Consider the following 57,671-nt stretch of genomic DNA (forward strand, 5'->3'; position numbering starts at 1 on the left):
CTCGAATGTTTGCAGCTGCACAATTGATGAAGGAAAAAAAGTAACGCTTTTAAGCGGAAACACCTTAGGAATTGAATTTTCATATACAGGTTTAGGAACTTTAATTTTAGAAGACTCGGCAAGTTTATATCAATACGATGATGATATTGTAAACACAGGAGGTATTCAGGTAAAAAGGAAAACAAAACCGGTTTTAAAATTCGATTATACCTATTGGTCTTCTCCTGTACAAAATCAAACTCTATTTAACCTTTCGCCAAATACATTATCTGATAAATATCTTTCATACAATTCTATTAATAATGGTTGGATAATAGAAGATCCTCAAACCAATATGATTCAGGGAAAAGGATATGCTGTAAGAGCACCTCAGGAATTTTCTGCTGCTGACAGATCAGTTTACGAAACAACTTTTACAGGGATTCCAAATAACGGAAAAATCGAAATTAATTTAGAAGCTCCAAACAGACCACATTTGATTGGAAATCCATATCCGTCTGCAATCGATGCAGATGCTTTTCTCATTAAAAATGAATTTAAAACTAAAGGAGCACTTTATTTTTGGACACACAATACGCCATTAACAAATAGCCAATATACATCTGATGATTATGCAGTTTATAATTTAGTTGGCGGAGTGGGTACAAAAGCAATATCCAACGGAATAAACGAAACAATTCCAGATGGTAAAATAGCTTCCGGACAGGGATTTTTTATTAAAAGCAATCAAGTTGGGACTTTAGAATTCGACGGAAGCATGCGAATATCTAATCCAAATAATATCTTTTATAAACCTCATCAAAAAGAAAACAAAACGTTTTTAGATAAAGTCGAAAAACATCGTTTATGGTTGAATTTAAAAAATGACAAAGGTGCATTTAAACAAATTTTAATAGGATATCTTAATGGAGCTACAAATTCTTATGATTTAAATTATGATGCCGAAATTTTTAACGGAAACCAATATGTTGATTTTTATAGTATTAATGATAGCAGAAAATTAGCAATCCAAGGAAGAGCTTTACCTTTTCAGGATTCTGATCAAATTATTTTAGGGTATAAAACCGTAATTGCTGATAGTTTTACAATTTCAGTAGATCATACCGATGGGGATTTGATAAATCAAACAATTTATTTAGAAGATAAATTGCTAAACAATATTTCCGATCTCACATCTAAAGATTATAATTTTAATTCTGAAATAGGAACATTTACCGATAGGTTTGTGCTTCATTTTTCGAATAAAAACTTAACTGTAGATGATTTTCTGAAAATCAAAGAAGAAATTTTGATTTCATCAAAAAATAAAATAATCACTGTAAAATCAACAAAGCAAAACCTGAAGAATGTTTTGGTTTATGATATTAACGGAAAGCTTCTTTTGGAAAAAACAAAACTAAACACACCCGAATTTATCATATCAAACCTAACAGCCTCGCATCAAATATTATTACTAAAAATAACTTTAGAAGATGATTCTTCTGCCGCACAAAAAGTTATTTTTTAGATAAAATTTTAAAAATAAAAATCCGCTCATATAAAAAATGTGAGCGGATTTTTATTGCTTGAAAGTTTTAATATGTAAATATTTTTAAATCAATGGTTTGGGAATTTAACATAACTCTATACAATTTTTAAATTGTCAGTATAAAAGTGTTAAAGTGTGAATTTTTAACTTAAAACAGTTGTATTTGCTGTAAAAAAAATCGTACCTTGTTATAGTAGTCGTTCGACAAACATAACATAAAAGCCGTTTATATGCATTTTTGAATCTCCTTAAACAAAAATGCCGCTGTTATTTTATCTGCCAATAATATTGAATGCTTGTTTAAATACCACTAAAAAAAACAACATTATGATATTTTTTCCTTCAGATTGTTTCTGGAGTCTATGTTATTTTTTAAGGTATTTAGAAATTAAAATTAAATCAGATATTCTCTGATTACTAACCATTTCTTTTAATTAAAAAATAAGTGCGATGAAAAAAAAATTACCAATCTTTCTAATCTTACCTAAATTTTTTATTCGTTGTTTTTCTTTATCCAATGAATACCAAGAGAATGTTTCATCGAGAAAAATTCGACTCTCAATCTTATTTTCATTTATTTGTTTTTCATTGTGGGCACAGCAAACGCATACGCTTACAAGTAATGGTACAATTGTCGTCCCTGCGGGTGTAACTGTAATGGATGTACAAGCATGGGGTGCCGGAGGTGCAGGTGGAGGGGCCAGTGGTTCTGCATTATTAGAAGGAAGAAGCGGCGGCGGCGGCGGTGGCGGAGCTTATGCCAGAAGCAATATTAATGTGGTTGCAAGCAATACATTAAACGTAGTTGTTGGAGCTCAGGTAACAGGAACAATAAATAACGGGGGAAATGGGGGAAATTCTACAATTACAGGTTATGAGAGTGTAATAAATGCTGCCGGTGGAGCCGGAGGATTGGCTAATAATGCCGGCGGTTCGCCTGCAGGAGGAGCTGGCGGTTCGACAGCAGCTTCTTTTGGTACTACAAAAGCTGCCGGAGAAAATGGCGGAGTGGGAGGAACGGTGTTAGCTGCAGTTTTGTTAACTTCAGGAAAAGGAGGTAATGGGGCATCACCGGGTGGAGGAACCGGAGGAGCATCTATATCAAGTGTAGTTCTTGCATCTTCAGTAGGGAATAATGGTTCTGCGCCAGGAGGAGGAGGTAGTGGAGCAATGAGTTCTGCTCTTGCTGCAGCCCAATCTGGAGGATCGGGTGCAAATGGTCAGGTAATTGTAATTTATACCTGTCCTGCTTACAGCATTACAGGAATTTCTGCAACAAATGTCTGCAGTAATTTAGGAACGACCTCAACGGTTACTTTAACTTCATCTGCAGCGTCTCTACCAACAGGGACTTATACAGTAACTTATAATCGAAGCAGCCCAAGTGCAACAGGTCTAACTGCAGTAATGACAGTTACTACAGCTGGAACAGGAACTTTTACAGCCGTAGGTTTAAACACAGTTGGGACTAGTAATATTACAGTTACTAATTTAACATCAGGAGCTTGCTCTTCAAATATATCTGCTTCAAATGTTACAACAGTTACCATTTTTTCTCCATCTGTGGGCGGAACTGTTAGCGGAGGAACAACAATTTGTGCCGGTGCAACAAGTGCTGCTTTATCTTTATCAGGACAAACAGGTACAATTCAAAAATGGCAATATTCAATAAGTCCTTTTTCAACATGGACAGATATTGTAAATACTACAAATACATATACTTCAGGACCACTTACAGAAACAACACAATTTAGAGCAATAGTTCAAAATGGGGTTTGTACTGCGGCAAGTTCAGTCGCAACAACTGTTACAGTAAATCCATTGCCTCAGGGAAGTTTAACAGCCAACGGCCCATTTTGCGTAACAGGTTCTGGACAATTAACTTTCACAGCAACTGCCGGAACAGGACCTTATACTGTTGTGTATAAGGAAAATGGCGGAGCAAACCAAACAGCAACAGGAGTCGTAAGCGGAACTCCGTTTGCACCGTTTACATCTACAGTTACAACTACAACAGTTTATACCTTGGTTTCTGTAACAGGAGCTAATACTTGCAGTCGTAGTACTGGCTTTACAGGAAGTTCAGCAACAATAACCATAAATCCTTTACCACAAGGAAGTTTAACAGCCAATGGTCCGTTTTGTACCACAGGTTCAGGGCAGTTGACTTTTACAGCAACAGCAGGAACAGGACCTTACACTATAGTTTACAAAGAAAATGGCGGAGTAGATCAAACAGCAACAGGAGTCCTAAGCGGAACTCCATTTAATACATTTACGACACCAGTCACGACGACTACAGTTTATACATTAGTTTCGGTTACCGGAACGAATAGCTGTGTTCGCAGTACCGGATTTACAGGTGGTTCGGCCACGATAACAATAAATCCTTTACCACAAGGAAGTTTAACAGCCAATGGTTCGTTTTGCGTAACAGGTTCTGGACAATTGACTTTTACAGCAACAGCAGGAACAGGACCTTATACTGTGGTTTATAAAGAAAACGGCGGAGCAGACCGAACTGCTGTGGGAGTTGTGAGCGGAACGCCATTTAATACTTTTACTAGTCCGGTTACATCAACGACAACGTATACTTTAGTTTCGGTTACCGGAGCGAATTCTTGTGTTCGAAGTTCTGGTTTTACAGGAAGTTCAGCGACGATAGCCGTAAACCCATTACCACAGGGAAGTTTAACCGCCAACGGTCCATTTTGTGCAACTGGTTCGGGGCAATTGACTTTTACCGCATCGGCAGGAACAGGACCTTATACTGTGGTTTATAAAGAAAACGGCGGAGCAGATCAAACAGCAACCGGAGTTGTAAGCGGAACTCCGTTTAATACATTTACTACACCAGTAACTGCTACAACCGTTTATACATTAGTTTCGGTTACGGGAGCGAATAGCTGTGTTCGCAGTACCGGATTTACAGGCGGTACAGCCACGATAACAGTAAATCCATTACCACAGGGAAGTTTAACAGCCAATGGTCCGTTTTGTGCCACAGGTTCAGGGCAGTTGACTTTTACAGCAACATCCGGAACAGGGCCTTACACTATTGTTTATAAAGAAAATGGCGGGGCCGATCGCACGGCATCAGGTGTAGTAAGCGGGACACCTTTTGCAACATTTACCACACCAGTCACGACGACTACAGTTTATACATTAGTTTCGGTTACGGGAGCGAATAGCTGTATTCGCAGTACTGGTTTTACAGGCGGTTCTGCCACTATAACTATTAACCCAATTCCGGTACCAACGTTTACAACACAGCCGGCTGCTTCAGTTTGTGTGAATACAGATGTTACCTATACAACACAAGCTGGACAATCTAATTATGTTTGGAATGTTCCGGGAGTTCTTAATACCGACTATATTATTACTTCAGGAGGAATATCCGCAGCTAGTAATTCTGTAACAATACAATGGCTGACGATTGGTAATAAAACAGTGACAGTAGGTTATACTTCTACAGGATGTATTTCAAATACAAGTGCCAGTAATACGACAACAGTAACCAAGACTGAGCGCGGAGCTGTTCATGGCGGTACACATATTTGCGCCGGAGATCCAAGTCCGTTATTAACATTGACCGATTATACCGGAACAATCGTAAGATGGGAAGTTGCTGAATCTATACCATATGTTTGGCAGCCTTTTGCTAATACATCCAATACTTATCAGCCAGGAATATTGACTACAAGTACAAGCTACAGAGCGGTTGTTAAAAATGGAACCTGTCCGGAAGAATTTGCCATAGAAACAAGAATTGATGTTGAACCAAAGCCATCTACACCTATATTTGCGGTTATTACACAGCCAACTTGTGTAAATCCTACAGGAAGTGTACAGTTGAGCGGTTTGCTGGCATCACCAAATTGGACGATTACACAAAACGGAACAGTTTCACAAACGTATACTTCTTCAGGAACAACATACACGATAACAAATTTGGCTCCAGGAAATTATACTTTCACAATACACGATTTAAATATTTGTCCTTCTCTGCCTACTATTAATCTTGAAATTAAAGCACCAGTAACCAATATTTGGGACGGAACAAGCTGGTCTAAGGGAAGTCCGCCTATTGTTACAGATGCTATAAGATTTACAGGAAATTATACTACAACAGGTGATTTAAGTGGTTGTTCCTGTATTGTTGATCCCGGTGCAAATGTAACTGTAAGTTCAAACAACACATTAACCATCACAAATTCTGTAAGCAATAATGGAGGACTATTAACATTCGAAAACAATGCGAGTCTTTTGCAGGTTAATAATGTTGTAAACACGGGTAACATAGTATATAAACGAAATACAACGCCTGTTCGAAGATATGATTTTACCTATTGGTCATCTCAAATTGTGCGTACACCTGCTTTTACATTACATGACTTATCACCTAATACACTTTCAGATAAATATTATACTTATAATCCAAATACCGGATGGGCAATAAATTATAATGGAACACAGGAAATGATGCCAGGATATGGTTATATCGTAAGAGCACCTCAGGATCATGATATAAATTCTGCATCAATATATAGTTCATTTTTGGAAGGAGTTCCAAATAACGGAACAATTACTGTTCCTTTGCTTGCAGCTGAAAAAGCTCATTTATTAGGAAATCCATATCCATCAGCAATATATGCAGATCAGTTTATTTTTGATAATTCGGCTAACTTATACGGTACATTATATTTTTGGACACATAATTCTCCGCCAACTACTTCGGTTCCCGGCGATGCTCATTATAATTATAATAGTGATGATTATGCGATCTATAATTTAACAGGAAGTACAAACATTGGAAACCTTACTGGTCAGGGAGCTGGAACTCCGGGAAATCAAAATCCTCCTTTAGGATATATAGCAGCAGGTCAGGCATTCTTTGTAAAAGCAAAAAATACTACAAATGCAGTTTTTACTAATGCTATGCGTATTTCAGGTAATAATAGTCAGTTTTTTAAGACTGCAGAAACCAATAAAGCAAACGTTGAAAAACACAGAGTCTGGCTTAATATGACAAATACTCAAGGAGCTTTCAAACAATTATTGATTGGTTATATCGAAGGCGCTACTAACAGTTGGGACAACAATTACGATGGCGTTACTATAAACGGAAACATTTATTTAGATTTTTACAGCATCAATGAAGGAAGAAAACTAACTGTTCAGGGACGCGCTTTGCCTTTTACAAGTACAGATGTCGTTCCGCTGGGCTATAGATCAGCTATTGAAGGAGAATTTTCGATCGCAATTGATCATGCAGATGGTGATTTACTAAAACATGCAATTTATATAGAAGATAAAGTAACGAATACAACACATAATCTACAGCAAGGCGATTATAAGTTTACAACTTCAATAGGAACCTTTTTAGACCGGTTTATTTTGAAATATGCTTCGAACTCATTAGGGGTTGATGATTTTGAAAATCACCCAAATGCTGTTTTAGTTTCTGTAAAAAATAAAAATATAAAACTCAATTCGGCAACAGATTTTATAAAAGAAGTTTCTATTTATGATATTGCAGGAAAACTAATTTACAACAATAAGAAAATTGAAAATACTGAATTCCAGATTTCAAATCTTCAGTCGGGAAATCAGGTTTTGATTGTAAAAATAACTTTGGATAATGGAAAAACGACAACAAAGAAAATAACTTTCCATTAATTTATAAATGGGATCATAAATAAAAAACCGGCTGAAGAATTAATCCTGCAGCCGGTTTTTTATTTGTTATGCACTTTTTCTTAAATTTTGGTGTGTGTTCTGAATTGCTTTTTCGTTTTTGTAATCAATCCATTTTTGACCTTTAAACTTTCGCATCATAATATCAAAATATCGCATAATTAAAACATTATATGCTGCTTTTGATAAGTTGACAATATTTTTAGGAAAAGAGCGTAAACTCATCGAAAATCCCGGTGTCAAATATTTCATATAATGCCAATATCCTTCTGGCATATATAACATTTCTCCATGTTTAAGATTGGTAATATAACCTTCTGCATTTTTAAGCGCGGGAAATTTTTCATAATCCGGATTGTCAAAATCAATATCTTCTCTTGAAATCAAAGCGTGCGGAACCTTGTACATATATTTTGACTGGTCCGGCGGAAAAATCATACATTGTTTTTCTCCATGAAAATGAAAATGAAGAATATTTGAATAATCAATATCATAATGCATAAACACTCTTGCGTTTTCACCTCCAAAAAATAACATCGGCAGCTGTTTGACTAACTTTAATCCTATGTCAGGCCATAAAAAGTCATCTTTAAGCCTTGGCACTTCTTTCATTAAATTATAAAGAAAAATGCGGTAATTGGTTGGTTTTGATTCCAAAAGATTGATATAATCGCTCATTTTCATTGTCATGTGAGCTTCATTAAATCCTTCTTCATGATTTACAGGCCGGTCATCATATAAAGGTACAGTGAGATCACCTGCGATTTCATTCATATAAGACAGTTTCCATTTTTGATAAGCTGGCCAGTCTTCGGTCAGTTCTTCAACAACAACTGGAATCTGTTTTTTTACATATTGGGAAATAAAATCTTCTTTGGAGATTTTTTTAACCCGTTCTATTTGTTTTAATTTCATTTTATAAATAAAAAAATTGCTTATAACTCCGTGTCATAAGCAATTTAAAAATATTTATCGAGATTTTTGAACTCTTTTACTTAAATTTTTGATTTTATCGAAGCTTCAACGTTTCTTTCAATAGTATGTCCGGGTCTTGACCATTTTGGTTTTTCTCCTAATGAAGCAAATTGAGAATCAGCAGCTTCCACTGTTTTTGGCTGTGAAACTTTTATAAAAGGCTTTTGCGGAACCAATCCTAACATTTCAAACATCTTCATGTCTTCGTTAACATCAGGATTTGGAGTAGTCAATAGTTTATCACCGGCAAATATTGAATTTGCACCTGCAAAAAAGCACATCGCCTGACCTTCTCGGGTCATATTGGTTCTTCCTGCTGACAAACGAACCTGAGTTTCAGGCATTACAATTCTGGTTGTTGCAACCATACGAATCATTTCCCAGATTTCAACCGGTTTTTCTTCTTCCATTGGAGTTCCTTCAACAGCAACTAATGCATTAATTGGAACAGATTCCGGCTGCGGGTTTAAAGTCGAAAGCGCTACAAGCATTCCTGCTCTGTCTTCGATACTTTCTCCCATACCGATAATTCCACCACTGCAAACTGTAACATTGGTTTTACGAACATTTTCGATTGTTTGTAAACGATCTTCAAAACCACGGGTTGAAATCACATCTTTATAATATTCCTCAGAAGTATCTAAGTTATGATTGTAAGCATATAAACCTGCCTCAGCCAAACGCTGAGCCTGATTTTCAGTAAGCATTCCAAGAGTACAGCAGACTTCCATATCAATTTTATTGATAGTGCGTACCATTTCGAGAACCTGATCAAACTCTTCACCATCTTTTACATTTCTCCAGGCAGCTCCCATACAAACACGAGAAGATCCGCTTGCTTTAGCTCTTAATGCCTGGGCTTTTACATGACTTACCGTCATCAGGTCATTTCCTTCAACTCCGGTATTATACCTCGCAGCTTGGGGGCAATAACCACAATCTTCAGGACATCCACCTGTTTTTATTGATAATAAAGTAGAAACCTGAACGACGTTTGGATCGTGTTTTTGTCTATGAATTGTTGCCGCTTCATAAAGCAAATCCATTAGTGGTTTATTATAGATTGCAATTATTTCCTCTTTTGTCCAATTGTGTTTTGTTATGCTCATGGATACAATTTGTTTTTTTGAAGTTTAAAAGTAATTAAATTGTAGTAACCAACAACACTGATTGTTGTAATTGAATATTTGTCAGGTATTTTTAAAAAAGAGGCACTCAAAAATCATATAAATGTAGTTTTTTATGATTTTTGAGTGCCTAAATGATTGTTTTTATTCTGAATAATTAATCGGCTGCATATTTATTGTTCCAATACAGCATCGTCATTAAAGTAACAATTACTGAAGAAGCCAGTCCTTCAAAAAGCAAACAAATGCAATAAGTTGGTACAGAAGGGTTGCCTCCAAACATAAAAGTTTTTGATAAAGTTTCTACATAAGCGTCACCGCCGCGTGCATAACTGTAAACCAATAAACCAAAAACACTTAAGGCCACACCAACTACAGAAGTTGCCATTGCCGAGACAGCATTTGACACAAAACTTGTTTCACCTTCTTGCAGGTTCATCTGCATTGTTTTGTTTACACCATAAAATATAAAAAATACGTTAAGCGTACGCAGGTAAAACAAATCTGCCAGACCTAATACATTCATCAATAAAAAATAAAGGCCAATTCCGAGGAATATCAAAAAACCGTTTGTTATTTCTTTAGGTAATTTCATAGTGGTTATTTTTAAAGAAGTTAATAGTAAATGTTTGAGAAACAGAGTTCTATATCAAATTTACTAAAAAAAACAACTACGATGATCGAAAATTGATAAAATGTTATGTGTCAGCAATAATGTCTTGAAATAGGTGAAGTCCTTACAGGACATTCATGCAAGAGCGGTATTTTTTTCTACCGATATTTAACTCCTAACGGAGTATATTTCGAAGGTTTATTATTGATAGAAGTAAGATCTGTTATAGATATTAAATCCTAAAAGCATATCTCGTAGAGATTTTATATCGGTAGAATATAATTTTCAAATATGTATTTTTGTCCCGTAGGGACTATATATTTTTGTATATCAATTGAAATATAATTATTGAAGCTTACTCACAAAATCCAAAGCATCTTGTTTGTCCTGATTTAATTGAGCTTTCAGTAAATCAATTGAACCGAACTTTTGTTCTTCACGAAGATATTGCAGTAACGACACTTCGATTTTTTTGCCATAAATATCAGTATCAAAGTCAAAAAGATTTACTTCGATGGTTTGTTTTTGTCCATTTACAGTTGGATTGAATCCAATATTCATCATTCCGAAAACTTCCAAATCATCAATAATAGCTTTTACAACATAAACTCCATTTTTTGGAATTAATTTGTATTCTTCTTCAATTTGAATGTTTGCTGTAGGAAAACCTATTGTTCTTCCTAATTGTTTACCTTTTACAATTTCGCCGCTTAGGAAATAATCGTAACCCAGATATTCATTGGCCAAAGCCATATTTCCTTCGGTCAAAGCTTTTCTGATTTTAGTAGAACTTACAGAAACATCCTGAATTTCTTCGGCAGAAATTTGTTCCACTTCAAAACCATATTCGATTCCAAAAGCAATTAAATTATCAATATTAGCCGTTCTGTTTCTTCCAAAACGGTGATCATGTCCAATAATTATTTTTTGTATGTGAAACTGATCGACTAAAATGCTGCTCACAAATTCTTCGGCCGTTAATCTCGAAAAACTTTCATTGAAAGGATGTATAACTAAATTTTCAATTCCTGTTGCTTCTAATAATTTAGTTTTTTCAGAAATAGTATTAAGAAGTTTTATTTCTGATTTCTCTTGCAAAACCATTCTCGGATGCGGAAAAAAGGTAAGTACCAGACTTTCGTATTTTCCATTTTCCGTGTTTTGAGTAATTCTTTCCAGAATTTTTTTATGTCCAATATGTACGCCATCAAAAGTACCAAGAGTTAAAATTGTTTTCTTGGTCGAATGGAAATCGTTTATAGAATGAAAGAGCTTCAAAACAAATTATTTAAGATGCTGCAAATTTATACTATCTATTTTAAATTTTGTACTAAGGCTAATTGATTTTTTAGGAATATTATACTTCTTTTGTCTAAAAAATAACTGATTCGTCGACTAAAAAACGTTAAATGTCGTTTAGATGTAAGAATTTGATTTAATTCGACTAAATTTGATTCTGTAAAAAATATCACTAAGCATGAAGAAACCATTACTTTATTTCCTGATACTCTTTTCATTCCTAAAAATTCATGCCCAAAGTGACGACTTATGGCAGAAAATCAATTCAGTTTCAGCTTTAAATAAAAAAACGGCTTTATCCGATTCGGAAAAATTGTATTATAAATTGAATGCCGAATCTTTAAGTGCTAAACTAGCTACAGCTGAGAAATCCTCATTAAGCAGTACAGTAGAAATTACGATTCCTAATTCACAAGGTATTTTGGAAAGATTTAAGGTTTGGGAATCTTCAAATTTTGATCCGGAACTGCAGGCAAAATATCCTGAAATCAGAGCATATGAAGGAAGTGGTTTAGATGATAAATCGGCAAAAATTCATTTTAGTCTTTCTCCAAGAGGAATTCAGACTATGGTTTTAAGAGTAGATAAAGCCACTGAATTTATTGAAGAAAATCCAGATAACAAGAGTGAATATGTTTTGTTTTCATCAAAAGATGCGGCTTCAAAACTAAAATTAGAATGTAAAACTTTAGATGCAGTTCTAGATAATAAAACTTCGAAAACGGCTAAAACAGCTTCAAACAATAAAGTTTTTAAAACACTGCGTTTAGCATTATCCTGTACCGGAGAATACACTACTTATTTTGGTGGAACAAAAGCCGGAGCATTAGCGGGTATGAATGCTACAATGACAAGAGTAAACGGAATTTTCAATAAAGATTTGGTAATAAAATTAGTTTTAATTGCCAACAATGATGCTGTAATTTATACGGATGCTTCTACAGATCCTTATTCTAATGCTTCTGCCGGTGCAGATGGGGCCTGGAATCAGGAAGTTCAAACGGCTTTAACAACTACAATTGGTAATAACAATTATGATATTGGACACTTATTTGGAGCTTCTGGCGGAGGTGGAAACGCTGGCTGTATCGGCTGTATTTGTACAAATCCAACTACGGGAGATCCATTAGCAAAAGGAAGCGCTTACACATCTCCTTCAGATGGAAGGCCGGAGGGCGATACTTTTGATATTGATTTTGTAATACATGAATTCGGACATCAATTAGGTGCTAACCATACTTTCTCTTATGATTCAAGCGAAAGAACTTCTGTAAATGTTGAGCCGGGAAGTGGTTCTACAATTATGGGATATGCGGGAGTTACAGGTGATTATGATATACAAAATAACTCCGATGATTATTTTGCTTATGCAAGTATTCTTCAAATTCAAAATACACTTGCCGGGAAAAGCTGTCCGGTAAGTGTGGCTTTAACAAACAATCCTCCTGTAATAAATGCAGGTAGCGATTATACGATTCCAATTAGTACTCCTTTTGTTTTAAGAGGAAGCGGATCTGATCCTGAAGGAGATACGATTACATACAATTGGGAAGAATATGACAATGCTACTACAACCGCAGGAGTTAATAGTGTTGCATATGCCACAAAACCAGACGGACCTTTGTTTAGATCAGTAGCTCCGGGTAGTTCACCAATTCGATACATGCCAGATTTTAATTCGGTACTTCAAAATAAATTAACGACCACTTGGGAATCTGTTTCTTCTATTGCCAGAACATTAAATTTTACTTTAACAGGAAGAGATAATGCGGCATTGGGAACTGCACAAACAAATACCGATGCCATGGCTGTAAATGTTGTAACCACAGCCGGACCATTTACCATAACATCTCATAGTTCTAATGATGTAAGCTGGCAGCAGGGAACAGCACAAACCGTTAGCTGGAGTGTCAATAATACTAATACTCTGCAGGGTTCATCAACGGTAAATATTAAATTGTCGACGGATGGAGGTTTGACATTTCCAACGACTTTGGCGGCTAACACTGCAAATGATGGTTCAGAAGTTATTACACTTCCAGCTAGTATTGCATCATCGACAAATTGCAGGCTTCTTATTGAGCCAACGGCAAATATTTATTACGCTTTAAACAACAAACCGTTTGCAATAGGATATACATCAACAACAACTTGTAATACATACAGTTTCGGAAACGCTTTTAGTATTCCATATTCAACAAGTTATACTTCAAAAACGGTAAGCGTTCCATCTGCATCAGGTAATATTTCAGATGTAAATGTTTCTGTAAATGTTACGCATACAAGATTATCTGATTTAGAAATTCAAATTGTAAATCCGCAGGGAACAATTGTAAAATTGTATAATAAATCATGCGGCGGAACCAGTTCAACTCTGGCTCTTCAGTTTGATGATTCGGGAAGTGCCTTAGATTGTACCAAAACGACAGAACAAATCGTGATTCCGGCACAAGATTTAGTTGTCTTTAATGGCCAAAATCCGGCAGGAACATGGACTTTTAGAGTTCGTGATGCTGTTTCAGGAATGTTTGGAACTATAAATTCAGCTTCGATAAATATTTGCACTCAGGCTTTTACTTTAGGTACAGATGATTTCGAAAACATCAATTTTACCCTTTATCCAAATCCAAATAAAGGAAGTTTTACCGTTCAGTTTGCAAGCGAGTCAAATGAAGTAAAAGTATATGTACATGATGTTTTAGGTAAAAATGTGTATTCAAAAACTTTTGAAACTTCGGGAGATTTTAATCAAAATATTCAATTGCCAAATGTATCGTCAGGAATGTATTTAGTAACGGTTGTTGATGGAAACAAAAGAACCGTTAAGAAAATAATAGTGAACTAAAGATTATTAAACATCAATACACAAATTCCAAATTCCATAAGCAATTCAGTTTTGGAATTTGGAATTTCTTTTTTAATTAGAATTTTACTCTAAGAGTTTGCCATCGCCATACAAACAATGCTGATTTTTGCTCCTGGAATTTTTAATAATGCTCTTGAACATGCTTCGAGTGTAGCGCCGGTTGTTAAAACATCATCAACAATTAGAAAATGTTTGTTTTGATTTTCTTCTGTTGAGGTTACATCAAAGATATTCTCGATGTTTTCAGATCTTCCTAAAAGATTTTTTTTCGATTGTGTTTTAGAGTATTTCTTTCGGTATAAAACAGAATCATTATAAGGGATTTTTAAACCTTCAGCCAAAGCCTTTCCAAAAGTGGTAACCTGATTGTAACCACGTTCCTTAAATTTCCGAGGATGCAATGGAACCGGAATTATGGCGTCAAAAGGATTTTCAAGTTTTAATTCTTTCAAATCTTCAACATACCAATTTCCTAAAACAACTCCAATTTCTTCATGACCTTTATATTTCAGGTTATGAATGAGTTCCTGAACTATTCCTTTTTTATTGAAATAAATAAAAGCAGAAACATGTTCGGTTTCAATCTTGCCGTAAAATTTTTTAACGGCATCATTGTTTGAATCTAAATAATGTTGAGTAAGAGGTAATTCGTGACGACAATTGGTGCATAAAACAAATTCATTTGTCATCAAAACAGAACGGCATCCGGAACAGACTTTTGGAAAAAACAGATCAATTATAAAATTAAACACAAATAGAAAGAATTTAGTTACAAAAATAACCAAATTTGAACTTCAATCTTTTTTATTTTTCTTTTTTTTATAAGTACTTTTTATATTTTTGCATTACTATGGCAAAACAAGAAGATATATTTAAGAATGTGGTTTCGCACGCAAAAGAGTACGGATTTATTTTTCCGTCAAGCGAAGTTTACGACGGTTTAAGTGCAGTATATGATTATGCACAAAACGGTGTCGAATTAAAAAAGAATATCCGTGAATATTGGTGGAAATCAATGGTTCAGATGAATGAAAATATTGTCGGCCTTGATGCTGCAATATTAATGCATCCAACAACCTGGAAAGCTTCAGGCCACGTCGATGCCTTCAATGATCCGTTAATTGATAATAAAGATTCTAAAAAAAGATATAGAGCAGACGTTTTAGTTGAAGATTTTGCTGAAAAAATTCACCAAAAAGCGCAAAAAGAAATTGACAAAGCAAAAGCTCGTTTTGGTGATGCGTTCAACGAACAGGAATTTGTAACTACAAATGCCCGCGTAATTGAATATTTAGCCAGAGAAAGAGAAATCAGAGAGCGTTTAGGACGCTCTTTAGGGAATGGAGATTTAGACGATGTAAAAGCTTTAATCGAAGAGCTTGAAATTGCTGATCCTGAAACTGGGTCTAAAAACTGGACAGATGTTAAGCAGTTTAACTTAATGTTTGGAACTAAATTAGGTGCATCTGCAGAAAATGCAATGGATTTATATTTACGTCCTGAAACAGCGCAGGGTATTTTCGTAAACTTTTTAAATGTTCAGAAATCAGGTCGTATGAAAGTTCCTTTTGGAATTGCTCAAACGGGTAAAGCGTTTAGAAATGAAATCGTTGCAAGACAATTCATTTTCCGTATGCGAGAATTTGAACAAATGGAAATGCAGTTTTTTGTACGTCCGGGAGAAGAAATGAAATGGTACGAGCACTGGAAACAAACGCGTTTAAACTGGCATTTATCTTTAGGATTAGGAAAAGAAAATTACCGTTTTCACGATCACGAAAAATTAGCGCATTACGCAAACGCAGCTGCAGATATTGAATTCAACTTTCCATTCGGTTTCAAAGAATTAGAAGGAATTCACTCTCGTACAGATTTTGACTTAAAAGCGCACGAAGAATATTCAGGAAGAAAACTTCAATATTTTGATCCTGAATTAAACGAAAACTATGTGCCATACGTAGTAGAAACGTCTGTAGGTCTTGATCGTATGTTCTTAGCAGTTTTTGCAACATCATTGCAGGAAGAAACTTTAGAAGATGGTTCTGAAAGAACAGTTCTAAAACTACCGGCAGTTTTAGCACCAACAAAAGCAGCAGTTTTACCATTAGTTAAAAAAGATGGATTACCGGAAATTTCTAAAAAAATCATCGAAGATTTAAAATGGGATTTCAATGTTACTTATGATGAAAAAGATGCTGTAGGTCGTCGTTACAGAAGACAAGATGCATTAGGAACTCCGTTCTGTATTACAGTAGATCATCAAACTCTTGAAGATGAAACAGTAACTATTCGTCACAGAGATACAATGAAACAAGATCGCGTTAAGATATCTGAGTTAAGAGGTATTATTGAAAATGAAGTTTCGATGAAAAACTGGTTGATGAAAATGTAATTTTTAAAATCAACAAGATATAAATCCCAAATTCCGCTGAGGAGTTTGGGATTTTTTTAATTTAAAATAAAATGTATTTTGTCGAATATTTATGCACTTTGTCTGTATATATCAATATTCACTTTTAATATATTAACAATGAAACGTTTAGACGTTTGAATTGCGTAATTTTAATTGGGCATTTATACTTAGATAAATTTAAAAAAAAATTGATGAAGCGATAATTACCGCAAATCCGTAAAAAAACAATAAAACCAGCATTGAAAAAGTATTCGTACATTATTGTTGACAATGACGCCGAAAGTGTTTTGAAAACCAGAATCGTTGCAGAAGGGTTTTCGGAATTGACTTTTATAGCCTCGGCCACGAATTATCTTCAGGGGCTTAATTTGGTTTTAGAACATCGGCCTTCGTTTGTTTTTTTAGAAATTGATTCTGAAGAGACATCCAGCAATTTATCACTTTCATTTATTGGCGAATTATACCGTTATTTAACTGTAATTCCTAAAATCATTATAACAACAACCAGAAAAGATCTGGCTTTTGAAGCGATTCAATACAATGTTTTTGATTACATCATAAAACCTTTAACGCATGTAGATTTAGTAAAAACACTTTTAAAGTTCGAAAAGACATTTCTAGACCCAAAAGAAAAGCAATCTCCGGATATAAAGCCAGAAAATACAACAATGCCGGAAATTCCTGTTTTTAAACAAGAAAATATACCGACCGTTATATTAGATCAAAATATACAGCAGCAAATACAAAAACCGCTTATAATCTGCATAAAATCGTATGGCGATCATCGTTATTTAAACGCTGATGATATTTCGTATTTTCAGGCAGATAATAACTCGACAGATATTTATTTGAATAATGGTGATATGATAACCGCTTTTAAGACATTAAAGCATTTTGAACAGGTTTTAAGTTATCCTTTTATTCGAATTCATAACAGTTATATTATTAATCGAAACTACATTGCAAGAATTCATAACGGAAACTCAGTTTGTTACATAAAAAACTCCACAAAAAAGATTCCTTTTTCGAAAACCTATAAATCAAACGTTGACCTAATTATCGCTGATTTTTCTGCAGGAAATTACTTAGAAGTCTAGTAATTAAGCAATTACATAAATTTGGTATCCATTGACTATCAATTGGGTATGTTTCACCACGAAGCTATTTTTTCATATAGATTTTTTTAGATTAGGGTAGTAGTTTTACACCCAGATTAGCTCACAAAGCAATCAAGACCCCAAATAAAAAAATCAAAATTAAAACATTAAGTTATGAAAAAGACAGCTTTAACATTCGGATTATTTTCTTTAGTAGCAGCAGCAACTTCATTTGCAAACCCAACAACTTCAGCTACTGCTTTCAACGAAGATTCAAATATAGTAATGCCAATTGACGGAGGAGCAACAGGAGGACAAAAGAAACATGATTTTCATCAATCATTAAAAAATGACAAACAATTAGATTTTTCAAGTGTTAATCAATCTATCGGATCTGATAAAAAAGTAGACTAACTACATTTTTAATAAGCATCGAGGCTGCCAATTTTTTGGCAGCTTTTTTTTTGTGTGAATAGTTTTAGTATTTTTGATGAAAACACAAAATCGCAATTGAAAAAAAATTGTAAAATACTATTACTTCTAGTCTTTGTTTTTATGGCTTGTAACCAGAAAACAAGATTAGATAAAAATACAATTTCGTCAGTAGACAGTCTTTCTACCTATCTTTCATTAGCAAATGAAAATAATCTTCCTTTAAATATTAAACAGAAATACAATCAAAAAGCATTAAACATAATTCTAAACCAGAAAGATGATTCGCTTAATAAAGTAAATCTTTTTAGAGTCGCTAATCGTTATTATAATATGAGCGACTGGAAAGATTATTTGCAAACCACTAAGCTGATATTAGACCGGGCTCATAAATCTAAAGATTCTCTGCATATGGCCAAAGCTTATACATATTTGGGCGATTATTATGCATCTCAGTCCATTTCGGATAGTGCGTTTATGAGTTATTATAAAGCAGAAAAACTGTATTTGAAATTGAATGACCATTATAATCTGGCAAAAACATTTTTAAATAAAGCAAGTCTGCAGTATAATGAAGGCGATTTTTTTGAAAGTGAAATAGCCGTTTTTAAAGCTTTAAGCAGTTTGAAAAAACTACAAAAGGCTAATGATCTTTATTATGAAAGTTATAATTTGCTAGGAATATTATATAATGAAAGAGAAGAGTATACAAAAGCCCTCGAATTTCAAAATAAAGCCTTAAAAACGCTGGAAGACAAATCGATACCCTCGATATTTCAGTATAAAGCTGCTTCGTTGAATAATGTAGGCTTTATATATCTGAAAATGGAGAATTATAAACAGGCAAAAGATTTTTTTGAAAAAGGTTTAAAAGAAGATAATCTGTTTGAAGACAGGGCTAGTTTATATGCAATTTTGCTTGATAATCTTGGTTATGCCAAATTCAAACTAAAAGAATCAAATAAATTACCCGATTTGTTTTATGAATCTTTAAAAATACGAGACAGTCTTGATCTTACATCCGGAGTGGTTTCGAGTAAAATACATTTGTCTGAATATTTTGCATTTAAAAGAGATACTTTTAAAGCATTACAATTCTCAAAACAAGCTTTAGCTTTATCCCGAACAAGCAGTAAATTGATTAATACATTAGAAGCACTAAAACAAACCGCTATTGTCGATCCCAAAAATGCTTCTAAATATTCTAAAGAATACATTCAGCTGAATGACAAAATGTTAAAAGCAGAACGTAAAATGGGAGAAAAATTCTCTCGTATAGAATATGAAACCAATGAAATAAAAGATCAAAATTCCAGTTTACAAGAAAAGAATAAAACGCTTATTTATGTTTTTAGTATTTGTACTTTGCTGGGCTTGTTTTTCTATGTCTATAAAACACAGCAGGCAAAAAATCGCGAATTACTTTTTAAACAACAACAGCAAATTGCAAATGAAGATATTTATAATTTGATGATTTCGCAGCAAAATGAAATTGAGTCCACCCGAATCAAAGAAAAGAAAAAAGTGGCGCAGGAATTACACGACGGCGTTCTGGGAAGAATGTTCGGAATTAGAATCAGTTTGGACAGTTTGGATAAAATGGATGAAGAGCAAGCTGCTGCAAAACGAAAAAAATATCTTGCAGAATTAAAACATATCGAAGAAGATATTAGGGAAATTTCTCATGATTTAAATAGAGAAAAATCAGAATTAATAAATAACTTTGTCGTAATTTTAAAAAAACTATTTGATAATCAAAGGAATACATATCCGTCAAAACTCGTGACTTCTTTTGATTCTCATATAAAATGGGATCTTGTAAACAATATGGTCAAAATCAATTTGTACCGAATTGTTCAGGAAGCCCTTCAAAATTGTAATAAATATGCAAAAGCAGATACGATTAAAGTAGAATTTAAAAGCGAAATAGATCATTTGGTTTTGTCTATTATGGATGACGGAATAGGCTTTAATACAAAACGAGCCAAAAACGGAATTGGATTGCATAATATCGAATACAGAGCGGCAGAATGCAAAGGTACAGTTGCTATAAAATCTGCAAAAGGAGAAGGAACACTCCTGATTGTAAAAGTTCCAATAGATCAAAAAATTAATCTACAGACAAATGATACTTAATTTCAAAGCCCCAAATTCGGAATTAATTCAGCCAAATATCTTAATCGTTGATGATCATCCTTTTATCATCGAAGGATATAAAAATGCAATAACACGTTATAATCCTAACGAATATGATTTTATAATAGCACAGGCACACGATTGTAAATCGGCTTATGATTTGCTGGAAGATGAAAATACACCTCAGTTTGAAATTGCTTTTTTGGACATCAGTATGCCGGCTTACGAAGAAAAAAATCTTTTTTCCGGCGAAGATCTGGCAAAACTAATCATGAAAAAAATGCCGTATTGTAAGATTGTATTATTGACAATGTATACAGAACTGCTCAAAATTAAAACAATCATAAGAACAATTAACCCAAACGGATTAATTATTAAAAATGATTTAACTTTTGATGAACTGCTTTTTGCCTTTGATAAAGTAATGAAAAACGAAAAATATTACAGTCAGTCTGTCGTTAAAATGTTAAACCAGTCACCTCATAATTCAATAGAAATCGATGAGTTTGATAAACAAATTTTGTTTCACTTATCAAAAGGAACAGAAGTAACCGAAATGCCTCAATATATTCCGATTTCATTAATCGAAATTGAAAAACGCAGGGGAAGCCTTAAAGAATTACTTAAAATACGTTCTGGTTCTGATGATGATTTGGTAAAAGAAGCCAAAAGCAAAGGACTTTTTTAGATGTGAAATTCCAAAATAAAAAAATTCCAAATTCCAATAACACTATTCGTTTTGGAATTTGGAATTTTTTATTTGAGTTTTTTTAAATTTATTCACTCAAGGCGTCCCATCCGCGTGATTTTAAAGCGATTTTTGTGTTCGCACGGGTTACAAGATGTATTCCTTCATTTTCTTCGGTCATATGGCCAATAATTGAAAAGTTTGGATTTCCTTTAATTTTATCAAAATCATTAATGTCAATCGTAAAAAGGAGTTCATAGTCCTCACCACCATTAATCGCAACGGTTGTACTGTCGATATTAAACTCTTCACAAGTCGAAATAAACTGCGGATCAAGCGGTAGTTTATCTTCATATAAATTACAACCCACTTTTGATTGTTTGCACAAATGAATAATTTCCGAAGATAGTCCGTCAGAAATATCAATCATCGAAGTTGGTTTTATTTCAAGAGCATGCAAAAGCGTACGTGCGTCAGTTCGGGCTTCCGGTTTCAATTGTCTTTCGACCAAATATGTATAAGGATCTAAATCTGGCTGGCTGTTAGGATTTACCTGAAAAACCTGTTTTTCGCGTTCTAAAACCTGCAATCCCATATATGCCGCTCCAATATCTCCGGTTACTACTAATAAATCAGTATGTTTTGCGCCGTTTCTATAAACGATTTCATTTTCATCAGCTTCGCCAATTGCTGTAATGCTGATAATTAACCCTTTTTGAGATGAGGTTGTATCGCCGCCAATAACATCTACTTTATATTCTTTTGCAGCATGTGTAATACCTTCAAATAATTCTTCTAATGCTTCTAACGGAAAACGATTAGAAACTGCAACAGAAACCGTAATTTGAGTTGGTTTTGCATTCATCGCGCAAATATCAGACAGGTTTACTACAACTGCTTTATAACCTAAATGTTTCAATGGCATATAAGCCAAATCAAAATGAACGCCTTCTATTAATAAATCTGTAGAAACAACTGCTTTTTTATCCTTAAAATCAAGAACAGCTGCATCGTCACCAATACTTTTTAAAGTAGATTGTTGTGTGATATTAAAATTTCGTGTTAAGTGGTCAATTAAGCCAAACTCGCCTAATTGTGCTATGCTGGTACGCTGTGGATTTTTATCTTCGATCATTTTTTTCAGTTCCAAAGTTTATGAAGGGCAAAGGTACAAAGGTTTTTTTTAAAGATGCTAAGATTCTGAGGCATGTTTATTTGTAGAGACGCACCGCAGTGCGTCTACGCAAAGAATGGTAATCGTATTGGTTTAAAAAATGGGGTTACGTTATGTGAGACGCACTGCAGTGCGTCTCTACATACGTCTCTACAGCAGGAAAAAAATATTTTTAAAAATATTTTTTTCCTGCTGACAAACTGTTGTCACCAGCCCATTTTACTTTTGAAGTATAGAAATTTTAAAACTTAAAAATCATGAAAACATTAGAAGCACAAGTAATTACTTCAGAAGATTTATTAAAACACTGGCAGGGACACAGAGCATTAACACGTCGGTTAATTGAATTGTTTCCAGAGAAAGATTTCTTCGAATTTTCGATTGGCGGAATGCGTCCTTTTGCAAAATTGATTGATGAACTTTTAGCTATCGCAGTTCCAGGTTTGAAAGGAATTGTAACTAAAGAAACCGCACCATTCTCAGAAGGAGAAGAAAAACTGATTTTTAAAGCGCAATATCTTGAAAAATGGGATGAAGCGACTGCTGAAATCAATGAATACTGGTCACAATTATCAATAGAAGATTTTAGTGAAAACTTTAATCTTTTCGGGCAGTATGAATTCCCAATCATTCAAAATATCTTATATTTTATTGATAATGAAGTACACCACCGCGGACAGGCGTATGTGTATTTAAGAGCTTTAAATATCGAACCGCCATTTTTTTGGGAAAGATAATCTGATAAAATTGTAACTTTATTGAAGAAATGTAAAATTAAGGGCTATGAGTTTAAAAAAGATAATGACCAATTATGCAGATTATAATTTATGGGTAAACCAGCAATTCGTTAATTGGCTTTCACCAAAAGCTGATGAATTACTTTATGCAGAAGTCCCTTCGAGTTTTTCAACTATTGTAAAAACTCTGGATCATATTTGGTCTACAGAAGAATATTGGTTTTCTGTTATTTCTGAAACTGAGATGTCTGAAAAAAAGCCAGAAAATGAATTGTCTAAAGAAGAAATTTTTGCAGGGTTATTAAATTCATCTACAAAATTGAAACATCTTATCAATTCATTATCCGAAGAAGATTTAGTCAAAGAAGTTAAAATCAGCAATCCGTGGTTTGAATGCGAACTGCCAATTTCTGATTATTTAATCCAGGTTATCAATCACGGGACTTATCATCGGGGCCAGATTGTAACAATGGGTCGAAATATAGGAATTACTGATGCCTCAAATACCGATTATAATTTTTACAATGTCGTAAAACAGAAATAAAAACAAAAAACTCCCAAAGATAATCTTCGAGGGAGTTTTTTTATAAAAGCCTTTGTTTGTTGATTTCCAATAATTTCAAAACGTTGGTTTTTAATATTTCAGGTTCCAGAATCTCTGCATAATCACCAAACATTAAAAACCATCGTGGAAATGCATTATTAATATCTCTTGACATAAAAGTCATTTCGATTTTTTCGTCAATTTCTATTTGAGAAATAAAACCATGATATTTTCTCTCAGTTGCTAAATATCTAGCTATTTTGCGGTCAATTAAAATACGAACTTTTGTTGTTGGGAAGGTTTCGGTTTGATTTTTAGTTAAATAGGTTTCCAGAGCATCATGTTCGATCGTAAAATCAACATCAGTTTTTTTTATTCCCTGAATTCTGTCGGTTCTAAACTGCCGATAATCTTTTCTAAGATGGCAGTATCCTAAAAAATACCAGTTATTATTATCATGAAAAACTCCTACAGGCTCGAGATTACGTTGAGTGGTTTCGTCTTTGTCAAAAGTTTTATATGTCAAAAGAATTTGTTTTTTCTCTGCAATTCCCTCAAAAAGAACAGCCAGAGTATTTGGCGAATTATCATTAAACATTGGTTCTGCATCCTGCATGACAATTCTCGATTCGATGTTCGAAAGATAATCTTTGTCGTTGCTTCTCAAAACTGCTTTCAGTTTATACATCGCCGACGCATAATGTGTTCCCAATGAAGGATCGGTAAATTTCTGCATTAGTTTTTCGGCAGCAATAAAACTGCTTACTTCTTCGCGCGTGAACATTACGGGCGGAAGTCTGTAACCTTCCATCAAAGCATAACCAACTCCGGCTTCACTGTAAATAGGAACTCCGGAAGCTTCGAGAGTTCTAATATCTCTGTAAATAGTTCGGAGACTACAGTCAAAACGATCGGCCAATTCCTGTGCTTTTACAATTTTTTTAGATTGTAATTGAATCAGAATGGCAACAATTCGGTCAAATCGTTTTGGGCTTTCGTCGAGCATTTTTTTCTTTTGAGGTTCAGAGGTTCAAAGATACAAAGGTTCAGAGTTTAAATAAATAAGAAGTTTGTTCCAAATTAGGACAGATTTATTGGTTTTTACTGTTGAAGATATACTTTGTGTAGATGTACTGTGGTGTGTCTACGTCCTGTAAATCCACAAACAAATTAAAACCTAATGTTTTTTAATTTTTAAAATATGAAAAAGGTATTTTTGAAAACTATTATAGAAATAAAATATTTATTAAGTTTTAAAAGTAATTTATATGATTGAGAACTACACTTTCAATGAATACGAAAAGAGATTTGAACCTCTTGAAAAAGAATGTACTTATTGCGGAGAAGCAAAAATGGAAAGTATGGATGACTGTTGTTTTGTAGCTCTTTATGCAACTAATGACAGAACAAATCTTATTGTTTACAGATCTGTAAAATACTCAGCAATAACAATTGGAGTACCGCGATGCTCATCTTGTAAAAAAATCCATATCTCAACACAAAGCAAAGCAAATTGGGTTAGTTTGGGAATATCTGCATCTGTTTTAATTTTTATAATTTACTTATTTTTTGGTTTTAATCCTTTCTCAATTGTTTTTGGGCTTTTTGGAATTTTTATCGGAGCGGTTTTGATTGCTCCAAAATTGACCGAAACTTACACAAACAATAATGGAATATATACAATGAAAGATGGTGCAGAAACAAATCAATTCGTTAACGATCTTGTTACGGCTGGCTGGTCTTTTACCAAACCATCAGCATAAAAACAAAAAACCCGATGACTTAATGTCATCGGGTTTTATCTGTAATTCTATTCTCTTTATTCTTTCTTCTAAAATAAAACTTAGTCGTTAAGTTTCAAAACAGCCATAAAAGCCTCTTGTGGAATCTCAACGTTTCCTACCTGACGCATACGTTTTTTACCTTTTTTCTGTTTCTCAAGAAGTTTACGCTTACGCGAAATATCTCCACCGTAACATTTTGCGGTAACGTCTTTACGAAGTGCTTTGATCGTTTCACGAGCGATAATTTTTGCCCCGATTGCAGCCTGAATCGGAATGTCGAATTGCTGTCTTGGAATCAACTCGCGTAATTTTTCAGTCATTTTTTTACCGATATTGTAAGCGTTGTCTTCGTGAATCAATGCAGAAAGTGCATCGACAGTTTGTGCATTTAAAAGAACGTCAAGTTTAACCAGTTTCGAAGTTCTCATTCCGATAGGAGAGTAATCAAAAGAAGCATAACCCTTAGAAACTGTTTTTAAACGATCGTAAAAATCGAATACAATTTCCGCCAAAGGCATATCAAAATTCAACTCAACTCTTTCAGTTGTTAAATACGTTTGATTAGTAATTAAACCACGTTTTTCGATACATAAACTCATTACGTTTCCAACGAAATCAGATTTTGTAATAATAGTAGCTTTTATAAATGGCTCTTCAACTCTGTCAAGTTTTGAAGGTTCAGGTAAATCAGATGGGTTATTTACAACGATTGGCGTTTCTGGGTGTTTCTTAGTATAAGCCAAATACGAAACGTTAGGAACCGTTGTAATTACAGTCATATCAAACTCACGCTCTAAACGTTCCTGGATAATTTCCATGTGAAGCATTCCTAAGAATCCGCAGCGGAAACCAAATCCTAATGCAGCAGAACTTTCAGGAGTAAATACTAACGAAGCGTCATTCAATTGTAATTTTTCCATTGACGAACGTAAATCTTCATAATCTTCAGTATCAACAGGATAAATTCCGGCAAATACCATTGGTTTTACGTCCTCAAAACCCGTAATCATATTCGTAGTCGGAACTTTGGCATCCGTAATTGTATCACCAACTTTTACTTCACGGGCTTCTTTAATTCCGGAAATCAAATAACCAACATCTCCGGCAGAAACCACATTTTTAGGAACCTGATTTAATTTTAAAGTTCCAATTTCATCAGCAAAATATTCATTATCTGTTGCCATGAATTTAATTTTCTGACCTTTTTTGATTTCACCATTTACAACTCTAAAAATTACCTCAATACCACGGAATGGATTATAAACCGAGTCAAAAATCAAAGCCTGTAACGGTTCTTCCGGATTTCCTTTTGGAGCTGGGATTTTTTCGATAATAGCTGCCAAAATATTTTCAACACCAAAACCTGTTTTTCCAGATGCGTGAATAATATCTTCTAATTTGCATCCTAGTAAATCAATAATATCGTCACTAACTTCCTCAGGGTTTGCACTTGGTAAATCTACTTTATTTAAAACCGGAATAATTTCAAGATCATTCTCTAAAGCTAAATACAAGTTCGAAATAGTCTGCGCCTGAATACTTTGTGCCGCATCAACAATCAAAAGCGCACCTTCGCAGGCAGCAATAGATCTCGAAACCTCGTATGAAAAGTCAACGTGACCCGGAGTATCAATTAAGTTCAGAATATATTCTTCACCTTTGTAAGTATACTCCATTTGAATGGCGTGACTTTTAATAGTAATTCCACGCTCGCGCTCCAAGTCCATGTTGTCAAGCAATTGTGCTTTTTCTTCACGTGCCGAAACAGTTTGGGTCGCGCTCAATAATCGGTCAGCCAATGTACTTTTACCGTGGTCAATGTGTGCAATAATGCAAAAATTACGAATCTTCTTCATTTTAATATATCAGTTCTCTAACGAGTTTAAGTATTTTTTGAGATGTAAATTACGCTATAACAATTGTTTCATAGCATTTATTAAGGGGCAAAGATAGCGCAAAGTTTTGGATTCTGGAATGATGTCTGGCTTATAGTTAAACAGCAGGAATCAATTTTTAGTTTAAAACTCAAAATTAAATCCTTTTTCAGTAAGTTTCTTGTAAATTTCGGCATCAAATTTATAGAGCTTTGCGGCTCTGTGCGAAACATCCTGCTGTTTTTCATCTAAAGCAGCTAATAATTTCATATGCAGAATTTTTCTGCGAAAATTTGATTTATCTAACTCAATCCCAAGGATTTCTTCATAAAGATGCATCAGCTGTAATAAAGTAAATTTTTCCGGCAGAAGATTAAAACCAATTGGCGCCTGACGTACGCGGTTTCTAAGCTGCATCAAACTAAAATCTAAAATTTCATTATGATCAAAAATGAGTTCAGGAACTTCTTTAATCTTATACCACTTCGCTTCAATTACCGAATTGCTTGCCTTAATGTTATAATCTTCCCGATTTAGTAATGTATAATATCCAATCGTTATAACTCTTTCGGTTTTTACACGATCAGGATCAGTAAATGCTTTTAGCTGTTCCAGATAAATATTATCAAGACTCGTGAGTTCATACAATATTCGAAGGGCAGCATCATCGACACTTTCTTTAAGTTGTAAATTGCCGCCGAGAAGTCCCCATTTCCCAATACTTTCTCCTTCGGCATGCTGTACTAAAAGAACTTCAAGATTTTTTTTATCAAATGAAAAAATAACACAATCGATACTTATGCCGTCTATAACTACCTTTTTATCAGCGGTTACGACGGTATCCGTTTCAGTAATATGTTTTGGAGATGGAAATGGCATTAAAATTCAAAATTAAATCCTTTTTCAGTAAGTTTCTTGTAAATTTCGGGATCGAACTTGTATAGTTTTGCAGCGCGATGCGAAACATCCTGCTGCTTTTCATCTAAAGCCACTAATAATTTCATATGCAGAATTTTTCTGCGGAAATTAGATTTATCCATTTCAACGCCAAGAATTTCCTCATAAAGTTGCATTAACTGCAATAAAGTAAATTTTTCTGGCAGAAGATTAAAACCAATTGGCGCCTGACGAACACGGTTTCTAAGATTTTTTATACTGTAAGATAAGATTTCATTATGATCGTAAATTAAATCAGGAATAGTATTGATTTTATACCACTTAGCATCAGAAGCCGTAAAACCAGCTTTAATATTATAATCTTCTCTTTTTACAAGAGCATAATATCCTATCGTAATAACGCGTCGAAGCGGAAAACGATCCGGATCTCCAAACGCTTTTAACTGCTCCAGGTATATATTATCAAGTCCCGTAAGTTCATTTAATAAACGATGCGCAGCATCATCAGTACTTTCTCTTTTATAAATCCATCCGCCGGGAAGACCCCATTTTCCTTTACTGATACCTTCTGCGTGCTGGACCAAAAGCACTTCCAGGCTTCCTTCATCAAAACCAAAAATAACGCAGTCAATCGTGATTGCATTCATTGCATTTTGTTCGCTTTTTGCTGCAGAGCCGGCATCTACTTTATTATCCATATGCGAAATAAATTTTGACAAATTAAACAAATAAAATGCATAACTGTCTTTTTGATTACTTAATATTTTTTTAACAGATCAAAAAATTGATAATCAGTCGCTTGAAATTGTGAATTAAAAATCATTTCAGAACCTAAATTCTTTAAATGGTTGATTGTCAAAAAGCTGCGGCGCTATTTTTTTGATATTTTTTATTTCGTTTTAATCTTTCTTCTTGCCAAATTGATAAAAATGAATCCTTATAAATCCGAATAGAAAAAAAATAACCTTAATATTTTGCTAAAATAGAAAAAAAGTTTTACACTTGTAGTCAAAATTACCATAAGATATTTTCAAAATGACTATAAGTTTAAAGTGATGATGTTTTGAAATAGCAGAATGAGGTAATTTTTTAAAGAAATGAAACTACACTTGATTATATAAACTACAACTAACTTAATTTAAACCAACTCTTTTACTATGAAAAGCAAATATTGGATTAAAACAACAATGCTCTCGTTTTGCACGACTATGTTGTTTGGCTTATTTATGATGCAGTCGGCTTTTGCTCAGGCACAATCCCGATCTGTGAGTGGAACTGTAACATCGGCTGTTGACGGAATGGGAGTTCCGGGCGCAACTGTTGCAGTTGAAGGAACAAAAATTGGCGCCGCAACCGATTTTGACGGGAATTATAAAATAGAAGCAAAAACCGGAGACGTTCTTGTTTTTACTTTTATCGGATTTAAAACACAGAAAGTAACAGTAGGAACTCAAAAAACAATCAATGTTACGATGCAGGAAGAAACTGCAGAGTTAAAAGAAATTGTAGTGATTGGTTACGGTACACAAAAGAAAAAAGTAAATACTGCCGCAACTTCATTAGTTTCAGGAAAAGACATTCAGCAGGTTGCGAGTCTTGATGTTGTAAATGCTTTACAAGGTCAGGCTTCGGGAGTTTCTGTAACGTCATCTTCTGGTCAGCCTGGTGCAAACATGGTAGTAAACATTCGTGGTGCGGGAACGGCCGGAAACAGTGATCCGCTTTATGTGGTTGACGGTGTTGTGGTTGATAACGGAATTGGATATCTTGATCCGTCGGTTATTGAAAGGGTGGACGTTCTTAAAGATGCTTCGGCTGCTTCTATTTACGGTGCCAGAGCAGCAAACGGAGTTATTTTGGTAACAACCAAAAAAGGAAAAGACGGAAAAATGAATGTTTCGCTTAATTCATATACAGGTTTTCAGCAGGTTGCTAAAAAACTGGATTTAATGAATACACAGGAATACACAACCATTGCAAACGAAGCACGTATAAATTCAGGTTATGCGCCATTGTATACTCAGGCTCAAATTGCTGCATTTCCTAATCACGACTGGCAGGATGATTTATTTAATGAAGGTGCGATCAAGCAAAATCATTCACTTTTGATTACAGGTGGAGATAAAAAATCGACTATTGCAACGGGATTATCATACTACGGACAAGAAGGAATGATTGGCGGTATAGCAAATCAATCACAATATGATCGTATTACTTTTAGTGTGAATTCAACTTCAGAAGTGATTGAAAATCATTTAAAAATTGGAGAAAACTTCACTTTTGCAAATGTAAAAAGCAGCGGAATTGCTGATGACGGAATTTACAGCAATGGTATTAGAAGTTTCTTAAACGCAGCTCCAATTGATGCAGCGTATGATGCCAATGGAGATTTTGCTCATTCAGTTATTTCAGCAGATATCAGCAACCCGGTTGGATCTTTATACTATAACAACTTTAATCAAACGAAGAACAATCGTTATGTAGGGAACGTTTTTGCAGAATTAAAATTCTTAAAAGATTTTACGTTCAGAACAAGTTTTGGTGTTGATATGACGGATAGTAATTATCGTTCTTTCAGACCTGTTTATTCTCTTTCTTCAAATGATAATAATACAGTTTCGAGCGTTACGCAAAGTGCTACAAAAAGTTCAGGATGGATTTTTGAAAACACACTTCAATACAAAATTACTGTTGCAAACGCTCATAATTTTGATGTCTTAGTAGGTACATCGGCAAAAAAGAATACTTCTGATTATATGGAAGGACAAGGAAGAAACTTGATTTTTGATGATTTTGCCCACGCTTATCTTGACAATGCAAAAGATCCGACATCAAATGTGGTAAAAGGAAATCGTAAAGATTATGCAATTCAGTCTTACTTCGGACGTTTATTGTACGATTACAATAATAAATATTTGTTTTCTGCAACGGTTCGTCGTGATGGTTCTTCGGAATTTGGTCCAAATAACAAATATGCAGTTTTCCCATCTTTTTCTGCAGGATGGAATGTTGACAAAGAAAATTTCCTTGGATTTTTATTCTCAGAAAAAAATGGTTTAAATACTTTAAAACTTAGAGGAAGCTGGGGACAAAACGGTAATGACCAGTTTGCAAGACGTTTTGCTTATATGTCTACAGTAAACTCAACAGATAAAACCTATCATTTCGGAACTGGAGATGAAACTTTATTAGTAGGTTCAAGCCCGGACCAGTTAGCAAACCGCAATTTAAAATGGGAAACTTCAGAACAGTTAGATTTAGGTTTTGATGCTGTGTTGTTTAACAACTTTACTTTGACATTCGATTATTACGATAAAAAAACAAAAGACTGGTTAGTTCTGGCTTCGATTCCAACTTATGCAGGAGCAACAGCACCTTATATAAATGGTGGAGATGTAAGCAATAAAGGTTTCGAGATTGCTTTAGGATATCGTAATCATATTGGCAAAGACTGGAATTTTGGTATCAATGCTAACCTTTCGCGCAACACAAACAAAGTACTTAGAATTGCCAACAACGAAGGCATTATTCACGGAGAAACAAACGTATTGTTTCAAGGTTTAGATGAGATGAACCGTGTTGAGGTTGGAAAACCGATGGGTTATTTCTATGGATTAAAAACCGATGGAATTTTCCAAAATGCGGCTGAAGTTGCAGCGGGAGTTCAGCCAAATGCACAGCCGGGAGACGTTCGTTTTGTGGATTTAAACGGCGATGGAAAAATTGATGCTAATGATAAAACACAAGTTGGTAACCCGAATCCGGATATTACGTATGGTGTAAACTTTGACATTTCATACAAAGCATTTGATTTCTCAATTAATACTTACGGTACAGCCGGAGGACAAAATGTTTTTGGTATTCATGACTACACTCGTGCGTATACAAACAATACAACAGATATTTTAAACAGATGGACAAGCGAAGGAACTTCAAACAGAACTCCTAGAGTTACTTACGGAACTGACGCTAACGGTAATTATACTAAATTCTCGGATTTATATATTCAAAATTCTGATTTCTTCAGAATCAAGAATGCTACGTTTGGATGCGACTTAACAAAGCTTACAAACAAACTTAGTTTCTTCACTAAATTCAGATTATATGTTGCCGGAAATAACATTTACACATTCACAAAATATCAGGGAATGGATCCGGAAATTGGTTTTGGAAACGTAAACCAGTCTTGGGCTAAAGGAATTGATGTTGGATATTACCCACAGCCGCGTACATACATGATGGGTCTAAATGTTAACTTTTAAATTATGAAAACAATGAAACGATATATAAAATTATTTGCCCTTTCAAGCCTTCTTGTTTTAGGTGCTTGTTCGGAGGATTTTTTAGAAAATGAACCATACACAGACAAAGTAACTGAGAATTTTTATAAAACTCCATCAGATGCTTTTGAAGGATTGGTTGCAGTTTATGATGTATTGCAGCGTGAAGCTTACGGCGGACCTTTGTTAATTAGCGAGCAGGCTTCTGATGATTGTTTTGGAGGTTACGGAATTGCCGACGGTCAGGCCGATATTGAATGGGACCGCTTTTTATATGTATCTGATAAAGACATGAATAAAGATGTTTGGTCAAATGCTTATTTAGGAATTTACAGAGCCAACATTTTATTAGAAAATCTGGATAAAGTAGAATGGGGATCAAACATTGCTTTGAAAACGCGTTATGAAGCAGAAGCTCGTTTCTTAAGAGCACACTTCCATTTTACAGTGGCAAAAATGTTTGGAGATATTATTCCGCTGGATCATACTGTAACAACGAGTGAATTTGAATTACCAAGACAATCTCCGGAAGTTACCTATGCTTTAATTGCAAGCGATTTAAAATTTGCAGCAGATAATTTAAACTCTGATAATTATTCACAATACGGAAATGCAAATTTCGGACGTATTACGAAATGGGCTGCCGAAGCTTATCTGGCAAGAACATTTTTATTCTATACCGGAGTTTATGGTAAATCAGATTTGGCTGGAGTAGTTACAAAATCTCAGGCAGTAACTTATATTAATGATGTTGTAAACAATAGCGGCCACGGATTAGTTCCTGATTTTGCGAATCTTTGGTTAGCTGCTTCTTTTGAAAATTTTGTTGGAGAAGACAATACCGAAATGGTTTGGGCTGTTCGTTTTAACGGTTCAGGAAAAGGAAACTGGGATTTACACGAAGGAAACCGTTTTCAGGTAAACATTGCACCGCGTGGAGGAGCAATCGGAAAATATGCAACAGGATGGGGAGGAGCAACCGTAAATCCAAAACTGGTTGCAGCTTACAGCGCCGCTGACACAAGAAAAGCAGCTTCATTCATTGATTATGCTGGAGAAAATCTAAATTTTGATGCACAGGCAAGAGAACAGCGTCAGTACACAGGATATTCATGGAAAAAATATTGTCCAATTACTAATGCAGCAGGAGTAAGTGTTGTAGAAGCAAATGGAGGAAATTTCCAAATTGATAATTATCAGGATTATGCCATTATTCGTTTTGCCGATGTATTATTAATGGCAGCCGAATTAAACTTAGAGTCAAACCCGGCGGTAGCACAAACAGATTTAGACAGAGTTCGTGATCGTGCTTTCAAAAACACAGCCAACAGAGTAACGGCAAATATTCCAAACATCATGAAAGAGCGCCAGTTAGAATTAGCTCTTGAAGGACTTCGTTACTTCGATTTATTGAGACAAGGCATGTCGACAATGAAACAAGCTATAGATAACAATACAGGAGACTCTCAGTTTGGCGTAACTTTTAGAACAGAAACTCAAGGCTGGTTTCCATTACCTCAGTCACAGATAATACTTTCAAACGGAACTATTACGCAAAACCCAGGCTGGAATTAACTTTAAAACAAAATAATTATGAAACGTATATTATATATAATAGTAGCTGCAGTAACTATTGGGTTAACGTTATTTTCTTGCGAACCTGTAGAAGACAGAGATAGTTTACCGGCAGTAACTCTAACACCGTCTACGCTTAAGTTTTCGGTAACACAAAATCCTTCAAACACAAATGAAGTTATATTGAATAATCCCGATCCAACGATAATTCCGTATTGGAAATATGTAGACAGCAACGGAAATGAATTAGGACATTCAAATAAAAGCGATGATAAAATCGTATTTCCTTTTGCCGGAAAATATACAGTTTATTACACAGCGTATACAAGAGGTGGTTCTGTAGACGCAGCTCCGGTTGAAGTTACAGTGACTAAAAATGACGAAGAATATTTCAGTGATCCAAGATGGAATATGCTTACTAACGGTGTAGCCGGAAAAACATGGGAATTGAACATGGCAGATCCTGTTGGATGGGCTGGTTTAGATTATCCTGCAGCTTCTGGAGACAACTGGAACTGGTTTCCGGATTATGCAAGCAACTCTTGGGTAATGCCAAATAAAAACTGGGGCGAAATGCATTTTGATCTTAACGGAGGTTACAACACAAGCGTAACACAAACCGCATTGGCAAGTGCTCAGCAAACTACAAAATCAGGCACTTACAATTTTGATATTGCAAATAACAAACTAACTTTTAACGGAGGTGTTGAAATGCTTTACGGAGGAGATTATTATGGAGACGTAAGCAACTGGTATAGTGTAAAAGTAGTTGAATTATCAGCAACATCTTTACGTTTAGCAGTTATCAGAGATAAAAGTAGAACCGGCGAAGGCGTTTGTTTAATAGTTTTTCACTATAAACCAAAGTCTTAACCCGTTATAAAAACCAAACTACCGGTAGGTAATCAATACAGATGCCTATCGGTATGTTTATATTTGTTATACAAACCACAAAACTACTATCTATGAAAACCAAAAATAAATGCCTAAAACGACTTTTTCTATTCATTTTTTCTGCTATGTTTCTATTGAATTCCTGCAGTAAAAAAGAAGATGTTTTTGCAAAAAGAAAAATCTCTTTTAATGCCGATTGGAGTTTTCATTTAAATGATAGTATAACAGATAAAGACACAATTGGTACTTCAACTAAATGGAGAAATTTAGATGTTCCGCATGATTGGAGTATAGAAGGTAAATTTGATGAGAAAAGCCCAGCAGGATATGGGGGCGGCTCGCTAAATGGGGGTTTAGCATGGTATAAAAAAATATTCAAAATAGATTCTTTAGATATAAATAAAACTATATCAATAACCTTTGACGGGGTTTATAAAAATAGTGAAGTCTGGATAAACGGACATCATTTAGGAAAACGTCCAAACGGATATATTGGCTTTCAATATGAGCTTACTCCATATTTAAATTACGGAGAAAAAAACAACGAAATCATCGTTAAGGTTGACAATTCAAAACAACCAAATTCTCGTTGGTATTCCGGATCAGGAATTTTTAGAAATGTTTGGATCGAAACTACGGATAAACTTCACGTAGGACAATGGGGAACTTATATTACAACTCCAAAAGTTACGGCCGAGAAAGCTTCTATAAGTATTGAAACAACAATCAAAAATCAATACAAAGAAAGTAAGAAAGCAACGGTAACGACCACTATTTTTAAAGAAGATAAAAAAGTAACATCGGTTACTCAAGATATAACCATCAATGCCAACGAAAATCAAATTCTGAATCAAGCGGCAGAAGTTGAAAATCCGATTTTATGGTCAGATGAAAAACCGGAATTATATACAGCAGTCACGGAGATTTCGCTTGACGATAAAGTTGTAGATCAATACAAAACCACTTTCGGAATTAGAGATTTTAAATTTGATTTGAACAAAGGTTTTATTTTAAACGGAAAACAAGTCAAAATAAAAGGAGTCTGTATGCACCATGATTTAGGGCCTTTAGGTTCTGCAATCAACAGGCGCGCCATCGAACGTCAGTTAGAAATTCTAAAAGAAATGGGCGTAAACGGAATCAGAACTTCTCACAATCCGCCCGCTCCGGAACTTCTTGACCTTTGCGATAAAATGGGTTTCATTGTCATGGATGAAGCTTTCGACATGTGGAAGCAAAACAAAACCAAATACGATTACGCAAATGATTGGGATAAATGGCATGAAAGAGATTTAGTTGATCAATTGCGCCGCGACCGAAATCATCCAAGTATTTTTATATGGAGTATTGGTAACGAAATTCCGGAACAATGGAATGAATCTGGTGTTGAAATTGCCAAAGAATTGGCAGCAATTGTTCGCCTTAATGATAAAACCCGCCCGCTTACAGCAGCAATGAATCCGCCGGTAAATATGAATATTGACGAAGTAACGCTTCAATTTGAAAAAAAGAATGTCCAGTTTAATGCCATTGCAAAATCTGGTATTTTAGATTTAATCGGATATAATTATGCACATCAAACCTATGAATATCATCAAAAGAATTTCCCAAACACACCTTTCATAGCAACCGAAACAACTTCAGGTTTAGAAACAAGAGGTTATTATGATGCGGTTTCAGATACCATAAAAAAATGGCCTGTAAGATGGGATCTTAAATTTACAGAGGGAAATCCCGGAAATACGGTTTCTGCTTACGATCAGGTTCAGGCACCGTGGGGTTCAACGCACGAAGCAACCTGGAAAGTGATTAAAAAACACGATTTCCTTTCTGGAATGTACATCTGGACAGGCTTCGATTATATTGGAGAACCAACTCCGTACGAATGGCCGTCGGTAAGTTCATATTTCGGAATTGTAGATTTAGCCGGTTTCCCGAAAGACGTTTATTATATGTACCAAAGCGAATGGACAAATAAAACAGTTCTTCACGTTTTTCCTCATTGGAATTGGAAAGTTGGACAAACGGTTGATGTTTGGGCATACTACAATAATGCAGATGAGGTGGAACTTTTCGTAAATAGAAAATCAGTTGGAAAACGAAGTAAAAAAGGAGATGATTTGCACGTAATGTGGAGAATTCCTTTTGAAGCAGGAACCTTAAAAGCCATTTCTAGTAAAAACGGAAAAGTAGTTTTAGAAAAAGAAATTACAACAGCTGGAAATCCTTCACAATTAAAACTGACAGCGGATAGAAGTACTATCAAAGCAGATAAAAACGATTTGTCATTTATCACAGTTGATATTTTAGACGATAAAGGAACAATTGCTCCAAATGCCAATAACGAAATCAATTTCTCTTTAAAAGGAAATGGAAAAATTGTAGGTGTTTGCAGCGGAGATCCGGTAAGTCACGAATCTTATAAAGGGACAAAACATACCGCTTTGGCAGGAAAATGTCTGGTTATTGTACAATCGGGAGATAAATCAGAAAGATTGGAATTGACCGCAAAAGCGAATGGACTAAAACAAGCAACAATTGTAATTACAACCGAATGATAATCATAATACGTTAAATTTTAAACACATAGAAACATAGATTTTTTGTTTGTAAAAAAGAAAATTAAAAGAAACTAGTTTCTAACACATAGCTATGTGAATTTAAACAAGTGAAACGCCTTTTAAAGACCCCGATGATCTATGATTCTATGTGTTTAAAAGATTTTAAGATATAAAAAAGTTAAACTTAGAAGGTTCAAAAATAAAATTAACTCATGAAAAACAGACAACTAACCACATTGTTCTCAGCTTTTATGCTTGGGTTTGTTTTGACGCCAAAAGCTTCAGCTCAAATCCAAAATGCAGATGTATTGAATGCTCCAATAGACATCAGTAAAGATTTTCAGAACTATCTGAATACTTTTTATTTCGCAGACGAATTAGCTTCTTTTGATCCTGCAACAGGAAAAGGAACAATTAAATATTTGAGATACAATTATAAAACACGTCAGGCTTTCAATAACATGATGATGAAACCTGATGTGGAAAAAGCAAACGAATTTCCAACAACAGAATATGAAGAATCACCTGTTTTGCCATTCGAAATTCAGTTTGTTTCAGATAGAACTATCAGAATAAAAACTACTTCAGGACCGCAATTTCATCCACAAAAAGAATCCTTAATGTTGGTTGACGGTGTTGCGCCAAATCACCCAGAATTATGGAAATATGCTAAAATCGAAGGCGGTCACAGTTATACAAGTAAACACGGAAAAGTTGAAATTTTGACAAAACCGTGGCACGTAAAAATTTACGATGAAAACGGAAAACTGTTAACAAGTACACTTCACGATACCGATTTTAAAAATTCGTATACGCCAACGCTTCCATTTTCTTACGTCCGCAGAAACAGCGATTATTCAAGAAGTATGGGCGCTGCGTTCAGTTTAGAACCAGACGAAAAGATATTTGGCTGCGGTGAATCATTCACACAATTCAACAAACGCGGTCAAAAAGTAGTTTTATGGACCGATGATGCCAACGGAATTCAGAATGAAACGATGTACAAACCAATTCCGTTTTACATGAGCAGCCGTGGTTATGGAGTTTTTATGCATCATTCAACACCAATAACTGTTGACTTTGGAAAATATTTTGGAAGTGCCAACGAAATGTACATTGGCGATGACGAAGCTGATTTGTTTTTCTTCATTGGAGAACCGAAAGACATTTTAGATCAATACACGAATTTAACTGGAAAAGCCGCCATGCCGCCGCTTTGGTCATTCGGTTTCTGGATGAGCAGAATTACTTATTTTACAGAAAAAGAAGGTCGTGATGTAGCAAGAGATTTGCGTAAATATAAAATTCCAACCGATGTAATTCACTATGATACAGGTTGGTTTGATGTAGATTGGAGAAACAATTACGAGTTTGCAAAATCTCGTTTTCCAGACGCTAAAAAAATGATGTCAGATTTAAAAGAAGATGGTTTTCATGTGTGTTTATGGCAATTACCATATTTCACACCAAAAAACACTTTGTTCCCTGAAATTATGGACAAAAATTTAGCGGTAAGAGACCGAAAAGGAAATCTTCCTTATGAAGATGCTGTTTTAGATTTCTCAAATCCGGAAACAGTTTCTTGGTACCAAGGAAAATTGAAAAAATTATTCGATGAAGGCGTTTCAGTTTTTAAAGTTGATTTTGGAGAAGCTGCTCCGCCAGACGGAATTTATCATTCTGGAAGAACAGGTTTTTACGAACATAATTTATACCCATTACGATACAATAAAGCAGTTGCCGAAATTACCCAAAAAGAAAAAGGTTATACTTTAATCTGGGCAAGAAGTACTTGGGCAGGAAGTCAGCGTTATCCTTTGCATTGGGGAGGAGACGCCGAAACTTCAAACGGGGCAATGTCGGCAGAATTACGCGGCGGACTTTCATTAGGCTTAAGCGGATTCAGTTTCTGGAGTCACGATGTTGGAGGATTTGCCACAAAATCACCAGAGAATTTATACAGAAGATGGGCGCCATTCGGAATGTTTACTTCACACGTAAGAAGCCACGGAGAGCCTCCGCGCGAACCTTGGTTATACAGCAAAGATTTCCTGGAAGGTTTCAGAAAAGCAGATAATATGCGTTACGAATTAATGCCTTATATCTACGCTCAGGCAAAAGAGAGTTCTCAAAAAGGTTTACCAATGATGCGTGCTCTTTTTGTAGAATATCCAAACGATCCGGGAGCTTGGTTAGTAGATAATGAATATTTATTCGGATCAAGCATCTTAGTTGCACCACTTTTTGAAGAAGTTACAGAAAGAGATGTTTATCTTCCAGAAGGAACATGGATTGACTATCAAACTAAAAAAGTATATCAATCAGGATGGCATAAAATCAAAGCCGGAGAAGTGCCAATCGTAGTTTTGGTAAAAGACGGAACTGCATTGCCTCACATCGGTTTAGCACAGTCTACAAAAGATATGGATTGGAGCAAATTAACATTAAAAGTATACGCAAGCGACAAAACAACTTCGGCGACAGCCAAAGTGTTTTTGCCAAATGATACGGCAGTTCAGGAAATAAAAGTGACCAAAACTGGAAACAATTTTGAAGTAACAGCAAATCCATTAAACGGAAAAACCACTTTTAAAACAGAGTGGGCAAAATAAAAAAGTTAGCCACGAATTTCACGAATTCCCACGAATTGAATTGGTGATAATTGTGAAATTCGTGGCAAAAAATAAAATATTTAAACACATAGAAACATAGATTTTTTTGTTTTGAATAAAAGAAAAAGTGGAAAGAAACTAGTTTCTCACACATAGAAACTATGTTTGTTTAAACAAGTGAAACGCCTTTTTTAAGTTTCTAATAAGCTATGATTCTATGTGTTTAAAAAATATAGCCACAGTTTTAAAATCCATATAATCTTTTTAATCTGTGGCAAAAAAATATAATTCCCAAAAACATGAAAAACTATCTAATTCTCCCAGCCGTACTGTTTTCAATAACAATTGGCTACAGCCAAAAAGTAAAAAACGCTTACGAACTAGCTTCGCCAAACGGACAAAATAAAATCAAATTTGAGCTTGTAAAAAATGCTCCAAAATACGCCGTTTCGCACGGAAAAACAGAAGTGATTTCTCCGTCTGATATGGGATTTGTATTGAAAGGAAATGAAGACTTAAGTTCAAACTTTGAAATCAAAGGCGCTAAAACTTCAACTTTTGATGAAACCTGGGAACAAGTTTGGGGAGAAAAGAAAAACATTAGAAATCACTACAATCAGCTTTCGGTAGAATTACAGCAAAAAAGCGGAAATAAGAGAAAGTTAGAAATTCAATTTCGCGCGTTTGATGACGGAGTTGCCTTTAGATATGTTTATCCAAAACAAAATGTAAAAGACAGTATTTTCATTATGGATGAAAAAACGACTTTTAATTTAAAAGAAGATGGAAAAGCATGGTGGATTCCTGCAAACAGAGAAAACCGTGACGAATATCTTTTTAAAGATTCTCCGGTAAGTACTTTGGATACAGTTTTGACTCCGCTTACAATAGAAAGCAAAAACGGATTAGCTTTGAGTTTTCACGAAGCAAATCTGGTTGATTTTGCCAGTATGACTTTGGTAAACACAAAAGGTACAGAATTAAAATCTGATTTGGTGCCGTGGACTGATGGCGTAAAAGTTCGTGTAAAAGATACTTTCACATCTTCTTGGAGAACAATTCAAATTGGTGAAAAACCAGCAGATTTAATTATGTCTTATTTGATTTTAAATCTGAACGAACCAAACAAATTAAAAAACACAAACAGCTATTTCAAACCTTATAAATATTTAGGAATTTGGTGGGGAATGCACATTGGAAAATATACTTTTTGGGAAAGCGATAAACAAGGCGCAACCACAAAACACGCCGAAGAATATATTGATTTTACAGCAAAAGAAGGTTTTAATCATTTATTAATTGAAGGCTGGAACAAAGGCTGGACACCGCAATGGTACGAAAACCACATGCACATGTTCAGTTTCACAAAAAGTGCTGACAATTTCGATTTAGAAAAAGTCGTAGAATATGGAAAGAAAAACAATGTAGAACTTATTGGTTATCATGAAACAGGTTCGAACTTAATTAATTATTTAAAAGAAGTTGATGAAGGTTTTGCTTTATACAAAAAACTCGGAATTCATACCGTAAAAATTGGTCATGTAGGTTCTAAATTGAATATGAAACAAATGCATTTTGGGCAGTTTGGAGTAAATTATTTCAGATATATTTTAGAAAAAGCTGCACAATACAATTTAGCCGTTTTATATCACGAATCAATTAAAGATACCGGAGAAAGAAGAACTTTCCCGAACATGGTTTCGAGAGAAGCAGCGCGCGGACAAGAATATAACGCTTGGAGCGAAGGAAATCCGCCAAATCATTTAAGCATAATTCCGTTTACAAGATTACTTTCTGGTCCAATGGATTTCACGCCTGGAATTTTTGATGTTGAGGTAAAACAAGGTTATCCGGGAAAAAGAATTCAGGGAACAGTTGGTCAGCAATTGGCATTGTATGTTACACTTTATTCTCCAATTCAAATGTTGGCAGATCTTCCAGAAAACTACGAAGGAAAACCTGCTTTACAATTCTTAAAAGATGTTCCAACAGATTGGGAAGACACTAAAATCTTAGAAGGAAAAATTGGTGAATACATCACAACAGCTCGTAAAGACAGAAACAGCGCTGATTGGTATTTAGGAACTTTGACCAATGAAAAACCAAGAAACGTAGAAGTTTCATTATCATTCTTAGATCCAAATGCAACTTACGAAGCACAGATTTATGTTGATGCTGAAGGAACAGATCAAACACATAATCCGGAAGCAGTGGCAATTTCGAAGAAAACCGTAAAAGCTTCAGATAAATTACAATTGAAATTAGGCGGTGCTGGCGGTGGTGCAGTGAGATTCAAAAAAATATAATTATTGGTTTTAATATCCTAACAGGTTTCCAAAACCTGTTAGGTATCAAATATCAAGTCACAATAATGAAATTATTAGATTAGGTAAATAAATACCTAACAGGTTTTGGAAACCTGTTAGGATAACCAAAAACACATTTTCAGATGAAAAGAATTTTTATACTCCTAGTTTTAATTCATTCAATCCAAATTATTGGACAAAATAACAATGCTGAAAACCGAATCATAAAAGTCGATTACAGAAAAGAAGCAGGAAAACTAAACACCATGTTTAAAGAATGCATCGGAGCCGGAAGAGCAAACGAAGGCCTTCGTGCAGATTGGCAACAACAATGGGCATTGGTGAAAAAAGAATGTGATTTTAAATACATTCGTTTTCATGGTTTATTGACCGATGATATGGGGGTTTATCGTGAAGACGAAAAAGGAAATCCCGAATACAATTATCAATATGTCGATGTTTTGTTCGATTATATTGTAAGTTTAAAAATGAAACCTTTTGTAGAATTAGGTTTTATGCCGAATGCATTAGCAAGCGGAAAAGAAACTATTTTTTGGTGGCGCGGCAATGTAACGCCTCCAAAAGATTATAAAAAATGGGAAGATTTAATTCAAAATTTAGCACAGCATTTTACAGAACGTTACGGCGCAGAAGAAGTAAAAACTTGGTATTTTGAAGTTTGGAACGAACCGAATTTATCTCCGGGTTTCTGGACAGGAACTCAGGCAGATTATTTCAAATTATATGAATACAGCGCCCGTGCAATAAAAAGTGTAAACAAAGATTACAAAGTTGGCGGTCCGGCAACAGCAGGCGCGGCGTGGGTTCCGGAAACAATAGATTTTTGTGCAAAAAATAATGTTCCGATGGACTTTGTTTCGACACATACTTACGGAGTAAAACACGGATATCTGGATGAATTCGGAACATCGGGAACAATTTTAAGTCAGGATGAATTCAGCGTAAGCGGCGATATTTTAAATTCAAGAAAACAAATTACAGCTTCGGCAAAACCAAATTTAGAATTGCATTATACAGAATGGAGTACCTCTTATACGCCAGCAGATCCAATTCACGATAGTTACCATTCGGCTGCGTATATTTTGCAGAAAATAAAACAAGTCGGCAATGCGGCAAACTCCATGTCGTATTGGGTTTTTACCGATATTTTTGAAGAAGCCGGACCAAGATTTACCCCTTTTCACGGCGGTTTCGGATTATTGAATACGCAGGGAATTAAAAAGCCAGCCTATTTCTCGTATTATTTAATGAATAAATTAGGAGAAACAGAACTTCAAAATACCGATAAAAATTCGTGGATAACCAAAAATGAAAAAGGCGATGTTCAGCTTTTATTCTGGGATTTTACGAATACACATCCGGGCGATAAAGTTTTAAATCAAACCTATTATCTTCAGGATTTACCTTCGAAATCAAAAGGAATTGTAAAAATCGAATTAGACCATTTAGCAAAAGGAAAATACGATTTAGAAATTTACAAAGTTGGTTATAAAACACAAGATGTTTATGCCGATTATCTGGCCATGAAAAGCCCGAAACAATTGAGTAAAGAACAAGTAAAACTGCTCAAAGAAAAAAATAGTAATTGTCTTCTTTCAACAGAAAAAATAAAAATCGATGCAAAAGGAACATTCAATAGAGAAATTGCAATTAACGAAAATGACGTTTATATGTTTAGATTTGTAAAACATTAAACTAACTATAAAATCTAAAAACTAAAAAAACCACAATCAATGAAAAACAAATTTATATACTTCTCGGCAGCATTAGCGGTTATGCTTTTTGTTTCGTGCAAAAATGAAGTACAAAATTCAGAATCTGAATCAGCTCAAAAAGAATATTTAGGAAAAGAAATCGGTACAGAACACGATGCCGAAATAGATAAATTAATTTCTCAAATGACACTTGAGGAAAAAGTTGGAATGCTTCATGGTAACAGTATGTTTGCCAATGCAGGCGTAAAACGTTTAGGAATTCCCGAATTAAAAATGGCCGACGGTCCGCTTGGAGTTCGCGAAGAAATCTCAAGAGACAATTGGGCTCCGGCTGGCTGGACAAACGATTTTGCCACTTATTATCCTGCAGGCGGCGCTTTGGCAGCAACGTGGAATTCTGAAATGGCGCATACTTTTGGAACTAGTTTAGGTGAAGAATTACGTGCAAGAGACAAAGACATGTTACTTTCTCCGGCAATTAATATGGTAAGAACGCCGCTTGGAGGAAGAACTTACGAATACATGTCAGAAGATCCGTTTTTGAATAAAAAAATTGCCGTGCCTTTGATCGTTGGTTTACAGGAAAAAGATGTAATGGCTTGCGTAAAACATTTCGCCGCAAACAATCAGGAAACCAATCGTGATTTTGTAGATGTGCAGATTGACGAGCGTACACTTCGCGAAATTTATCTTCCAGCTTTTGAAGCTTCTGTAAAAGAAGCAAAAGCGTACAGTATAATGGGCGCTTACAATAAATTTAGAGGAGAATATTTATGTGAAAACGATTATATGCTAAATAAAATCCTTCGTGACGAATGGGGATTTAAAGGAATTGTCGTTTCAGACTGGGCTGCGGTACATTCAACAGCAAAATCTTTGAAAAACGGTTTAGATATTGAAATGGGAACACCAAAACCTTTCAATGAATTTTTCTTAGCCGATAAATTAATCGCTGCAGTTAAATCCGGAGAAGTTTCAGAAAAAGAAATTGATCTTCATGTAAAACGTATTTTAAGAGTTTTATTCCAGGTTAAAGCAATGGGCGGCGGCGAGCGTGCAAAAGGAAGCATAGCAACCGAAGCACATTACCAAGATGCTTACAAAATTGCTGCAGAAGCCGTAGTTTTATTGAAAAATGAAAATAACGCATTGCCATTGAAACTGGACGGAGTTAAATCTATCGCCGTAATTGGAAACAACGCTACAAAGAAAAATGCACTTGGCGGATTTGGCGCAGGAGTAAAAACAAAAAGAGAAATCACACCGCTTGAAGGTTTAAAAAATAGACTTCCATCTTCCATAAAAATCAATTATGCTGAAGGATATTTAGAGCGTTACGATAAAAAGAACAGAGGAAATTTAGGAAATATTACGGCTAACGGTCCAGTTACAATTGATGAACTAGATCCGGCAAAAGTGCAGGAAGCGGTAGATGCAGCTAAAAATTCTGATGTTGCGATCATCTTTGCGGGTTCCAACCGCGATTACGAAACGGAAGCTTCAGATAGAAGAGATTTACATTTGCCTTTCGGACAAGAAGAATTAATTCAGAAAGTATTGGCAGTAAATCCAAAAACAATTGTAGTTTTTGTTGCCGGAGCACCTTTTCAAATAGAAAATATCAGCCAAAAATCGCAAGCTGTAGTTTGGTCTTGGTTTAACGGTTCTGAAGGAGGAAATGCTTTAGCCGATGTATTATTAGGAAAAGTAAATCCGTCAGGAAAATTACCTTGGACAATGCCAAAACAGTTAAAAGATTCTCCTGCACACGCTACTAACAGTTTCCCTGGAGACAAAACGGTAAATTATGCAGAAGGAATTTTAATAGGATACCGTTGGTTTGATACTAAAAATGTTGCGCCATTATATCCTTTCGGATACGGATTATCATACACGACTTTTGCTTTTGGAAATGCAAAAACAGATAAAACTTCTTATGCTCAAAACGAAACAATCTCCGTTTCTGTTGAAGTAAAAAACACAGGAAAAGTAGATGGAAAAGAGGTAGTTCAATTATATACTTCAAAATCAAATTCTAAAGTAACACGTGCAGCGCAGGAATTAAAAGGATTTACAAAAGTATTGGTTAAAGCCGGAGGAACTGAAACCGTTACGATTAAAGTTCCGGTAAAAGAATTGGCTTATTATGATGTTGCGGCCAAAAAATGGACAATTGAACCGGGAAAATACACTTTAAACGTGGGGAATTCTTCAAGAGATTTAAAATTCAAACTTGATGTCACAATTAAATAAGATGAAAAACACAATCAAAACTTATTTATTGAGTACGTTTTTATGTTTCTCTTTTTTAAGTATTTGGGCTTGCAGTTCTGATAAAGAAGAAGAAAAACAAGAAACAGTTGAAGTTGTTGGTTTATATCCAAGTTACAATACCAATCCAATTGCAGCTGATGCATCTGGAATGTCGAGTACAGCGGCTCAATTGGCAGCGAAAATAAAATTAGGTTGGAATATCGGAAACACTTTAGAAGCAACCGGAGGCGAAACTGCTTGGGGAAATCCAAAAGTGACAAAAGATTTAATAGATGCCGTTAAGGCAAATGGATTCAATGCGATAAGAATTCCGTGTTCATGGAATCAATATTTAGAAAATGCTGCAACAGCAAAAATTAAAACAGAATGGCTGGACAGAGTTAAAGAAGTCGTTCAGTATTGCGTTGATAATCATATGTACGTTGTAGTGAATATTCACTGGGACGGCGGCTGGCTGGAAAATAACATCACCGAAGCCAAAAAAGTAGAAAACAATGCCAAACAAAAAGCTTTTTGGGAACAAATCGCAACACATTTACGCGGATTTGACGAACATCTTCTTTTTGCAAGTGCGAACGAACCAGCGGTTGAAGATGCAACACAAATGGCAGTTTTAACTTCGTATCACCAAACTTTTATTGATGCTGTTCGTTCAACTGGAGGGAAAAATGCAAATCGTGTTTTAGTTATTCAGGGACCAACAACAGATATCGAAAAAACGAATAAATTAATGACCACATTACCAACAGATAAAGTGGCCAATAAAATGATGGTTGAGGTTCATTATTACGCTCCGTGGAATTTTGGCGGATTAACTAAAGATGAATCCTGGGGAAAAATGTTCTATTATTGGGGAGCAAATTATCATTCAACAACAGATACGGAACGAAATGCAACTTATGGAGAAGAAGCTGATTTGGAGAAAAATTTCAAATTAATGAAAACCCAGTTTGTCGATAAAGGAATTCCGGTTTTGCTTGGAGAATTTGGAGCAATTCGTAGAACGACTTTAACTGGAGATGCCTTAACTTTACATTTAGCTTCGAGAGCGTATTATTTAAAAACGGTCGTAAAAACGGCAAAAGCAAATGGATTATTACCTTTTTATTGGGACGAAGGAAGTATTGGAAACAACGGTTTCGGAATTTTTAACAGAACCAATAATACCGTTTTTGATACTCAGGTTTTAACAGCTCTGAAAGAAGGATTACAGTAAGAAATTTTTATAAAACCATATAAATGATATAAGATAATTTAAGTTTTTGTTTGATTCAGAACTTATTTTACTTATATCACTTATATGGTTTAAACAATTTAAATTGAGAAGAAATGAAAAAAAGTATTGTATTTATTTTTCTGATAATAAATGTTTTAGCTAATGCTAATGTCAAAATGCCTTTGCTGTTTTCTGACGGAATGGTATTGCAGCGAGACAAAAAGATTCCAGTTTGGGGTTTTGCTGATGCAGATGAAAAAATCGAGGTTCATTTTAACAAACAAATTCAAAAAACAACGGCTGATAAAAACGGGAAATGGACTTTAAATCTAAATTCTGAAAAAGCCGGCGGACCTTTCGAATTAATAATTATCGGAAAAAATAAAATCACGATCAAAAATGTTTTGGTTGGTGAAGTCTGGATTTGCAGCGGACAATCGAATATGGAATTTCAGGTTTCTAAAACGATGAATGCCGAAAAAGAAATTGCAAATTCTGATTACCCAATGATTCGTCATTTTGGAGTGGCACAAGATTTAAGCGGAAAACCAAAAGACGATTTAAAAGCTGGAAAATGGGAAGTCGCAAACAAAGAAACGGTTGGAAATTTTACAGCAGTTGGGTATTATTTCGCCAGAAAATTATATACCGAATTAAAAATTCCAATCGGGATTATCAATACTTCCTGGGGTGGCACAAATGTTGAAACCTGGACAAGCCGTGAAGCTTTTCAAAAAAGTGATGAATTTAAAAACATGATTGCTGATGTTCCGGTAATGAATGTCGATTCTATTTCAGTTTTATACGCAAAGCGAATGAAAGAAAGGGTCGAAAAAATTCAAGGGACTTCTATAGGCACAGCAAATGAAAATACATTCAAAGAACTTTCTTTTGATGATAATTCTTGGGGTGAATTAAACACACCAGGTATATGGGAAAATCAGCCGCTTGGCGATTTAGACGGTATAGTTTGGATGCGAAAAACGATTACTCTTTCGGCAGAAGACATTAAAAATAAGGTAACGTTAAGCTTAGCAAAAATAGATGATGAAGATATTACTTATGTAAACGGAATTGAAGTTGGAAAAAATACACAATATGATATAAAACGTGTTTACGAAATTCCATTAAACATTTTAAAAGAAGGAAAAAATGTAATTGCCGTTAGAGTTGTAGACAACGGCGGCGGCGGTGGAATTTATGGCGAAGCACAAGATTTAAAATTAACGGCAGGAAAGAAAGATATTCCGCTTGACGGAAAATGGAAATTTAAAGTTATTGTAGTAAAAACATCTTTATCGCCAAATAGTTATCCGTCATTATTATACAATGCAATGGTAAATCCGCTGGTTCCGTATGCTATTGAAGGCGTTTTATGGTATCAGGGCGAAGCCAATGTTTGGAGAGCGAATCAATATAAAAAAGCATTTCCGTTGATGATTACTGACTGGCGAACAAAATTCAAACAAGGAGATTTTCCTTTTTACTTCGTTCAATTGTCCACTTTTGATGAATTTGGAGGAAACAGTCAAAAAGGAAGCCGTTGGGCAGAACTTCGCGAAGCACAATCAGAAACATTGAAATTGCCAAACACCGGAATGGCAGTTACGACAGATATTGGAAACGCAAAAGATATTCACCCAATCAACAAACAAGATATTGGTTTGCGTTTGGCTGCAGTGGCTTTAAATAATATTTACGGCAAAAAGCAAGTTCACAGCGGACCAACTTATAAATCTCAGGAAATAAAAGGAAGTCAAATTATTTTGACTTTTGATAATATCGGCAGCGGATTATCAACGCCAAATAACGATGAATTAAAAGGTTTTGAAATCGCCGGATCAGACAAAGTTTTTCATTCCGCAAAAGCGATAATAAAAGACAACAAAATAATTGTTTCAAGCGATCAGGTTCAAAATCCCGTTGCAGTGCACTACGGCTGGGCAGACGACGATACCGAAATTAATCTTTTCAATAAAGAAAAATTCCCGGCATCACCATTTAGAACCGATAATTGGGAAATGATTACGGCAAATGAAGTTTATAAAGTGAGTAAGTAGCTTTCTATCCTAACAGGTTTTCAAAACCTGTTAGGTATCCACTAGATTTTTTTATTAGTTTATATAAAAAATAAATACCTAACAGGTTTTGAAAACCTGTTAGGATAAGAAAAACCAAAACATGATTAAAAAAACATTTCTCCTCTTACTTCTCACATTTTACTATACAAACATTTCGGCGCAATCCAAAAATATTTTATGGTACGATAAACCAGCCGAATTCTTTGAAGAAACCTTAGTTTTAGGAAACGGAAAAATGGGTGCAACGGTTTTTGGAGGTGCAAATGCAGATAAAATTTATTTAAATGATATTACGCTTTGGTCGGGCGAACCCGTAAATGCTAATATGAGTCCGGAAGTTTACAAAAACATTCCGGCCATTCGTGAAGCATTACAAAACGAAAACTACAAACTGGCAGAAGAACTCAATAAAAAAGTTCAGGGTAAAAATTCTGAATCTTATGCGCCTTTAGGAACATTAGAAATCAATAATTCAGAAAAGGGAAAAGCAGTAAATTATCGTCGTGAACTAGATCTTTCGAATGCGATTTCAAAAGTAAGTTACGAAATGGCTGGCATAAAATATACCCGTGAATATTTCGTATCGGCTCCGGATAAAGTTATGATTATCAAATTGACAGCCGATCAAAAAGGAGCTTTGAATTTTGATATTAATTTGAAAAGCCTTTTAAAATCAAATGTTGAAGTACGAAACAATATTTTAGTAATGACAGGTTCTGCGCCAATTCACGAAAATGCAGGATATAATGTTATTCCAAAATATCTGAATTTAAAAGAAAGAGGAACAAGATTTACAGGTTTAGTTCAAATCAAAAAAACAGATGGAAAGATCACGAGTTCAAGAGAATCGTTGACTTTAACAGATGCAACCGAAGCGATTATTTTTGTTTCTGTTGCAACAAGTTTTAATGGTTTTGATAAAAACCCAGCATCAGAAGGTTTAGATGACGTTTCAATTGCTTTGCAAAATTTGAATAATGCTTACGCAAAACCATTCGACAAGTTAAAAGAATCTCACATTGCCGATTATCAAAAATTCTTTGATCGTGTCAATTTAGATTTAGGAAAAACAACGGCACCAGATCTACCAACAGACGAACGTTTATTACGTTATGCTGAGGGAAAAGAGGATAAAAATCTCGAAATTCTATATTTCAATTTCGGACGATATTTATTAATAAGTTCTTCGAGAACTTTAGGCGTTCCAGCCAATTTGCAAGGACTTTGGAATCCGTATGTGAATCCGCCCTGGAGTAGTAATTATACAATGAATATCAATGTAGAAGAAAATTACTGGCTCGCAGAAAATACCAATCTTTCTGAAATGCATTCTTCGCTTTTGAGTTTCATTAAAAACCTTTCAGTAACAGGAAAAGTAACGGCTAAAACTTTTTACGGAGTAGATAAAGGCTGGGCGGCGGCACACAATTCTGATATTTGGGCAATGACTAATCCGGTTGGACAGTTTGGAAAAGAAGATCCAATGTGGGCTTGCTGGCCAATGGCAGAAGCTTGGCTGAGCACACATATTTGGGAACATTATACTTTTACTCAGGATAAGGATTATTTGAAAAAAGAAGGTTATCCGTTAATGAAAGGCGCGGCCGAATTTTGTCTAGGCTGGTTGGTTACCGATAAAAACGGAAATTTAATTACTTCGCCATCTACTTCGCCAGAAAATCAATATAAATTGACTGACGGATTTGTAGGCGCAACATTATATGGCGGAACTGCTGATTTGGCTATGATTCGCGAATGTTTTGACAAAACGATAAAAGCTTCAAAAGCATTAAATACAGATGCTGATTTCAGAAATAAATTAGAAACAGCACTTTCAAAACTGCATCCATATCAAATTGGTAAAAAAGGAAATTTGCAGGAATGGTATTTTGATTGGGAAGATAACGATCCTAAACATCGTCATCAATCACACTTATTCGGACTTTTCCCGGGCGATCATATTACACCTTTAAAAACTCCTGATTTAGCGGAAGCTTCTAAGAAAACATTAGAAATAAAAGGCGACGAAACCACAGGCTGGTCAAAAGGATGGAGAATCAATCTTTGGGCAAGACTTTGGGACGGAAATCGCGCTTATAAAATGTATCGTGAATTATTACGTTACGTAGATCCGGACGGAAAGAAAACAGAAAAACCAAGAAGAGGCGGAGGAACGTATCCGAATTTATTCGATGCTCATCCACCATTTCAAATTGATGGTAATTTTGGAGGTGCAGCTGCCGTTGCCGAAATGTTAGTTCAATCTGATGAAAATGAAATCCGATTACTTCCTGCTTTACCAGATGCCTGGGCAGAAGGTTCTGTAAAAGGAATTTGTGCAAGAGGAGGATTTGAAATTGAAATGAATTGGAATAATAAAAATATAACACAGGCTGTAATCTCTTCTAAAACAGGAGGAAAAACAACTTTAGTTTTTGGTGATTATAGAAAAGAGATAATTTTGAAGAAAGGAGATAGTATAGAAATCAATTGGTAAATATAAAGCCTAATTGATAGTTAAATTTTAGAAATGAATTGCGTCCAGCTTTAGCTGGATGAAAAAAAGAATAATGAAAAGGGCTTTAGCCAAACAATTGCTGTTTGGCTAAAGCCCTTTCCTATTAGCTCAAATATATCCTCCAGCTAAAGCTAGGAGGCAATTAAAAAAACAGACCCGACAGGTTTCAAAAGCCTGTCGGGTTTAATTCTAAACGATCGAGCTATTATTTCTCTGTCTGTTCTTTTTCTTCTTTTGGTTTCTCAGAATGCTCCTTTTTAAACGTCTCGTACCATTTTTCAATCGATGGATAAACAAAAGCAGCAACTTTTTTTACCGGATTATAAAAAATATAATGGTCTAAAGTTTCTTTTTTAGCGAATGTATTATTGAAATTGATTTTTTCGAATAAAGCGATAAAAATACTCAAAATGAGAATGGTTTTTAAAACCCTGAAAAAACCTCCACCTAATTTATTCATCCAGCCGAGCATTGCAAAATCGGCAATTCCCGTTAAAATTTTGGCTAAAAAATAAACGCCAATCACGACCAGAATAAAAGTTAAGATAAAAGCTGTAATTTGAATATTGGTTGGATTCCAGGAAACGTGTTTTGAAATCATTCCGGTCATTAAAGATGAAAATTTAATAGCAAGATAAATTCCTAATAACAGGGAAATAAAAGAAGCAACTTCTACAAAAAGGCCGTTTTTAATTCCTTTATACAAACTATATCCTAAAAGTGCCGCAACGATAATATCAAAAAAACTCATGATTGGGTTTGGTGTTTTATGAGGCGCAAAGATATATCTTTTTTTAGGTTCAAAGGCTCATAGTGACAAAGGTTCATAGGTTTAAAAAATGAGATAAATTTAAACACATAGAAACATAGTTTTAAAATATCATACTAAGTCGTTTCACTTGCATAAATACACATAGATCTATGTGTTAAAGCTTGCTTTTTCAGCACTCTTATTCAAGATTACAAAATCTATGTGTCTATGTGTTTAAATTTTTTAGGCACATTGAGTTTGAACTCTGTATCTTTGCAAATCAAAATTTAGAGTTAAGATTGCATTCTGCCCCCTCAGAATTGATTTTTTACATAAGCAATCTATAAATCAAAAATCAAAAATCATAAATTAAATGTCTAGAGATATACAACTAAAAGAGCGCTGGGAAAAGCTCGTCGATATACTTTCAAATCAATTTTCGCAGGGCGAAGACTTAGATTTGGATGCCATAATTTACCTTATTGGAGTTCAGGAACTCGGAAAAATACATCGTCAATTTAAGAAAGACGAAAAATTAAATCTAATGCATATTGCCATTTGCAGATTGTTAGAACCTTATGGTTATTACGAATTTGATTTTTTTGATAGCGAAGGATGGCCGCATTATAAAATAAAAGAGCAATTGCCAGCGTTAAAAGCGGGTGAACAATCGGTTTTGATGAAAGAAGCAATTGTAAATTATTTTTTAGAAAGAAAATTAATCGAGTAGTTTTTAGTTTATAGTTTCAGTCTCGGTTTCCAGTCATTGTACTGAAAACTGAAAACTGAGAACTCGACTGTATACTTTTCAACTAAAAACACTAAATTTGTACTCTCAATTATCGAAGGAAAATGATAGATAAGATAAAACAGCACATAGAGGAAGCTAAAGCCTTTAATGAGAAAAATAAAGAATCGTTAGAACAATTCCGTATTAAATATTTAGGAAGTAAAGGTTTGCTGAAAGAACTTTTTACTGAATTTAAAAATATTCCAAACGACCAGAAAAAAGATTTCGGACAAGTAATCAATACTTTAAAAGCAGTTGCTGAAGAAAAAGTAAGAGTTATTCAGGAAGAGCTTGAAAGCAAAGAAGAAACAAAAGGAATTTTTGGAGATTTGACGCGTGCCGCAGAACCGGTTCTTATTGGTTCACGTCACCCGATTTCAATTGTTAAAAATCAAATCATCGATATTTTTGCCAATATTGGATTCAACGTTTCTGAAGGTCCGGAAATCGAAGACGACTGGCATAATTTTACAGCATTGAACTTGCCAGAATACCATCCGGCACGTGATATGCAGGATACATTTTTTATCCAGACCAATCCAGATGTTTTATTGCGTACGCATACATCATCTGTTCAGGTACGTTATATGGAAAATCATAAACCGCCAATTCGTACGATTTCTCCGGGACGTGTTTTCCGTAACGAAGCGATTTCATCTCGTTCGCACTGTATTTTCCATCAAGTGGAAGGATTGTACATTGATAAAGATGTTTCTTTTGCCGATTTAAAACAAACATTACTTTACTTCACAAAAGAAATGTTTGGAAAATCTAAGATTCGTCTTCGTCCGTCATATTTTCCATTTACAGAACCAAGTGCCGAAATTGATATTTATTGGGGACTAAAAACCGAAACCGATTACAGAATTACAAAAGGTACTGGCTGGTTGGAAATTGGAGGCTGTGGAATGGTAGATCCAAACGTTTTGAAAAACTGTGATATCAATCCAGATGAATACAACGGTTTTGCTTTTGGAATGGGAGTAGAGCGTATTGCGATGCTTTTATACCAAATTGGAGATATTCGTATGTTTTATGAAAACGATGTTCGTTTCTTAGAGCAGTTTAGAGCAAGTATATAATTTAAGTCATAAAGTTGTAAAGTCGAAAGTCAAAAGTCTCAGAGTGATGGTTTTTGACTTTCGACTTTCGACTTTAAAACTTTTGACTAATATGAAAAAAGATATAGTAATTCCGGAAGTTGAAAACGTGTTTCTTGCCGCAGTGCAGGAATGGAGCGACGATTTTATGGAAAAAGTGTGGTACGCTTATTTAGTTAACGATAGTGATTTTAACTTAGACAGCGTTATGGTGGTTTCAAAAGCGTTTGGAACTATTGATGGCGAAATGAAAAAAACTTCAATCCTGCGTCATGCTTTTGTTGAGGTTCCTTCAGTTTCTGTTGTAAAGATAGAATTGATAGAAAAGAGCCTTTTGGTACTTAATAATGAGTTCATGGTAACTTTCTTCATCGGAAATACTTTGTACGATAAGAAGTTCATTTTTAAAGCCAATTCGCTTGACGAAAACAAAACGGAAGAAGTGCCGATTTTGTTTGTTGAAGGGATTATGGTGAAGTAGAGAATAAAGAATAAAGAGTATAGAAAATAGACTTTGGAAAAATAGGTAAATGAAAAGAGTCAAGACGAAATTTAAATTAGTCTTGACTCTTTTTTTTATTCTTAAAGTAGAAATCTATTTTCTTTATTCTATTTTCTATCCTCTAAAAAAGACTAATCCAAAGACTCAGTCAATTTCCTGAAAACCGTTTTGGCGTCTTTTCCTTCGTATAGAACGGCATAAACAGCATTGATAATTGGTGTTTTTGCTCCGTAGCCCTGATTTAGTTTGTAGGCACTTTTTGTTGCGTAATAACCTTCGGCAACCATGCTCATTTCCATCATAGCACTTTTTACTGTATAACCTTTTCCAATCATATTTCCGAACATTCTGTTTCTGGAGAAAACCGAATATCCTGTAACCAATAAATCTCCTAAATAAGCAGAATCATTAATGTTACGTTTCATTTTGTGTACTTTACGAATGAATTTTTTCATTTCGCGAATAGCATTACTCATTAAAACCGACTGGAAATTATCGCCATAACCTAAACCATGGGCAATTCCGGCTGCGATTGAATAAATATTTTTTAACATCGCCGCGTATTCTGTACCAATAATATCGTCTGAAATTTTCGCTTTAATGTAATTTCCTGATAGCGATTTAGCAACCGTGCAGGCTTTTTCAGGATCTCCGCAGGCAATTGTTAAATACGAAAGTCTCTCAAGAGCAACTTCCTCGGCGTGGCAGGGACCTGTAATAACTCCGATATTGTAATATGGAATGTCATATTGAATGTGAAAGTGTTCGCCGACAATTAAACTTGTTTCAGGAACGATTCCTTTAATGGCTGAAAAAATAATTTTATCAGATAGAGAAACCGTCATGTTTTTTAATTCGGCATCTAAGAAGGCTGACGGAATCGCGAAAATAATATAATCTGCGTATTCAATCGCTTCGTTTATATTGCTTGTCAATTTAAGTTTGTTAATGTCAAATTCAACTGAACTTAAATAGTTTGGGTTGTGTTTGTATTTCTGAATATGTTCGATTGCAGATTCATTACGCATATACCACGCAATTTCTGAAAGATTAACGCATAACATTTTTGCAATTGCCGTTGCCCAGCTTCCTCCTCCAATTACTGCAAATTTTAATTTTTCGCTCATTATTTTATTAATTTGAAACAAAAGTACTTAATAATGTAATAATAACATAAAATCTAATTTAAGAAATTTGCAGAAGTCCTTTAATTGCTGTGGTTTTCAGTATGTTTCAGAATAATAAAAATATTTTTACTGCCTGTCACAATAAAATTTAATTCCTTGCGTTATAAGTGTTTAGAAATTAGAATTTTAATGAATTTATCAAAATTTGAGTTAGTTAGTTTTGTTTTAGTATTTTAAAAAGGCGTTCCTAAACTTGTTAAGAACGCCTTTTTTATTAAATTTCAATAAAAAAATCCAAATTCCTTAGATTATAGGAATTTGGATTTTTTAAAATTTAGAACTTATATTTTAGTAACTAAGCTCAACAATAGATTTTACTTTATCCAAAGTTACCAATTGGTTTTCGCCTAAACCTTTCCAGCCTCTTTCGCCAAAACGATTTACGATAAAATCTGCCGTATCGCTGTAGCTTTCTGTGTATTGAGAAAGTTTTGTGTCCATTCCCATTGTATGGAAATATTCCACAGTTTTATTAATAGCTTCTTTGGCTACTTCTTCATCAGAACCAGTAAGGTTAAAAATACGTCTTCCGTATTGTGCCAGTTTTCCCTTTTTAGTTTCAAACATTACTTTATATAAACTCGGGCCAATAATTGCCAAAGTTCTCGCATGATCGATTCCGTAAAGTGCCGTTAATTCGTGGCCAATCATGTGTGTTGCCCAGTCGCTTGGAACACCTTTTTGGATTAATCCGTTTAATGCCATTGTACAGCTCCACATAAAGTTTGAAGCCAATGCATAATCTGTTGGGTTTTCAACTACTTTTGGACCAACTTCAATTAAAGTCTGCAAAATTCCTTCGGCAATTCTGTCTTGAAGATAGCCTTCGTGCGGATAGGTTAAATATTGTTCCATAACGTGTGTAAATGCATCGACAACACCGTTTTGAATTTGTCTTTTTGGTAAAGATTCAATAACTGTAGGATCGCAAATAGAAAATTTTGGAAATAATGCGCTTCCGCCAAAAGCAAGTTTTTCCTGAGTAGATGCGATTGTAACTACAGAACCGGAATTCATTTCGCTTCCCGTTGCCGGAAGGGTTAAAACAGTTCCGAAAGGCACCGCATTTTCCTTAATCAGAATTCGTTTTTGTAAAATATCAATAGGATTTCCTTCAAAATTAACGGCTGCCGAAATAAATTTTACACCATCAATTACAGATCCTCCTCCAACAGCAAGTATGAAATTGATTTTTTCTGCTTTGATAACTTCTACAGCTTTCATTAGAGTTTCAAAATGAGGATTTGGCTCAATTCCGCCAAATTCTACAATATCAAAACCTTTTAAATTTGCAATTACCTGATCGTAAACACCATTTTTAAAAATACTTCCGCCGCCATAAGCCAAAAGGATTTTAGCATCTTTTGGAACTAAAGTCGAAAGTTTTTCAATTTGTCCTTTTCCGAA

At 34.8% G+C, this 57,671-nt stretch carries 38 protein-coding genes (2 of these 38 only partly in view); 25 read left to right on the top strand and 13 right to left on the bottom strand.

The genetic code is table 11. The features are described from left to right. Together BUC29_RS09085 and BUC29_RS21180 are read left to right on the top strand one after the other, a co-directional pair. On the top strand, window positions 1-1,507 hold the end of the coding sequence (locus BUC29_RS09085; RefSeq protein WP_073415482.1) for a T9SS sorting signal type C domain-containing protein. It extends 2,345 nt beyond the left edge of the window; the window shows 1,507 of its 3,852 coding nt (coding positions 2,346-3,852); its start codon lies off the left edge, out of view; the stop codon is at window positions 1,505-1,507. Window positions 1,508-2,116: 609 nt separating this feature from the next. Continuing rightward, window positions 2,117-7,207, top strand: a complete 5,091-nt coding sequence (locus tag BUC29_RS21180; protein ID WP_084538612.1) for a T9SS sorting signal type C domain-containing protein — start codon at window positions 2,117-2,119, stop codon at window positions 7,205-7,207. Window positions 7,208-7,273: 66 nt separating this feature from the next. Here the strand turns inward: BUC29_RS21180 and BUC29_RS09095 are convergent, their stop codons facing one another. The 4 genes from BUC29_RS09095 to BUC29_RS09110 all read right to left on the bottom strand — a co-directional run bounded on the left by BUC29_RS09095 (window position 7,274) and on the right by BUC29_RS09110 (window position 11,218). Then, a complete protein-coding gene (locus BUC29_RS09095; RefSeq protein WP_208610044.1) occupies window positions 7,274-8,140 on the bottom strand; it encodes a cupin-like domain-containing protein in 867 nt (288 codons plus the stop codon). 80 nt (window positions 8,141-8,220) lie between these two features. Then, window positions 8,221-9,309 carry a biotin synthase BioB gene (gene bioB, locus BUC29_RS09100; RefSeq protein ID WP_073415486.1) on the bottom strand — a complete coding sequence of 363 codons (1,089 nt, stop codon included), beginning with the start codon at window positions 9,307-9,309 and terminating at the stop codon, window positions 8,221-8,223. 175 nt (window positions 9,310-9,484) lie between these two features. Continuing rightward, window positions 9,485-9,922: a hypothetical protein gene (locus BUC29_RS09105; RefSeq protein ID WP_073415488.1), complete on the bottom strand. Its 438-nt coding sequence runs from the start codon at window positions 9,920-9,922 to the stop codon at window positions 9,485-9,487. 363 nt (window positions 9,923-10,285) lie between these two features. Then, window positions 10,286-11,218, bottom strand: a complete 933-nt coding sequence (locus BUC29_RS09110; protein ID WP_073415490.1) for a bifunctional riboflavin kinase/FAD synthetase — start codon at window positions 11,216-11,218, stop codon at window positions 10,286-10,288. 199 nt (window positions 11,219-11,417) lie between these two features. Between BUC29_RS09110 and BUC29_RS09115 the strand changes: the two genes are divergently transcribed. After that, entirely contained in the window at window positions 11,418-14,084 is a 2,667-nt protein-coding gene (locus BUC29_RS09115; RefSeq protein WP_073415492.1) for a reprolysin-like metallopeptidase, read from the top strand. An 89-nt stretch (window positions 14,085-14,173) separates the two neighbouring features. Here BUC29_RS09115 and BUC29_RS09120 read toward each other — a convergent pair whose 3' ends face one another. Beyond that, on the bottom strand, window positions 14,174-14,794 hold the full coding sequence (locus BUC29_RS09120; protein WP_073415996.1) for a ComF family protein: 621 nt from the start codon (window positions 14,792-14,794) through the stop codon (window positions 14,174-14,176). A gap of 161 nt (window positions 14,795-14,955) precedes the next feature. Between BUC29_RS09120 and BUC29_RS09125 the strand changes: the two genes are divergently transcribed. The 5 genes from BUC29_RS09125 to BUC29_RS09145 all read left to right on the top strand — a co-directional run bounded on the left by BUC29_RS09125 (window position 14,956) and on the right by BUC29_RS09145 (window position 20,871). After that, the gene (locus tag BUC29_RS09125; protein WP_073415494.1) at window positions 14,956-16,497 is read left to right on the top strand and encodes a glycine--tRNA ligase; all 1,542 of its coding nucleotides are present in this window, start codon (window positions 14,956-14,958) and stop codon (window positions 16,495-16,497) included. A 260-nt stretch (window positions 16,498-16,757) separates the two neighbouring features. Further along, window positions 16,758-17,615: a LytR/AlgR family response regulator transcription factor gene (locus tag BUC29_RS09130; protein ID WP_073415496.1), complete on the top strand. Its 858-nt coding sequence runs from the start codon at window positions 16,758-16,760 to the stop codon at window positions 17,613-17,615. 174 nt (window positions 17,616-17,789) lie between these two features. Next, a complete protein-coding gene (locus tag BUC29_RS09135) occupies window positions 17,790-18,029 on the top strand; it encodes a hypothetical protein (RefSeq protein ID WP_073415498.1) in 240 nt (79 codons plus the stop codon). Window positions 18,030-18,170: 141 nt separating this feature from the next. Beyond that, window positions 18,171-20,183: a tetratricopeptide repeat-containing sensor histidine kinase gene (locus tag BUC29_RS09140; RefSeq protein ID WP_073415501.1), complete on the top strand. Its 2,013-nt coding sequence runs from the start codon at window positions 18,171-18,173 to the stop codon at window positions 20,181-20,183. Continuing rightward, window positions 20,173-20,871, top strand: coding sequence for a response regulator (locus BUC29_RS09145; protein WP_073415503.1), 699 nt, complete (start codon window positions 20,173-20,175; stop codon window positions 20,869-20,871). The genes BUC29_RS09140 and BUC29_RS09145 overlap by 11 nt, the downstream gene beginning before the upstream one ends. A gap of 88 nt (window positions 20,872-20,959) precedes the next feature. Here the strand turns inward: BUC29_RS09145 and thiL are convergent, their stop codons facing one another. Beyond that, window positions 20,960-22,006, bottom strand: a complete 1,047-nt coding sequence (thiL, locus tag BUC29_RS09150; RefSeq protein ID WP_073415505.1) for a thiamine-phosphate kinase — start codon at window positions 22,004-22,006, stop codon at window positions 20,960-20,962. Between the two features lie 296 nt (window positions 22,007-22,302). On the opposite strand from thiL, the gene BUC29_RS09155 reads away from it, so the two are divergent. Both BUC29_RS09155 and BUC29_RS09160 read left to right on the top strand, forming a co-directional pair. Then, window positions 22,303-22,782, top strand: coding sequence for a DinB family protein (locus BUC29_RS09155; RefSeq protein ID WP_073415507.1), 480 nt, complete (start codon window positions 22,303-22,305; stop codon window positions 22,780-22,782). A 46-nt stretch (window positions 22,783-22,828) separates the two neighbouring features. Further along, entirely contained in the window at window positions 22,829-23,326 is a 498-nt protein-coding gene (locus BUC29_RS09160; protein WP_073415509.1) for a DinB family protein, read from the top strand. Between the two features lie 40 nt (window positions 23,327-23,366). On the opposite strand, the gene BUC29_RS09165 is transcribed toward BUC29_RS09160, so the two are convergent. Next, the gene (locus tag BUC29_RS09165; protein WP_073415511.1) at window positions 23,367-24,332 is read right to left on the bottom strand and encodes a helix-turn-helix transcriptional regulator; all 966 of its coding nucleotides are present in this window, start codon (window positions 24,330-24,332) and stop codon (window positions 23,367-23,369) included. Between the two features lie 262 nt (window positions 24,333-24,594). Here BUC29_RS09165 and BUC29_RS09170 point away from each other — a divergent pair, with 262 nt between their 5' ends. Next, window positions 24,595-25,089 (top strand): hypothetical protein, encoded by a 495-nt coding sequence (locus BUC29_RS09170; RefSeq protein ID WP_073415513.1) that lies wholly within the window; start codon window positions 24,595-24,597, stop codon window positions 25,087-25,089. Window positions 25,090-25,169: 80 nt separating this feature from the next. Here the strand turns inward: BUC29_RS09170 and lepA are convergent, their stop codons facing one another. From lepA to BUC29_RS09185, 3 genes are all read right to left on the bottom strand, one after another. Next, window positions 25,170-26,966, bottom strand: coding sequence for a translation elongation factor 4 (gene lepA / locus BUC29_RS09175; RefSeq protein WP_073415515.1), 1,797 nt, complete (start codon window positions 26,964-26,966; stop codon window positions 25,170-25,172). Window positions 26,967-27,128: 162 nt separating this feature from the next. Next, window positions 27,129-27,863: an NUDIX hydrolase gene (locus BUC29_RS09180; protein WP_073415517.1), complete on the bottom strand. Its 735-nt coding sequence runs from the start codon at window positions 27,861-27,863 to the stop codon at window positions 27,129-27,131. Continuing rightward, window positions 27,863-28,579, bottom strand: coding sequence for an NUDIX hydrolase (locus BUC29_RS09185; RefSeq protein WP_073415519.1), 717 nt, complete (start codon window positions 28,577-28,579; stop codon window positions 27,863-27,865). Before BUC29_RS09185 ends, BUC29_RS09180 begins: the two co-directional genes overlap by 1 nt. A gap of 459 nt (window positions 28,580-29,038) precedes the next feature. On the opposite strand from BUC29_RS09185, the gene BUC29_RS09190 reads away from it, so the two are divergent. The 11 genes from BUC29_RS09190 (at window position 29,039) to BUC29_RS09240 (ending at window position 51,913) form a co-directional block, all read left to right on the top strand. Next, window positions 29,039-32,143, top strand: coding sequence for a SusC/RagA family TonB-linked outer membrane protein (locus BUC29_RS09190; protein ID WP_073415521.1), 3,105 nt, complete (start codon window positions 29,039-29,041; stop codon window positions 32,141-32,143). A gap of 12 nt (window positions 32,144-32,155) precedes the next feature. Then, on the top strand, window positions 32,156-33,736 hold the full coding sequence (locus tag BUC29_RS09195; protein ID WP_073415998.1) for a RagB/SusD family nutrient uptake outer membrane protein: 1,581 nt from the start codon (window positions 32,156-32,158) through the stop codon (window positions 33,734-33,736). Window positions 33,737-33,754: 18 nt separating this feature from the next. Then, window positions 33,755-34,609 carry a hypothetical protein gene (locus tag BUC29_RS09200; RefSeq protein ID WP_073415523.1) on the top strand — a complete coding sequence of 285 codons (855 nt, stop codon included), beginning with the start codon at window positions 33,755-33,757 and terminating at the stop codon, window positions 34,607-34,609. A 92-nt stretch (window positions 34,610-34,701) separates the two neighbouring features. Next, window positions 34,702-37,188: a glycoside hydrolase family 2 TIM barrel-domain containing protein gene (locus tag BUC29_RS09205; protein ID WP_073415525.1), complete on the top strand. Its 2,487-nt coding sequence runs from the start codon at window positions 34,702-34,704 to the stop codon at window positions 37,186-37,188. Between the two features lie 215 nt (window positions 37,189-37,403). After that, a complete protein-coding gene (locus BUC29_RS09210; RefSeq protein WP_073415527.1) occupies window positions 37,404-39,803 on the top strand; it encodes a glycoside hydrolase family 31 protein in 2,400 nt (799 codons plus the stop codon). A 299-nt stretch (window positions 39,804-40,102) separates the two neighbouring features. Beyond that, entirely contained in the window at window positions 40,103-42,109 is a 2,007-nt protein-coding gene (locus BUC29_RS09215) for a glycoside hydrolase family 97 protein (protein ID WP_073415529.1), read from the top strand. A gap of 143 nt (window positions 42,110-42,252) precedes the next feature. Next, window positions 42,253-43,824, top strand: coding sequence for a GH39 family glycosyl hydrolase (locus BUC29_RS09220; protein ID WP_073415531.1), 1,572 nt, complete (start codon window positions 42,253-42,255; stop codon window positions 43,822-43,824). 39 nt (window positions 43,825-43,863) lie between these two features. Next, the gene (locus BUC29_RS09225; RefSeq protein WP_084538613.1) at window positions 43,864-46,098 is read left to right on the top strand and encodes a glycoside hydrolase family 3 C-terminal domain-containing protein; all 2,235 of its coding nucleotides are present in this window, start codon (window positions 43,864-43,866) and stop codon (window positions 46,096-46,098) included. Then, the gene (locus BUC29_RS09230) at window positions 46,082-47,335 is read left to right on the top strand and encodes a glycoside hydrolase family 5 protein (protein WP_244160804.1); all 1,254 of its coding nucleotides are present in this window, start codon (window positions 46,082-46,084) and stop codon (window positions 47,333-47,335) included. The genes BUC29_RS09225 and BUC29_RS09230 overlap by 17 nt, the downstream gene beginning before the upstream one ends. Window positions 47,336-47,448: 113 nt before the next feature. Then, window positions 47,449-49,395 (top strand): sialate O-acetylesterase, encoded by a 1,947-nt coding sequence (locus BUC29_RS09235; RefSeq protein WP_073415533.1) that lies wholly within the window; start codon window positions 47,449-47,451, stop codon window positions 49,393-49,395. Between the two features lie 121 nt (window positions 49,396-49,516). After that, complete coding sequence (locus BUC29_RS09240) at window positions 49,517-51,913, top strand: glycoside hydrolase family 95 protein (protein WP_073415536.1); 2,397 nt, start codon at window positions 49,517-49,519, stop codon at window positions 51,911-51,913. A gap of 226 nt (window positions 51,914-52,139) precedes the next feature. Here the strand turns inward: BUC29_RS09240 and BUC29_RS09245 are convergent, their stop codons facing one another. Beyond that, window positions 52,140-52,685 carry a CvpA family protein gene (locus tag BUC29_RS09245; protein ID WP_073415538.1) on the bottom strand — a complete coding sequence of 182 codons (546 nt, stop codon included), beginning with the start codon at window positions 52,683-52,685 and terminating at the stop codon, window positions 52,140-52,142. 373 nt (window positions 52,686-53,058) lie between these two features. Between BUC29_RS09245 and BUC29_RS09250 the strand changes: the two genes are divergently transcribed. The 3 genes from BUC29_RS09250 (at window position 53,059) to BUC29_RS09260 (ending at window position 55,056) form a co-directional block, all read left to right on the top strand. Next, a complete protein-coding gene (locus tag BUC29_RS09250) occupies window positions 53,059-53,415 on the top strand; it encodes a hypothetical protein (RefSeq protein ID WP_073415540.1) in 357 nt (118 codons plus the stop codon). Between the two features lie 122 nt (window positions 53,416-53,537). Beyond that, window positions 53,538-54,557 (top strand): phenylalanine--tRNA ligase subunit alpha, encoded by a 1,020-nt coding sequence (pheS, locus tag BUC29_RS09255; RefSeq protein WP_073415542.1) that lies wholly within the window; start codon window positions 53,538-53,540, stop codon window positions 54,555-54,557. Window positions 54,558-54,648: 91 nt separating this feature from the next. Next, on the top strand, window positions 54,649-55,056 hold the full coding sequence (locus BUC29_RS09260; protein ID WP_073415544.1) for a hypothetical protein: 408 nt from the start codon (window positions 54,649-54,651) through the stop codon (window positions 55,054-55,056). Between the two features lie 152 nt (window positions 55,057-55,208). Here BUC29_RS09260 and BUC29_RS09265 read toward each other — a convergent pair whose 3' ends face one another. Both BUC29_RS09265 and BUC29_RS09270 read right to left on the bottom strand, forming a co-directional pair. Further along, window positions 55,209-56,204: an NAD(P)H-dependent glycerol-3-phosphate dehydrogenase gene (locus BUC29_RS09265; RefSeq protein ID WP_073415546.1), complete on the bottom strand. Its 996-nt coding sequence runs from the start codon at window positions 56,202-56,204 to the stop codon at window positions 55,209-55,211. A gap of 348 nt (window positions 56,205-56,552) precedes the next feature. Further along, window positions 56,553-57,671, bottom strand: the 3' portion of a protein-coding gene (locus BUC29_RS09270) for an iron-containing alcohol dehydrogenase (RefSeq protein WP_073415549.1). It continues 39 nt past the right edge of the window; only the last 1,119 of its 1,158 coding nucleotides appear in the window; its start codon lies off the right edge, out of view — the gene reads right to left on this strand; the stop codon is at window positions 56,553-56,555.

The organism is Flavobacterium defluvii, assembly GCF_900129555.1.
GTDB classification, from domain to species: domain Bacteria; phylum Bacteroidota; class Bacteroidia; order Flavobacteriales; family Flavobacteriaceae; genus Flavobacterium; species Flavobacterium defluvii.

Coding starts and splice junctions, on each gene's coding strand:
- lepA (WP_073415515.1), bottom strand. CDS start 26,966: ATGAAGAAGATTCGTAATTTTTGCATTATTGCACACATTGACCACGGT.
- BUC29_RS09155 (WP_073415507.1), top strand. CDS start 22,303: ATGAAAACATTAGAAGCACAAGTAATTACTTCAGAAGATTTATTAAAA.
- BUC29_RS09250 (WP_073415540.1), top strand. CDS start 53,059: ATGTCTAGAGATATACAACTAAAAGAGCGCTGGGAAAAGCTCGTCGAT.
- BUC29_RS09185 (WP_073415519.1), bottom strand. CDS start 28,579: ATGGATAATAAAGTAGATGCCGGCTCTGCAGCAAAAAGCGAACAAAAT.
- BUC29_RS09115 (WP_073415492.1), top strand. CDS start 11,418: ATGAAGAAACCATTACTTTATTTCCTGATACTCTTTTCATTCCTAAAA.
- BUC29_RS09170 (WP_073415513.1), top strand. CDS start 24,595: ATGATTGAGAACTACACTTTCAATGAATACGAAAAGAGATTTGAACCT.
- BUC29_RS09190 (WP_073415521.1), top strand. CDS start 29,039: ATGAAAAGCAAATATTGGATTAAAACAACAATGCTCTCGTTTTGCACG.
- BUC29_RS09105 (WP_073415488.1), bottom strand. CDS start 9,922: ATGAAATTACCTAAAGAAATAACAAACGGTTTTTTGATATTCCTCGGA.
- BUC29_RS09120 (WP_073415996.1), bottom strand. CDS start 14,794: ATGACAAATGAATTTGTTTTATGCACCAATTGTCGTCACGAATTACCT.
- BUC29_RS09215 (WP_073415529.1), top strand. CDS start 40,103: ATGAAAAACTATCTAATTCTCCCAGCCGTACTGTTTTCAATAACAATT.
- BUC29_RS09230 (WP_244160804.1), top strand. CDS start 46,082: ATGTCACAATTAAATAAGATGAAAAACACAATCAAAACTTATTTATTG.
- bioB (WP_073415486.1), bottom strand. CDS start 9,309: ATGAGCATAACAAAACACAATTGGACAAAAGAGGAAATAATTGCAATC.
- BUC29_RS09160 (WP_073415509.1), top strand. CDS start 22,829: ATGAGTTTAAAAAAGATAATGACCAATTATGCAGATTATAATTTATGG.
- BUC29_RS09220 (WP_073415531.1), top strand. CDS start 42,253: ATGAAAAGAATTTTTATACTCCTAGTTTTAATTCATTCAATCCAAATT.
- pheS (WP_073415542.1), top strand. CDS start 53,538: ATGATAGATAAGATAAAACAGCACATAGAGGAAGCTAAAGCCTTTAAT.
- BUC29_RS09210 (WP_073415527.1), top strand. CDS start 37,404: ATGAAAAACAGACAACTAACCACATTGTTCTCAGCTTTTATGCTTGGG.
- BUC29_RS09225 (WP_084538613.1), top strand. CDS start 43,864: ATGAAAAACAAATTTATATACTTCTCGGCAGCATTAGCGGTTATGCTT.
- BUC29_RS09245 (WP_073415538.1), bottom strand. CDS start 52,685: ATGAGTTTTTTTGATATTATCGTTGCGGCACTTTTAGGATATAGTTTG.
- BUC29_RS09145 (WP_073415503.1), top strand. CDS start 20,173: ATGATACTTAATTTCAAAGCCCCAAATTCGGAATTAATTCAGCCAAAT.
- thiL (WP_073415505.1), bottom strand. CDS start 22,006: ATGATCGAAGATAAAAATCCACAGCGTACCAGCATAGCACAATTAGGC.
- BUC29_RS09180 (WP_073415517.1), bottom strand. CDS start 27,863: ATGCCATTTCCATCTCCAAAACATATTACTGAAACGGATACCGTCGTA.
- BUC29_RS09125 (WP_073415494.1), top strand. CDS start 14,956: ATGGCAAAACAAGAAGATATATTTAAGAATGTGGTTTCGCACGCAAAA.
- BUC29_RS09200 (WP_073415523.1), top strand. CDS start 33,755: ATGAAACGTATATTATATATAATAGTAGCTGCAGTAACTATTGGGTTA.
- BUC29_RS09205 (WP_073415525.1), top strand. CDS start 34,702: ATGAAAACCAAAAATAAATGCCTAAAACGACTTTTTCTATTCATTTTT.
- BUC29_RS09235 (WP_073415533.1), top strand. CDS start 47,449: ATGAAAAAAAGTATTGTATTTATTTTTCTGATAATAAATGTTTTAGCT.
- BUC29_RS09095 (WP_208610044.1), bottom strand. CDS start 8,140: ATGAAATTAAAACAAATAGAACGGGTTAAAAAAATCTCCAAAGAAGAT.
- BUC29_RS09240 (WP_073415536.1), top strand. CDS start 49,517: ATGATTAAAAAAACATTTCTCCTCTTACTTCTCACATTTTACTATACA.
- BUC29_RS09265 (WP_073415546.1), bottom strand. CDS start 56,204: ATGAGCGAAAAATTAAAATTTGCAGTAATTGGAGGAGGAAGCTGGGCA.
- BUC29_RS09165 (WP_073415511.1), bottom strand. CDS start 24,332: ATGCTCGACGAAAGCCCAAAACGATTTGACCGAATTGTTGCCATTCTG.
- BUC29_RS09135 (WP_073415498.1), top strand. CDS start 17,790: ATGAAAAAGACAGCTTTAACATTCGGATTATTTTCTTTAGTAGCAGCA.
- BUC29_RS09140 (WP_073415501.1), top strand. CDS start 18,171: ATGGCTTGTAACCAGAAAACAAGATTAGATAAAAATACAATTTCGTCA.
- BUC29_RS09260 (WP_073415544.1), top strand. CDS start 54,649: ATGAAAAAAGATATAGTAATTCCGGAAGTTGAAAACGTGTTTCTTGCC.
- BUC29_RS09195 (WP_073415998.1), top strand. CDS start 32,156: ATGAAACGATATATAAAATTATTTGCCCTTTCAAGCCTTCTTGTTTTA.